Origin of the sequence: Microbacterium sp. zg-B96 (assembly GCF_030246865.1) — a bacterium.
Classification (GTDB): domain Bacteria; phylum Actinomycetota; class Actinomycetes; order Actinomycetales; family Microbacteriaceae; genus Microbacterium.
Genome location: NZ_CP126738.1, coordinates 3,063,619 through 3,120,538 on the forward strand (window position 1 = coordinate 3,063,619; position 56,920 = coordinate 3,120,538).

At 70.0% G+C, this 56,920-nt stretch carries 52 protein-coding genes (1 of these 52 cut by a window edge); 20 read left to right on the forward strand and 32 right to left on the reverse strand.

Going from position 1 to position 56,920, the window contains the following annotated elements; genetic code table 11:
- From QNO11_RS14530 to QNO11_RS14545, 4 genes are all read right to left on the reverse strand, one after another.
- A protein-coding gene (locus QNO11_RS14530; protein WP_257507556.1) for a LacI family DNA-binding transcriptional regulator crosses the window boundary here: on the reverse strand, window positions 1-611 show its 5' portion. It extends 463 nt beyond the left edge of the window; 611 of the gene's 1,074 nt are visible here — the first part of the coding sequence; it begins with the start codon at window positions 609-611; its stop codon lies off the left edge, out of view.
- Between the two features lie 25 nt (window positions 612-636).
- On the reverse strand, window positions 637-1,461 hold the full coding sequence (locus QNO11_RS14535) for a carbohydrate ABC transporter permease (RefSeq protein ID WP_257507731.1): 825 nt from the start codon (window positions 1,459-1,461) through the stop codon (window positions 637-639).
- Window positions 1,462-1,517: 56 nt separating this feature from the next.
- A complete protein-coding gene (locus tag QNO11_RS14540; protein WP_257507555.1) occupies window positions 1,518-2,447 on the reverse strand; it encodes a carbohydrate ABC transporter permease in 930 nt (309 codons plus the stop codon).
- Between the two features lie 61 nt (window positions 2,448-2,508).
- Entirely contained in the window at window positions 2,509-3,813 is a 1,305-nt protein-coding gene (locus tag QNO11_RS14545; protein WP_257507554.1) for an ABC transporter substrate-binding protein, read from the reverse strand.
- A 273-nt stretch (window positions 3,814-4,086) separates the two neighbouring features.
- On the opposite strand from QNO11_RS14545, the gene QNO11_RS14550 reads away from it, so the two are divergent.
- From QNO11_RS14550 to QNO11_RS14560, 3 genes are all read left to right on the forward strand, one after another.
- Window positions 4,087-6,759, forward strand: coding sequence for a family 78 glycoside hydrolase catalytic domain (locus QNO11_RS14550; RefSeq protein WP_257507553.1), 2,673 nt, complete (start codon window positions 4,087-4,089; stop codon window positions 6,757-6,759).
- On the forward strand, window positions 6,756-8,828 hold the full coding sequence (locus QNO11_RS14555) for an alpha-L-rhamnosidase-related protein (RefSeq protein WP_257507552.1): 2,073 nt from the start codon (window positions 6,756-6,758) through the stop codon (window positions 8,826-8,828). Before QNO11_RS14550 ends, QNO11_RS14555 begins: the two co-directional genes overlap by 4 nt.
- A gap of 121 nt (window positions 8,829-8,949) precedes the next feature.
- On the forward strand, window positions 8,950-9,084 hold the full coding sequence (locus QNO11_RS14560; protein WP_257507551.1) for a hypothetical protein: 135 nt from the start codon (window positions 8,950-8,952) through the stop codon (window positions 9,082-9,084).
- Window positions 9,085-9,138: 54 nt separating this feature from the next.
- Here QNO11_RS14560 and QNO11_RS14565 read toward each other — a convergent pair whose 3' ends face one another.
- The 10 genes from QNO11_RS14565 to QNO11_RS14610 all read right to left on the reverse strand — a co-directional run bounded on the left by QNO11_RS14565 (window position 9,139) and on the right by QNO11_RS14610 (window position 21,071).
- On the reverse strand, window positions 9,139-9,333 hold the full coding sequence (locus tag QNO11_RS14565) for a hypothetical protein (protein ID WP_306817076.1): 195 nt from the start codon (window positions 9,331-9,333) through the stop codon (window positions 9,139-9,141).
- A gap of 270 nt (window positions 9,334-9,603) precedes the next feature.
- The gene (locus QNO11_RS14570) at window positions 9,604-10,449 is read right to left on the reverse strand and encodes a transglutaminase family protein (protein ID WP_257507550.1); all 846 of its coding nucleotides are present in this window, start codon (window positions 10,447-10,449) and stop codon (window positions 9,604-9,606) included.
- Window positions 10,446-11,378, reverse strand: coding sequence for an alpha-E domain-containing protein (locus tag QNO11_RS14575; RefSeq protein ID WP_257507549.1), 933 nt, complete (start codon window positions 11,376-11,378; stop codon window positions 10,446-10,448). Before QNO11_RS14575 ends, QNO11_RS14570 begins: the two co-directional genes overlap by 4 nt.
- A gap of 79 nt (window positions 11,379-11,457) precedes the next feature.
- Window positions 11,458-13,134, reverse strand: coding sequence for a circularly permuted type 2 ATP-grasp protein (locus QNO11_RS14580; RefSeq protein ID WP_257507548.1), 1,677 nt, complete (start codon window positions 13,132-13,134; stop codon window positions 11,458-11,460).
- Between the two features lie 164 nt (window positions 13,135-13,298).
- Complete coding sequence (gene rocD / locus QNO11_RS14585; protein WP_257507547.1) at window positions 13,299-14,522, reverse strand: ornithine--oxo-acid transaminase; 1,224 nt, start codon at window positions 14,520-14,522, stop codon at window positions 13,299-13,301.
- A 1-nt stretch (window position 14,523) separates the two neighbouring features.
- Window positions 14,524-15,408, reverse strand: a complete 885-nt coding sequence (ddaH, locus tag QNO11_RS14590; protein WP_257507546.1) for a dimethylargininase — start codon at window positions 15,406-15,408, stop codon at window positions 14,524-14,526.
- A 147-nt stretch (window positions 15,409-15,555) separates the two neighbouring features.
- Window positions 15,556-16,569: an NAD(P)-dependent alcohol dehydrogenase gene (locus QNO11_RS14595; protein ID WP_257507545.1), complete on the reverse strand. Its 1,014-nt coding sequence runs from the start codon at window positions 16,567-16,569 to the stop codon at window positions 15,556-15,558.
- Window positions 16,566-16,790 carry a helix-turn-helix transcriptional regulator gene (locus QNO11_RS14600; protein ID WP_257507544.1) on the reverse strand — a complete coding sequence of 75 codons (225 nt, stop codon included), beginning with the start codon at window positions 16,788-16,790 and terminating at the stop codon, window positions 16,566-16,568. The genes QNO11_RS14595 and QNO11_RS14600 overlap by 4 nt, the downstream gene beginning before the upstream one ends.
- A complete protein-coding gene (locus QNO11_RS14605) occupies window positions 16,790-17,224 on the reverse strand; it encodes a hypothetical protein (RefSeq protein WP_257507543.1) in 435 nt (144 codons plus the stop codon). The genes QNO11_RS14600 and QNO11_RS14605 overlap by 1 nt, the downstream gene beginning before the upstream one ends.
- Before the next feature lie 91 nt (window positions 17,225-17,315).
- On the reverse strand, window positions 17,316-21,071 hold the full coding sequence (locus tag QNO11_RS14610) for a proline dehydrogenase family protein (protein ID WP_257507542.1): 3,756 nt from the start codon (window positions 21,069-21,071) through the stop codon (window positions 17,316-17,318).
- Between the two features lie 244 nt (window positions 21,072-21,315).
- Here QNO11_RS14610 and QNO11_RS14615 point away from each other — a divergent pair, with 244 nt between their 5' ends.
- The gene (locus tag QNO11_RS14615; protein WP_257507541.1) at window positions 21,316-22,188 is read left to right on the forward strand and encodes a class II glutamine amidotransferase; all 873 of its coding nucleotides are present in this window, start codon (window positions 21,316-21,318) and stop codon (window positions 22,186-22,188) included.
- A gap of 29 nt (window positions 22,189-22,217) precedes the next feature.
- Here QNO11_RS14615 and QNO11_RS14620 read toward each other — a convergent pair whose 3' ends face one another.
- Together QNO11_RS14620 and QNO11_RS14625 are read right to left on the reverse strand one after the other, a co-directional pair.
- Window positions 22,218-22,778 (reverse strand): acyl-CoA thioesterase, encoded by a 561-nt coding sequence (locus QNO11_RS14620; RefSeq protein ID WP_257507540.1) that lies wholly within the window; start codon window positions 22,776-22,778, stop codon window positions 22,218-22,220.
- 67 nt (window positions 22,779-22,845) lie between these two features.
- The gene (locus QNO11_RS14625) at window positions 22,846-24,264 is read right to left on the reverse strand and encodes an HNH endonuclease signature motif containing protein (protein ID WP_257507539.1); all 1,419 of its coding nucleotides are present in this window, start codon (window positions 24,262-24,264) and stop codon (window positions 22,846-22,848) included.
- Between the two features lie 203 nt (window positions 24,265-24,467).
- Here QNO11_RS14625 and QNO11_RS14630 point away from each other — a divergent pair, with 203 nt between their 5' ends.
- From QNO11_RS14630 to QNO11_RS14670, 9 genes are all read left to right on the forward strand, one after another.
- On the forward strand, window positions 24,468-24,974 hold the full coding sequence (locus QNO11_RS14630) for a GNAT family N-acetyltransferase (RefSeq protein WP_257507538.1): 507 nt from the start codon (window positions 24,468-24,470) through the stop codon (window positions 24,972-24,974).
- A gap of 5 nt (window positions 24,975-24,979) precedes the next feature.
- Entirely contained in the window at window positions 24,980-25,753 is a 774-nt protein-coding gene (gene cofE, locus QNO11_RS14635; RefSeq protein ID WP_374113778.1) for a coenzyme F420-0:L-glutamate ligase, read from the forward strand.
- Between the two features lie 263 nt (window positions 25,754-26,016).
- Complete coding sequence (locus tag QNO11_RS14640) at window positions 26,017-26,346, forward strand: PadR family transcriptional regulator (protein ID WP_257507537.1); 330 nt, start codon at window positions 26,017-26,019, stop codon at window positions 26,344-26,346.
- Between the two features lie 2 nt (window positions 26,347-26,348).
- Window positions 26,349-26,732 (forward strand): DUF1048 domain-containing protein, encoded by a 384-nt coding sequence (locus tag QNO11_RS14645; RefSeq protein WP_257507536.1) that lies wholly within the window; start codon window positions 26,349-26,351, stop codon window positions 26,730-26,732.
- Window positions 26,729-27,535 (forward strand): ABC transporter ATP-binding protein, encoded by an 807-nt coding sequence (locus QNO11_RS14650; protein WP_257507535.1) that lies wholly within the window; start codon window positions 26,729-26,731, stop codon window positions 27,533-27,535. Before QNO11_RS14645 ends, QNO11_RS14650 begins: the two co-directional genes overlap by 4 nt.
- Window positions 27,532-28,293: an ABC transporter permease gene (locus tag QNO11_RS14655; RefSeq protein WP_257507534.1), complete on the forward strand. Its 762-nt coding sequence runs from the start codon at window positions 27,532-27,534 to the stop codon at window positions 28,291-28,293. The genes QNO11_RS14650 and QNO11_RS14655 overlap by 4 nt, the downstream gene beginning before the upstream one ends.
- Window positions 28,294-28,373: 80 nt before the next feature.
- Complete coding sequence (locus QNO11_RS14660) at window positions 28,374-29,582, forward strand: acetyl-CoA C-acetyltransferase (protein WP_257507729.1); 1,209 nt, start codon at window positions 28,374-28,376, stop codon at window positions 29,580-29,582.
- Between the two features lies 1 nt (window position 29,583).
- Window positions 29,584-31,692 carry an enoyl-CoA hydratase-related protein gene (locus QNO11_RS14665; RefSeq protein ID WP_257507533.1) on the forward strand — a complete coding sequence of 703 codons (2,109 nt, stop codon included), beginning with the start codon at window positions 29,584-29,586 and terminating at the stop codon, window positions 31,690-31,692.
- 65 nt (window positions 31,693-31,757) lie between these two features.
- Window positions 31,758-32,567, forward strand: a complete 810-nt coding sequence (locus QNO11_RS14670; RefSeq protein ID WP_257507532.1) for a glycosyltransferase family 2 protein — start codon at window positions 31,758-31,760, stop codon at window positions 32,565-32,567.
- On the opposite strand, the gene QNO11_RS14675 is transcribed toward QNO11_RS14670, so the two are convergent.
- The 12 genes from QNO11_RS14675 to QNO11_RS14730 form a co-directional block, all read right to left on the reverse strand.
- A complete protein-coding gene (locus QNO11_RS14675; protein ID WP_257507531.1) occupies window positions 32,533-33,444 on the reverse strand; it encodes an alpha/beta fold hydrolase in 912 nt (303 codons plus the stop codon). The genes QNO11_RS14670 and QNO11_RS14675 overlap by 35 nt on opposite strands.
- A 27-nt stretch (window positions 33,445-33,471) precedes the next feature.
- Window positions 33,472-34,248, reverse strand: coding sequence for an enoyl-CoA hydratase (locus QNO11_RS14680; RefSeq protein WP_257507530.1), 777 nt, complete (start codon window positions 34,246-34,248; stop codon window positions 33,472-33,474).
- Window positions 34,249-34,252: 4 nt separating this feature from the next.
- Window positions 34,253-35,434: an acyl-CoA dehydrogenase family protein gene (locus QNO11_RS14685; protein WP_257507529.1), complete on the reverse strand. Its 1,182-nt coding sequence runs from the start codon at window positions 35,432-35,434 to the stop codon at window positions 34,253-34,255.
- A gap of 65 nt (window positions 35,435-35,499) precedes the next feature.
- The gene (locus tag QNO11_RS14690) at window positions 35,500-36,315 is read right to left on the reverse strand and encodes an MBL fold metallo-hydrolase (RefSeq protein WP_257507528.1); all 816 of its coding nucleotides are present in this window, start codon (window positions 36,313-36,315) and stop codon (window positions 35,500-35,502) included.
- Window positions 36,316-36,321: 6 nt separating this feature from the next.
- On the reverse strand, window positions 36,322-37,629 hold the full coding sequence (locus QNO11_RS14695; RefSeq protein ID WP_257507527.1) for a cytochrome b/b6 domain-containing protein: 1,308 nt from the start codon (window positions 37,627-37,629) through the stop codon (window positions 36,322-36,324).
- A 444-nt stretch (window positions 37,630-38,073) separates the two neighbouring features.
- The gene (locus tag QNO11_RS14700) at window positions 38,074-39,063 is read right to left on the reverse strand and encodes an electron transfer flavoprotein subunit alpha/FixB family protein (protein ID WP_257507526.1); all 990 of its coding nucleotides are present in this window, start codon (window positions 39,061-39,063) and stop codon (window positions 38,074-38,076) included.
- Between the two features lie 14 nt (window positions 39,064-39,077).
- On the reverse strand, window positions 39,078-39,854 hold the full coding sequence (locus QNO11_RS14705; RefSeq protein WP_257507525.1) for an electron transfer flavoprotein subunit beta/FixA family protein: 777 nt from the start codon (window positions 39,852-39,854) through the stop codon (window positions 39,078-39,080).
- Window positions 39,855-39,916: 62 nt separating this feature from the next.
- The gene (locus QNO11_RS14710; protein ID WP_257507524.1) at window positions 39,917-41,104 is read right to left on the reverse strand and encodes a bifunctional 2-methylcitrate synthase/citrate synthase; all 1,188 of its coding nucleotides are present in this window, start codon (window positions 41,102-41,104) and stop codon (window positions 39,917-39,919) included.
- A 7-nt stretch (window positions 41,105-41,111) separates the two neighbouring features.
- Window positions 41,112-42,011, reverse strand: coding sequence for a methylisocitrate lyase (gene prpB, locus QNO11_RS14715; RefSeq protein WP_257507523.1), 900 nt, complete (start codon window positions 42,009-42,011; stop codon window positions 41,112-41,114).
- Window positions 42,011-43,537 (reverse strand): MmgE/PrpD family protein, encoded by a 1,527-nt coding sequence (locus QNO11_RS14720; protein ID WP_257507522.1) that lies wholly within the window; start codon window positions 43,535-43,537, stop codon window positions 42,011-42,013. The genes prpB and QNO11_RS14720 overlap by 1 nt, the downstream gene beginning before the upstream one ends.
- Before the next feature lie 14 nt (window positions 43,538-43,551).
- On the reverse strand, window positions 43,552-44,232 hold the full coding sequence (locus tag QNO11_RS14725) for a GntR family transcriptional regulator (protein ID WP_257507521.1): 681 nt from the start codon (window positions 44,230-44,232) through the stop codon (window positions 43,552-43,554).
- Window positions 44,233-44,308: 76 nt separating this feature from the next.
- Window positions 44,309-45,028 carry a class I SAM-dependent methyltransferase gene (locus QNO11_RS14730; RefSeq protein ID WP_257507520.1) on the reverse strand — a complete coding sequence of 240 codons (720 nt, stop codon included), beginning with the start codon at window positions 45,026-45,028 and terminating at the stop codon, window positions 44,309-44,311.
- A gap of 147 nt (window positions 45,029-45,175) precedes the next feature.
- Between QNO11_RS14730 and QNO11_RS14735 the strand changes: the two genes are divergently transcribed.
- Window positions 45,176-46,099 carry an ABC transporter ATP-binding protein gene (locus QNO11_RS14735; protein WP_257507519.1) on the forward strand — a complete coding sequence of 308 codons (924 nt, stop codon included), beginning with the start codon at window positions 45,176-45,178 and terminating at the stop codon, window positions 46,097-46,099.
- Window positions 46,096-47,712: an ABC transporter permease gene (locus QNO11_RS14740; protein WP_257507518.1), complete on the forward strand. Its 1,617-nt coding sequence runs from the start codon at window positions 46,096-46,098 to the stop codon at window positions 47,710-47,712. Before QNO11_RS14735 ends, QNO11_RS14740 begins: the two co-directional genes overlap by 4 nt.
- A gap of 31 nt (window positions 47,713-47,743) precedes the next feature.
- Here QNO11_RS14740 and QNO11_RS14745 read toward each other — a convergent pair whose 3' ends face one another.
- The 3 genes from QNO11_RS14745 to rlmN all read right to left on the reverse strand — a co-directional run bounded on the left by QNO11_RS14745 (window position 47,744) and on the right by rlmN (window position 50,549).
- On the reverse strand, window positions 47,744-48,223 hold the full coding sequence (locus tag QNO11_RS14745) for an NUDIX hydrolase (RefSeq protein ID WP_257507517.1): 480 nt from the start codon (window positions 48,221-48,223) through the stop codon (window positions 47,744-47,746).
- On the reverse strand, window positions 48,223-49,236 hold the full coding sequence (locus tag QNO11_RS14750) for an aldo/keto reductase family protein (RefSeq protein WP_257507516.1): 1,014 nt from the start codon (window positions 49,234-49,236) through the stop codon (window positions 48,223-48,225). The genes QNO11_RS14745 and QNO11_RS14750 overlap by 1 nt, the downstream gene beginning before the upstream one ends.
- Window positions 49,237-49,304: 68 nt before the next feature.
- The gene (gene rlmN, locus QNO11_RS14755) at window positions 49,305-50,549 is read right to left on the reverse strand and encodes a dual-specificity RNA methyltransferase RlmN (RefSeq protein WP_257507515.1); all 1,245 of its coding nucleotides are present in this window, start codon (window positions 50,547-50,549) and stop codon (window positions 49,305-49,307) included.
- Between the two features lie 68 nt (window positions 50,550-50,617).
- Between rlmN and QNO11_RS14760 the strand changes: the two genes are divergently transcribed.
- Window positions 50,618-51,091 carry a GNAT family N-acetyltransferase gene (locus QNO11_RS14760; RefSeq protein ID WP_257507514.1) on the forward strand — a complete coding sequence of 158 codons (474 nt, stop codon included), beginning with the start codon at window positions 50,618-50,620 and terminating at the stop codon, window positions 51,089-51,091.
- A 12-nt stretch (window positions 51,092-51,103) separates the two neighbouring features.
- On the opposite strand, the gene QNO11_RS14765 is transcribed toward QNO11_RS14760, so the two are convergent.
- Entirely contained in the window at window positions 51,104-51,454 is a 351-nt protein-coding gene (locus QNO11_RS14765) for a VOC family protein (RefSeq protein ID WP_257507513.1), read from the reverse strand.
- 73 nt (window positions 51,455-51,527) lie between these two features.
- Between QNO11_RS14765 and QNO11_RS14770 the strand changes: the two genes are divergently transcribed.
- From QNO11_RS14770 to QNO11_RS14785, 4 genes are all read left to right on the forward strand, one after another.
- Window positions 51,528-52,430, forward strand: a complete 903-nt coding sequence (locus QNO11_RS14770; RefSeq protein WP_257507512.1) for a PRD domain-containing protein — start codon at window positions 51,528-51,530, stop codon at window positions 52,428-52,430.
- A gap of 186 nt (window positions 52,431-52,616) precedes the next feature.
- Window positions 52,617-54,464 (forward strand): beta-glucoside-specific PTS transporter subunit IIABC, encoded by a 1,848-nt coding sequence (locus QNO11_RS14775; RefSeq protein ID WP_257507511.1) that lies wholly within the window; start codon window positions 52,617-52,619, stop codon window positions 54,462-54,464.
- Between the two features lie 59 nt (window positions 54,465-54,523).
- Window positions 54,524-55,963, forward strand: coding sequence for a glycoside hydrolase family 1 protein (locus QNO11_RS14780; RefSeq protein WP_374113777.1), 1,440 nt, complete (start codon window positions 54,524-54,526; stop codon window positions 55,961-55,963).
- Window positions 55,964-56,041: 78 nt separating this feature from the next.
- On the forward strand, window positions 56,042-56,887 hold the full coding sequence (locus tag QNO11_RS14785; protein ID WP_257507509.1) for a Cof-type HAD-IIB family hydrolase: 846 nt from the start codon (window positions 56,042-56,044) through the stop codon (window positions 56,885-56,887).
- Window positions 56,888-56,920: the final 33 nt, after the last annotated feature.

A 56,920-nucleotide genomic window follows, 5' to 3' on the forward strand; every position in this document is an offset into this window, starting at 1 on the left:
GCCACCGGCTGCAGCGACGGATCGGTGCCGCCGACGAACAGCAGCCGGTCACAGCCTTCTTCGATGAGATGCCGACCGGCGAGGAAGCCGACCTGCTCGTTGTCGACGACGACGCAGCAGTCGTCCCCGGGGCCCGGGTCGTAGTTGACCAGAACCACGGGGCATCCGCGCTTGCGCAGCTTCTGGATCTGCGCGGAGGAGTCGCGCATCGGCGCCAGCAGGAGTCCCGCCACCCGCGCCTCGTCGAAGAAATCCACGTTCGCCGCCTGCAGTTGGAAGTCGTCCTGACTGCCGGCCAGCAGCAGATTCAGGCCCCGCGCCCGCGCCGTCTGCTGCGCCCCGAGCGCCACATCCACGAACATCGAGTTGGCCAGATCGATCACGACCAGTCCGATGCTGCGGGAGCCGCCGGCGGCCAGCGAACTGGCGTTCGCGTCGCGCACGAACCCCAGCGCCTCGATCGACGCGCGCACCCGCTCCAGCGTCTTCGCACTCACCTTGTCGGGGTGATTGAGCACGTGCGACACCGTGCCCATCGACACCCCCGCGTGCCGCGCAACATCACGCAGTTTGGGGGGCGCATCCGACTCAGGTGACACGCGACTGTTCATCTCGATGTCACCGTAGCGCAGGCGGTCACCCCTTGATCGCGCCGGAGGTCATGCCGGCGACGATCTGCCGGTTGAAGAAGATGAACATGATCAGCGGCGGGATCGTGATCAGCAGGACGTCCATGAACAGGAGGTTCCACTGGTTCAGGCCCTGCGACTGGTAGTTGTACAGCGTCAGCTGCACGGTGGCGTTGTCCATCCCGGGCAGGAAGTACAGCGCATACGTGAAGTCGTTGAAGACGGTGACCGCCTGCACCACGATGACCGTCACGATCACCGAACGCAGCAGCGGGAAGATCACCTGGAAGAACAGGCGGATGGGCCCTGCGCCGTCGATGAGGGCAGCCTCGTCCAGTTCACGCGGGATCGAGCCGACGAACGCCTTGAACAGCATGATGCAGAACGACAGACCGAATGCCACGTGCACCGCGATGAGGCCGGTGAGCGACCCGTACAGACCGGTGCCCTGCAGCACCCAGATGGTCGGCACGACCGCCGGCGGGATGATGAGCCCGGCCAGCACGAGGAAATTGATCAGGCCGTTCCAGCGCGACTTGCGCCGCTGCAGCACGTAGCCGACCATCGCGGAGAGGACCACCATGATCACCACGGCGACGATCGTGAGGATCGTGCTGTTGATGAACGCGCGGATCAGGATGAAGTCGTTGGTCTCCACGACCGTCGTGAGGTTCTCGAAGAACGCCCACTGAGTGGGCCAGGAGAACTGCAGCAAGGATGCCTCTTGCTGCGTCTTGCTGGCGGTCAGGATGATGAACGCGAACGGCACCAGGAAGACCACGGCGGCCAGCGCGATCGAGACACTGCCGAGGACGACGCCCTTCTTCTTCACGCGGGTCTTCTCGCCCGACGTCTCGCGGGTCTTCACGCGGGGCTTCTCAGTGGTCGTCACGATTCGCTGCCTTTGCGGTTGAGCCAGTACGAGAGCGGCAGGATGATGGCCGCCACGACGAGGAAGAGCACGACGTTGCCGGCGGTGGACAGCCCGAAGAAGCCGGCCTGGTACTGCTTGTAGATGACGGAGGCGATCACGTCGCTGGTGAAGCCGGGCCCGCCGCCGGTCATCGACCAGATGAGGTCGAAGGAGCGGAGCCCTCCGATGAGGGACAGGATGACCACGGTCACCGTCGCGGGGCGCGCCAGCGGCAGGATGATGAACCGGAAGTTGTGCCACGCCGATGCGCCGTCGACCTTGGCCGCTTCGAAGTACTCCTGCGGGATGGCGACGATGCCGGCGATGTAGATGAGGGTGGCAAGACCCACGCCCTTCCACACGTCCACGAACGCGACCGTGTACAGCGCGAGGTTCGGGTCGGTGAGCCAACCGGGGCCGGCGATGCCGACCATTCCCAGCAGCTGGTTGACCATGCCGTCGAACGGGTCCAGCAGCACGGTGAAGGTGACGCCGATGCCGACGGTGCTCACCAGCACGGGGAAGAAGACCACCGAGCGCAGGAACCCGCGGGCGATGATCTGCGAGGTCAGCAGGATCGCCAGCATCAGGCCGAGCACGACCTTGGCCGCCGAGGTGAGGAAGGCGTAGATGAAGGTGTTGGTGAACCCTCGCACGAGGGCGGGTTCACGGAAGAACTGCACGAAGTTGTCGAGTCCGATGAACTCGACGTCGAACAGGGTCCAGCGCGTCAGCGAGAAGTAGAAGGATGCCGCGGTGGGGATGATGAACAGGACGAGGAAGAACACCCCTGCCGGAATGTGGAACCACAGCGGATACGGACTTGTGCCGCGCCGGCGCTGCGAGCGCTGCGGGCGCTCGGTCTTGAGGTCTCGGCGTTTGGGGGCGAGTGTCGCGGTTGTCATCTGTTCTCCTCCGACGTGACGGGGCCGACTCTCGCCGACCCCGTCACGCGTTCGCGGATTGTTACCAGTCCAGGCCGAGCTGCTGCGCCTGCTTGACCACGTCCTGGTCGTAGAGCGCGGCGCCGTCATCGGCGGAGCGGATGCCCGAACCCACCTCGACGGTGATCTGCTCGAGCGAGGGGCCCTTGATCGCGGAGAGGAACTCCAGCGCCAGGCTGGTGCGTCCCTCGTCGAAGTACGCCTGCATGTCGTGCACGAGCGCCGGAGCGTTATCGGGCAGTTCGCAGCCGGCGACGACGAACGGGCCGCCGAGCGTGGTGGAATCCGCCTGGATGGCGCAGCTCTCGGGCGTGGCCAGCCACGTCAGGAACTCCTTGGTCGCCTCGAGCTGCTCGCCCTCGGTGGTCTTGGGGACGTAGACGCCGTTGGGCATCCACACCGTCAGACCGTTGCTGGCGGAGTCGGCACCGGGGATCGGGAATACACCGATCGACGCGTCGGCGTCGGGGTAGTTCGCCCCGAGCGCTTCGGCGACGTTTCCGGTGAGCATCGGGTAGTGCGCGGCTTCGCCCTCGGCGAGCATCCGCACGGCGTCGTCATACGTCGCCGATGCGAAGTCCTCGTTGAGCACGCCCGCGTCGTGGATGTCCTGCAGGTGCTGGAAGCCCGCGACGGCGGGTTCGTCGACGAACTTCGCCTCACCTGCGGTGTACTCGTCGGCCCAGTCGGGGTTGTCTGCGGTCACGTTGAAGAAGTCACCCAGGACGGGAACCTGTGAGGTCCACGCGTCGCCGAAGCTCTGCACGACACCCACGAGCCCGGCGTCCGTGACGGCCTCGGCGTTGGCCATGAACTCATCCCACGTGGTCGGGACCTCAAGGCCCAGCTCCGCGTAGATGTCCTTGTTGTAGACCATCGCGCCGGCGAACGAAGCGCCGACGGGAACACCGTAGAGGCCCTCCTCGGTCGACACTGCCTGCACGAAGTTGTCGTCGAGGTCGGCTGCCCATTCCTCGTCGCTCAGCGAGACCAGCTGCTTGTCCGGTCCCAGCGCCATCAGCAGCGAGCCGGAGTTGTACCAGAACATGTCGTTCATGTCGCCGGTGGACAGGCGGGTCTTGATCAGGTTGTCGCCTTCACCGCCGGCCGGGTGCGTCTCGACCTCGATCGTAACGTCGGGGTTGACCTCTGCGTAACCGGCAACGAGGCCGTCCCACAGAGCGATGGACGAAGGGTTGCTGTCGATGTAGATGGACAGTTCACCGCCGTCCGCGGCGTCTCCACCACCCGAGCATCCGGCCAGCGCCAGCGCGCCGACCACCCCAACGGCTCCCAGCGCCAGACGACGCGGCTGAGCATTTCCCACGGTTTACCTCCCTGTAGACCCTCGTCGCCGTCCTCGGCTGACGATATTTTGAAGCGATTCACTTCCCTGCGAATGTAAGTCGCGGTAGGGCCGGTGTCAAGCGTCTGGCGCCGGTTCGGCGCGTTTCGACCCGTATTGGCGGCAAACAACCGGACAAAACGGATGCCGTGCGTCACCATCGGACCTTGACGCCGGTTCAACCGCCGCCGTATGGTCAACGAAGCCGTATATGAAGCGATTCATTCGTGAGTCCGATCCGCCGAGAGGAAGACGATGACCGTCTTGCCCCCCACCCACCAGTCGACGACGCAGACGCGGATCCGCCACCTGGGTTCCCAGTTCGACCAGCGCCTGCAGGCCCTCCCGCCCGAGGCCATCCGCCTGCGCTGGAGCGCCGAGTCCGACCTGCCCGGTGCCGCCCAGTCCGGCTACCAGGTGCGGATGCGCCGTGACGGCGGCGAATGGATCACCTCCGAGCCGGTCGCCTGCACGGCCGCGATCGACATCCCCGACGACGCACCGCCGCTGGCCCCGCGCGAGGTGCGCGAGTACGGCGTGCGCCTGGCCACCGCCGAGGGCTGGACGCCGTGGAGCGACACGCTCAGCGTGGAAGGCGCGCTGACCGCAGCGGAGCTGACCGCCCAGGTGATCGACATCGACAGCGAGACGGAAGGGCCGGTGCCGGTGTTCCGGCGGGAGTTCTCGCTGACCGCCGCGCCGCAGCGCGCGCGCCTGTACATCTCCGCCCTCGGGGTCTACGAGGTGCGCATCAACGGGCAGCGCGCGACCGACGGCATCCTGAACCCGGGGTGGACCTCCTACCAGGAGCGCATTCTGCTGGACACCCTCGATGTGGCCCCGTTCCTGCGCGCCGGCGACAACGCGATCGAGATCACCGTCGCCGACGGCTGGTACCGCGGCCGCATGGGCTTCGCCGAGCGCCGGGAGATCTACGGCGACCGGATCGGCCCCATCGCGCAGCTGGAGACGACGGATGCCGACGGCAACCTCACCACCCTGGTGACCGACCCGACCTGGCGCGGCGGCTATGGCGCGGTGCGCTCGGCGAGCATCTATGACGGCACCGTCACCGACCTCGACGGCGCGGTGGACGCCTCGGTCCCCGGTTTCGCCGACGAGCAGTGGCAGCCGGCGCGGGTCGTGCCGGTCGATCGAGAACTGTTCATCCCCCGCCCGGTCATCCCGGTGCGGGAGGTGCAGGCGCTGCCGATGTCGATCCGCGCCCGCGACGGTGCGATCGCGCTGGATGGGCAGCAGAACATCTCCGGCTGGGTGCGCCTGGAAGTGGAAGGCGCCCGCGGGGCCACCGTGACGGTGCGCCATGCCGAAGTGCTCGAGCCCGACGGCGCCCTGCACACTGCGGCGCTGCGCACCGCGAAGGCCACCGACACCTACACGCTCGACCGCGACGGTCGCCACCTGCTGGAGCCGATGTTCACGTTCCACGGCTTCCGCTACGCCGAGGTCACCGGCGACGTACAGGTGCTGTCGGCTACCGCCGTCGCCATCTCCAGCGACCTGCTCCCCCGCTCGCAGTTCGACAGTTCCCACACCGCGTTGAACCGCTTCCACGACAACGTGCTGTGGTCGCAGCGGGACAACTTCGTCTCCCTCCCCACCGACTGCCCGCAGCGCGATGAGCGCCTGGGCTGGACCGGCGACGCGCAGGCGTTCGCCGCGACGGCGAACACGCTGTTCGACAGCGAGTCCTTCTGGGCGTCCTGGCTGCGCGACCTCGAGGTCGAGCAGGACGACGACGGCGCCGTGGCATCCATCGTCCCCAACATCATCCGCCCCCAGGATCTGATGATGGGCGGTGGGCCGGTCGAGTCGATGGGCCGTGCCGGCTGGGCGGATGCCGCCACCATCGTGCCGATGGCCAGCTACACCGCCTTCGGCACCACCGATGCCCTGCGCGCCCAGCTGGGCAGCATGCGGCGGTGGGTGGACCACCTCCGCCGCCGGGCGGGCGCCGACGTGCTCCTCCCCGACGAGCCGTTCCAGTACGGCGACTGGCTCGACCCGGACGCTCCCGGCGACCGGCCCTGGCAGGCCAAGACGCCGCCGCTGTTCGTGGCGAACTGCTTCTATGTCCATTCCGCCGCACTGCTCGCCCGCGCCGAGACGATCCTCGGCGAGGAGGGTGCCGCGGAGCACCGTGAGTTGGCGGACCGCGTGTCCGAGGCGGTATGGCAGACGTGGCGGGATGAGGCGATGCGCACCCAGACGGGAGCTGCGATGTGCCTGGAGTTCGGCATCGTTCCCGATGCCGAACGTGCTGCTCTTGCCGATGCCCTCGCCGAGAACGTGCGCACCGAGAAGGGGAGGATCGCCACCGGCTTCCTCGGGACGCCGCTCGTGCTGGACGCCCTCACCCGCAACGGCCACCTCACCGAGGCCTACCGGATGCTGCTGCGTCGCGAGGCGCCGTCCTGGCTGTACCAGGTGGACCGGGGAGCCACGACGGTCTGGGAGCGCTGGGATGCGATCAAGCCCGATGGCTCGATCCACAGCGGCGCGATGGATTCCAAGGAGGGGGACAGCATGATCTCCTTCAACCACTACGCCTACGGCGCCGTCATCGACTGGGTGTACCGCACCGTCGGCGGCCTCGCCCCGATCGAGCCGGGCTACCGTGCCGTGCGCATCGCCCCGCGCCCCGCGGAGAGCCTGCGTCACGCCCGGGCACGCGTGGAGACCCACTACGGCCCGGTCGAGATCGACTGGACCCTGGGCGAGGACGACACCTTCACGGCGGACCTCACGGTGCCCTTCGGTGTCCGCGCCGACCTGGATCTGCCCGCCACCGCCGCCTCGACGGTGACGGTCGACGGCGCCCCGGCGCCGGCGTCACTCACCCACGGCCGCTACCGGCTGGTCGTCACCGCCGCGGCGGTCGTGCCGAGCGACGCGGCGAGGTCGTGACGGCTGCACACCGCATCGAAGCGCCGCCGGTGTGGGAGCGGGAGGAGCTGATCCTCCGCTCCCGCGCCAGCGGGGCCGACACCCTGCCGGATCGGCTGCCCACGGCATCCGGTCGGGCGTGGTTCTACCCGCGCGGCCAGTACGAGGCGGGCGCGCTGCTGCGCGTGATCGGCGAGGGGCGGCGCGCCATCCGGCACGTCGACTACGCCGAGAACGTCGGCGGCACCTCCCCCTCCGGGATGTTCCGAGCGACGGTTCCCGCCGCGGGTGCGCAGGTCGCGGCCGGGTTCGCGGCGGCGTTCACCGTGCTCACCACAGGGGACGCGATCGTCCGCGCGGACGGCGTGACGATCCCCCTCCCGCGCGGCCCCGTCCTCTCGGTCCCGCGGCTGGCGGCGGGGACCGTGCTGGAGATCGTCGTGCTGACTCCCGACGAAGCAGTGCCGCCGGCGGCGGCGCTGCCCGCGGCCGGCTGGCACTGGGAGACGTCGCTCGACGGCGTCGCCTGGGAGAGCGTCGCTCCCCGCGACGGTGACGAGGTCCCCCCGCACGAACGCGGCGAACCGACGGTGCAGATCGCGCTGACTGCGGCATCCGATTCGTCGTACGCTCTTCCTGCCCCGGTGCTCGGCCGGGTGCAGATCGTCGCGGCGCAGCGCCCGGTGCTCACGACGGGCGAGTCCGAGGCCGAAGCCGCCGCCGGAGCGGATGCCGCGGAGAGCCGGTGCGACCTCACCGAGACCGCCCCGGGGGTCTACCTCACCGACCACGCGATCGGGTTCCGCTACGCCTCGATCACCGGCGTCGTCCCCGAGTCCGTCATGGTGCACGCCAGCATCCGTCCGGCGCCGCGGCGCGGGGCCTTCCTCACCGACGATGAGACGCTGAACACGATCTGGGCCACGAGCGCCTACACGCTGCGGTTGTGCATGCAGACGGTGCTGCTGGACGGCATCAAACGCGACCGGATGCCGTGGATGGGCGACCACGCCCTCGGCGTGCTGACCAACGCCGCCGCGTTCGCCGACCCCGAGATCATCCGCACCACGCTGCGCGGGCTCGGCCGGCCGCGCGACGGGTTTGTCAACGGCATCTCGGACTACTCGCTGTGGTGGGTGATCTCGCACGGGCTGTACCAGCGGTATTTCGGTGATACGGAGTTCGCGCGCACCGAGGCGGAGCACCTTCACGCGTTCCTGACGGAGCTGGCGACGTTCGCCGATGCCGATGGGCTGTTCCGGCCCCGTCGCGTCGCGGGGTCGTTCCCGCACGCCGGGCCCGGCGCGGTGTTCCTGGACTGGGGGGTGCAGTTCCGCGCCGACGGCGTGCCGACCGCGATCCAGATCCTCTGGTTCTGGGCGCTGAGCTCGGCCGGATCGGTGCTCGCGGTGGCGGAACACCCGGAGGCTGCCCGCTGGACGGCGGCGGCTGCGGCCGTGCGCGCGCAGCTGGTCGCGCGGGCGTGGCATCCGCAGTCCGGGCTGTGGAGCGAGTATCTCGACGATCCGGAGTGCTCCAGCGCTTACCCGAACTTCCTCGCGGTGCTCGCGGGGCTGAAACTGACCCCCGGCGCGGACGCGGTGCAGCTTGTGTCCCGCTCGTCGGCGGGGACGCCGTTCATGCGCGCGTTCGCGCTGATGGCGCTGGGGCGCACGGGCGAACGGGTCGCCGCGGTCGCGGAGGTGCGGCGGCTGTGGTCAGGGATGCTGGATGCCGGCGCGACGACGTTCTGGGAGGACTTTGGCGGCGACGGGTCCGACCTGGAGATGTACGGGCGGCCGTTCGGCAAGAGCCTGTGTCACGCCTGGTCGGCGGGGCCGGCGGCGCTGCTGCCCGAGCTCGTGCTCGGCATCCGTCCGGTGACCGACGGGTGGCGCCGGTTCACCGTCGATCCGCGTCTGGGTGCCCTGCAGTGGGCCGCGGCGGTGACCCCGACACCGTTCGGCGACGTGGTCGTGGACGCGCGTCCCGACCGGCTGCAGGTCGAGGTCCCTGCCGGGACGACGCTCGTGCACGGCGCCGCCGAATACCCCGGCCCCGCCCGAGTGAGTATTCGGGCCCGCGAGTGAGTATTCGTCGCCTCGAGTGAGTATTCGTCGCGGCGAGTGAGTATTCGAGCCCTCGAGTGAGTACTCGTGCGAATACTCACTCGGCAGCACGAATACTCACTCGGCGGCCTACCCTGGGGGCATGAGCCAGGAACGTGAGCCACAGAACGACGCGCCGCTGGGCGGCGACGAGGGAACCGAAGAGCAGCTCGAGGCCGACAACCCGGCTGAGGAGCAAACGCTGAAGACCCTCGACCCCGACAGCCCGCCGGCCTGACGCGACAAGACCCAGCCGGAACAGGTCCGGCCGGGTCTTGTACTGCGGCGACCTTTAGAAGTCGGAGTCGCCGATGTCGTCCGCGGTGAACACGAACGGGTCGCCCAGCAGCACCGTGCCGTCGGCGCCAACCTCGAACGAGCCGAGCTTGCCGACTTCGAACGTATCGCCCTCTTCGCCGGTGATCTCCTCCGTGATGAGCGCCTGCGCCGCCCACGCGGCGAGGTAGCCGAGGTCGGCCGGGTTCAACGACGAGTTCGATGTCGGGGTGGTTCGCGCGCCCGCCGGAGCTGATCGTGCGGGCCTCGACCGCTGCGCACTGGCCCGCGCCCGCCGGCATCCGTCTGCCCACCTCTCGGACACAGGAGAACTCCCGGAAACAGGACGATTCCGGCCAAAACGTCCTGTCCCGGTGATTCTTCCTGTATGCGTGAGACGCCGCGAGTACTCACTCGACGCCACGAATACTCACTCGACGCCGCGAATACTCACTCGGCAGCGTGAATACTCACTCGGCGGCTAGGCCTCGCGGGTGATCGTCACCTTCACGTGCAGGTCGCTCTTGAACGTGCCGGCGTACACGCCGCGCAGCGGCGGGACGTCGTTGTAGTCGCGGCCTCGCCCGACGAGCACGTGTCGCTCGCCGATCTCGGTGTTGTTCGTGGGGTCGAACCCGTGCCAATCGCCCGCGAACCACTCCACCCAGGCATGCGACTCGCCGACGACGGCGACCCCCACCTCGGCTTCGGGATCCGGATGCAGGTAGCCCGAGACATAGCGGGCAGGGATGCCGACCTCGCGCAGTGCCCCCAGCGTGATGTGGGCCATGTCCTGACAGACACCGCTGCGCTGCTCCCACGCCTCGGCGGCGGTGGACTGCACGCCGGTGGACCCGTACATGTACTCGACGGTGTCGCCGATCGCCACCGCGATCGCCAGCGCCGCCTGACCGGGGTTGTCGTGCTGCGCCGCGATCATGCGGGCGAGTTCGGCGACCTCGGGGTGCGCGGCGGTGCGCGGCGACTGTGCAAGCATCTCGACGGTCGAGATCGAGCGCTGGGCCTCGCCACGGAGATCTTCCCACGAGATCTCGGGGTGCTCCAGCGGCCGGGGCCGCACCTCCACAAGCGACCGGGCGGTGATGCCCAGCGCGGTGTGCCCGGACAGCACATCGAAGGATGCCACGCGGGTGCCGAAGTAGTCGACGTACTGGTTCACGCTGGAGGAGGGCTCGATGTCGAGCGATGAGCTCAGCACGAACTGGTTCTCGGTCGAAACCGGAAGCATGCGCGCTTCGTTATACGACGCCGACACGTCACCCGGGTACGTGAAGCCGGTGGCATGTTCGATCCGCAGGCGCATCATGTGATCTCTCCCACCCAGCTGGGCTCGGCCTGCGTCGGGAAGAACCGGTGGCGGATCGCCTCGGATGCCTCCCGCGTGACCGTCTGCACTCGTTCCATATGCTCGGGCAGTTCGCCCAGGATGTCACCGATCGGGCTGTACTCCAGGTCGTTGCGGATGCGCCCCAGTGCGCGGGCCACCGCGTTGGAGTGCCCCACGCGATCGGCACGGGGGTCGATCGCGCTCATGCATTCCTCGGCGCGCTGGATCGAGTAGATGATCGACCGCGGGAACAGGCGGTCCAGCAGCAGGAACTCGGCGGCGTTGCGCGAGCTGGGCATGCCGCGGTAGGTGCGCAGGTACGCCTCGTAGGCGCCGCACGAACGAAGGATGGTCGTCCAGGACGGTCCGGATGCCTCCGTCAGCGACCGCGTGGCGAGCATGCGTGCCGTCATGTCGGTGCGTTCGATGCTGCGGCCGAGGGTGAAGAACTGCCACGCCTCGTCACGGCTGGTCGAGGAGTCGACGATGCCGACCGCCAGCGCCGAGCGCTCCCTGACCCACTGGAAGAACTCGTGCACCTTCTCGGACTGCAACCGGCGCGGCATCCGCGAGTTGGTCGTGTTGAGCGTCTCCCACAGTTCGGTGGAGACGATCTCCCGCGCGCGACGGGCGTTCTCACGAGCCGCCTGCAGCGAGTAGGCGATGCTCGAGGAGTTGGTGCGATCCACGGCGAGACGGGCGAGCACATCCTGACGTTCGACGCGCTCGAGGTGCTCGGGCGCCGTGGAGCCCATGACGCTCAGCAGCGACCGGCAGGCGGTGTCCTCGTCGATCCAGGGGTCCTCCAGCAGCAGCTGCAGGTGCACGTCGAGGATGCGGGCGGTGCCGTCGGCGCGCTCGATGTACCGCCCGATCCAGAAAAGACTCTCGGCAATGCGACTCAGCATTCGTGGCACGTCCCCCCGTGTCCGGTCCCTGAGTAGCGCCCGCAGGGCGCGTATCGAAGGGCAGCTATCCGTGAGGCCATCACGACGCCTCCCCCGCATCGCGACCCTGTTGCTGCTGCTCCTGCTGCTCGGTATGCGAGAGCGGACGGTCCTGCGGGGAGTGAGCGGGTTCCGGCTGACCGTCGTAGACGATCGGGATCGCCTCGGTGACGGCCGCCTGATCGGCGACGAGCCCGGACAGACCTTGGCCCTGGCCGTACTCGACCCGGCCCGGGGCGGAGCCGCCCACGATCCAGGTGTCCTTCGAGCCGCCGCCCTGACTGGAGTTGACCACCAGCTGCCCCTCGGGAAGCGCGACCCGCGTGAGACCGCCGGGCAGCACCCACACCTCGTCGCCGTTGTTGACGGCGAAGGGGCGGAGGTCCGCGTGACGCGGGCGCATGCCGTCCTCGACGAGCGTCGGGATCGTCGAGAGCATGACCACCGGCTGCGCGATCCAGCCCCGCGGGTCGGCACGCAGTTGCGTCTTCAGCTTGGCGAGTTCGGCCGGCGAGGCATCCGGTCCGATGACCAGTCCCTTGCCGCCGGAGCCGTCGACGGGCTTGATGACGAGCTCGTCCAGTCGGTCGAGCACTTCCTCGAGCGCGCCCGGGTCCTCGAGGCGCCAGGTGTCGACGTTCTTGAGGATGGGCTCCTCGGCGAGGTAGTACCGGATGAGGTCGGGCACGTAGGTGTACAGCAGCTTGTCGTCGGCGACGCCATTGCCCACGGCGTTGGCGATGGTGACGTTGCCCAGCCGCGCGGCGAGCATGAGCCCGGGGGCGCCGAGCATCGAGTCGGCGCGGAACTGCAGCGGGTCGAGGTAGTCGTCGTCGACACGGCGGTAGATGACGTCGACGCGCTGCGGGCCGCGGGTGGTGCGCATGAACACCTTGCCGCCGACGCACAGCAGGTCGCGGCCCTCGACGAGCTCGACGCCCATGAGGCGGGCCAGCAGCGTGTGCTCGAAGTAGGCGGAGTTGTACACGCCGGGGGTCAGCACGACGACGTTGGGGTCCTCGACTCCGGGCGGCGCCGATGCGCGCAGCGCCGCGAGCAGCTTGTTGGGGTAGTCGCCGACCGGCCGCACCCGCATCGACACGAACAGTTCGGGCAGCGTCTGGGCCATGACGCGGCGGTTGGAGATGACGTAGCTGACGCCGGAGGGCACCCGCACATTGTCCTCGAGCACGCGCATCTCGCCGTGCTCGTCGCGGATGAGGTCGATGCCCGAGACGTGGATGCGCACGCCGTTGGCGGCGTGGATGCCGGCGGCCTGCCGGTAGAAGTACTGCGACGAGGCGATGAGTCCGGCCGGCAGCACGCCGTCGCGCACGCAGTGCTGGTGCCCGTAGGTGTCGTCGAGGAACGCCTCCAGCGCCAGCACCCGCTGCTTCACGCCCGCTTCGATGCGGGACCACTCGTCGTACTCGATGATGCGGGGGACCGCGTCCAGCGGGAAGGGCCGCTCCTCACCGGCGAAGTCGAACGTCACGCCCTGCGCGAGGTACGAGCTCGCAAGCGAATCGGTGCGCCCGCGCAGCTCTTCCTGGGTCATCTGGGCCAGCGCCTGGTACAGCTCGCGGTACGCCCGACGCGACGGCACCGGGGCGCCCGGGCGGTCGGCGTGACCGAACATCTCGTCGTACGCCGGTACGCCGGAGGGCGTCTTGCGCGGCGCCAGTATGGAGCCGTAACCGTCGAACAGATCACCCATGCTTTCACCCTATCCGCGGGCGCATTGCCGCCGTGTTTCGGCCGAAGGTCTTGACAGCGCGGGGGTGCAGTGGTGTCGCGCCGTGGCCGCGCGCACGCGGCATCCACCCGTCGCCGGTGCCGCCCTCTCCGACACAGGAGTGTCCAGGAGACGGATGCCGCGGGTCAGCCGAGCGCGACCTTCAACTGTTCCACGGCCCAGTCCAGCTCGGTGGCCCGGATCACCAGCGGCGGCGCGATGCGCAGGGTCTGGCCGTGGGTGTCCTTCACGAGCACCCCGCGCGCCAGCAGCCGCTCGGCCACCTCGCGGCCGGTGCCGCGCGCGGGGTCGATGTCGATGCCTGCCCACAGCCCCGCCGTGCGCACGGCGGTGACGCCGTGGCCGATGAGTTCCCGCAGCTTCTCGTCGAGGTGCTCACCGAGCATCTGCGCGCGGGTCTGCAGCTTGCCCGTTGCAAGCAGCTCCACGACGCGCTGCCCGATCGCGGCGGCGAGCGGATTGCCGCCGAAGGTCGAGCCATGCTCGCCGGGGCGGATGACACCCAGCACGTCGGCGTCGGCGACGACCGCCGACACCGGCAGGATGCCGCCGCCGAGCGCCTTGCCCAGCAGATACACGTCGGGCACGACGCCTTCGCGGTCGCAGGCGAACGTCGTGCCGACCCGGCCCAGGCCCGACTGGATCTCGTCCGCGATGAACAGGACGTTCCGGCGGGTGCAGATCTCCCGCACCGCGGCGAGGTACCCCTCCGGCGGGACGATGACGCCCGCCTCGCCCTGGATCGGCTCGACGAGCACGGCCGCGGTGTTGTCGTCGATCGCGGCCTCGATCGCCGCGGCGTCGCCGAACGGCACCGAGATGAACCCGGGCGCATAGGGCCCGAAGTCGTCGTGGGCGCTGGGGTCGTCGCTGAAGCCGATGATCGTGGTGGTGCGGCCGTGGAAGTTGCCGTTGGCGACGACGATCGTCGCGGCATCCGCCGGCACCCCCTTCACCCGATACGCCCAGGCGCGGGCGACCTTGATGCCGGTCTCGACCGCCTCGGCGCCGGTGTTCATCGGCAGCACCAGATCCTTGCCGCACAGCTGCGCCAGCGCCGCGGCGAACGAGCCGAGCCGGTCGTTGTGGAACGCGCGGCTGGTGAGGGTGATGCGCCCCAGCTGCGCGGTCGCGGCGGCGACGAGCTGCGGATGCCGGTGCCCGAAGTTCATCGCGGAGTACGCCGACAGCAGGTCGAGGTAGCGCTTCCCCTCGACGTCGGTGACCCACACCCCCTCGCCACTGGCGACCACCACCGGCAGCGGATGGTAGTTGTGCGCGACGTGCTGCTCCTCGGCGGCGATCAGGCTCAGCGCGGCGGGATCGATGTTCTGCGGGACGGCGGACATGTCAGCCTCTCAATTCGAGGGTGCAGCACTTGATGCCGCCGCCGCCGAGCAGCAGCTCGGACAGGTCGACGGGGACGGGGATGTAACCGCGGTCGCGCAACTGGTCAATGAACCCGACCGCGCGCGGGGAGACGATCACGTTGCGGCCGTCGCTGGCGGTGTTGAGCCCGAAGACGGCGCCGTCCTCGTCGGAGACGGCGATGGCGTCCGGGAACCGCTCGGCCAGCACGGCGCGGGAGTGTTCGTCGAACGCGGTGGGCAGGTACGCGATGTTGGCGCGGTCGACGCCGCTGTGCCCCTGGACCGGGTCCAGCACGGCGATCGCGGTGTCGAGGTGGTAGAACCGCGGGTCGATCAGCCGCAGGCTCACCACCTCCCGCCCGAACACGTCCGCCACCTCGCGGTGGCTGTCGCCGACGGAGCGGAAGCCGGTGCCGGCGAGGATCGTGTCGCCCACGAGCAGGAAGTCACCCTCGCCCTCCTGCACTTCGACGGGTTCGATCACCTCGAATCCGTGCGCGGCGAACCAGTCCATGAACGGCCGCTCCTCGCCGCGGCGTTCCGGCACGCGGAAGCGCACGCCCAGCGCACGGCCGTCGATGATGAACCCGCCGTTGGCGGTGTAGACCATGTCCGGGAGCCCCGGGACCGGGTCGATCAGCTCGACCTCGTGCCCCAGCCGCAGGTAGGTGTCGTGCAGCTCCTGCCACTGGCGCAGCGCCTTGGCGGTGTCGGTTGGCCGGGCCGGCTCCATCCAGGGATTGATCCGGTAGCTCACCGTGAAATGCTCCGGACGGCACATCAGGTACCGGCGGTGCTGCGCGATGCGTTCCGCAGCCTCGGGCCCGGGCTGCTGGGTCTGCGGGAGGGTCGGGTGCGTGGACATTGTGCTCCTTTTCGCAAAGGTGGCGGACGCTGTCCTCTTGGCCCGGTGGCCCTTCGACCGCAGTGCTCTTGTGCTGCGGGAAAGGGGCGATCCGGACACGCCGGGACCATTGTGACATGGCGGGTCCGGCTGCGTCTGGATGCCGCGTCAATCGCCGCGGACGACGACCTTTCCGATCGTGTGACCGGAGGCGATGTGCGCCAGTGCCGCGTTCGCCTCCGCCAGTGGCCACACCCGTTCGATGTGCGGCGTGAGCTCCCCGGCGCCGGCCAGGCGCGCCAGTTCCGCGGTGATCTCGGGCTTCGTCGCCACCGTGAGGGGTCGCACCCGCCGCGACCCGACGAGCGACATCGGCAGCGCGCGCAGCACCATCGCGATCGGGCCGATGATTCGTCCGGTGCCGCCGCCGATGAGCACGACGCTCCCGCCGGGGATGAGCAGCCGGCGCAGTGCCCGCAGTGAGTTGTCGCCGGCGGTGACCAGCACGGCATCGAAGGATGCCGCGGCGAGCGTGGCCGGGTCGGTGCGGCGGTGGTCCAGCACGGTCGTGGCCCCCATCTCCCGGACGACCGACAGCGAGCGCTCCCCGGCGATGGCGGTGACGTCGGCGCCGCGGCGGGCCGCCAGCTGCACCGCGAAGTGACCGACCCCTCCCCCGGCGCCCACCACCAGCACGCGGGCGCCGCGAGCCCTGTCGCCGGTGATGCCTGCGCGCGCCAGCGCCTGCCACGCCGTGCCACCGGCCAGCGGCAGCGCGGCAGCGACGACGGGGTCCAGCCCGTCGGGCCGGCGGACGAGGCGCGCCGCCGCCACCACGACGAAGGCGGCGAGCCCGCCGCCGGTGCCCTCGCCGAGTACGGCGTCGCCCACCCGCAGCGTCGTGACGTCGCGGCCGACGGCGACGACGATGCCGGCGATGTCGCGCCCCTGCACCGTGGTGCGGGGGCGGCGCAGCCCGAACGCGAGGCGCAGCGCGAGGGGGTTGCCCTGCATGATGCGAGCGTCGGCGGAGTTGAGCGCCGTCGCCTGCACGCGCACGAGCACGTCGCCCGGACCCGGCGACGGCACCGGCACCTGCTCGGGGGCGACGACCTCGGCGCCGCCGTAGCGGTGCTGCGTCCAGGCGGTCATGGTGGTGGGGACTGCGGCATCCGCGTTCATGATGCCTCCTCTTCGGGGTACTGGAACACGTCGTCGAGACTGCGGCCGAAGACGTGCGCGATCTGGAATGCCAGCTCGAGCGTGGGCGAATACTTGCCCTGTTCGATGGCGATGAGCGTCTGGCGCGTGACGCCGACGCGGCGGGCGAGCTCGGCCTGGGTCAGCCCTGCCGCCTCGCGCAGCGTGCGGATGTCGTTGGTGACCTTGGTGGGCTTGACCATCAGGCCAGACCCCGTCGGTAGGCGATGACCTGGGCGATGCCGCCGATGAAAGCCGACAGCGCGAACCCGAAGAACATGGTGTTCGCGATCCAGAACCAGGACGCCTCGAGGGCGCACAGCGTGATCACGCCGAGACCGGCGATGACCATGAAGGCCTGGCCGACACGGGAGCCGAGGCGGGCGATGTCGCGGTCGCGTAGATCCGATGCGCCCACCCCGTCGGGGTCACGCACGCCAGCGACCATGCCCCACACGATGCTCACGACGATCGAGCCGACGATGCTGCCGACGATCGTCCAGAGCATGACGGGCCACCACTGCACCTCGGCGAGGGGGCCGCCTGCGGCGGCCTGCAGGATCACGATGACGTACACCGTCACCGCCACGACCGTGGCGATGAGCTGCGACCACGTGTTGCGCTCTTGATAGACCATGGGACCCCCTCGAAGGTGTCAAGAATCTTTGACACCTCGAGTATCGACCCGGATGGCATCCGTGTCAAGAATCTTTTACATCGAGTCGGCGCTAGATCACGTCGTCGAACGTCGGGTCCGGGTTGCCGAACCGGTGCGCGGTGATCGTGATCGACTGCTCCCGCAGGAACGGCAGCAGTTCGAGCCGGCCGGCGGTGGTCACCTCGTTGTCGTAGATCGCCAGGTCCGGGTCGCCGCCCAGGGCCTCGGCCAGTGCGCGGCGCAGCGCCGCGACGGACTCCCGCGGTCCCACCAGCCGGGCGCGGGAGGGGCGCCGGGCGGTGAGGTCCAGTCCGAGGTCGGCGGATGCCACGCCGTCGCCGGTGCCCACGATGCGTTCGAGCCATTGCTGGTCGGTCTCCACGTGCACCGACGCCCGCAGGTCACCCAGCGCCCGGCGCACCGCGGCGGGAAGACCCACCGGCGCGCTGAGGGTGAACGGGGATCCGGCGCGGATCGCGGCGACCACGACGCGCAGCACCGCCTGCCAGGTGGCATCCGATGTCGCCCGGATCGTGACGGCCGGCACCGGGCGATAGCGGAAGAGATTGCGCTCCACGCCCAGCTGCGACACGTCGCGGACACGGCCGAATTCGCGATCCCAGACGATCGCGTCCGACAGGGCGCCGCGGCGCAGCCAGTCGAAGCCCTCGTAGTCGAGGGTGGGCTGGGCCGCCTCGATGAGCGACGTGATGCGGGAGTCCAGTCCCCGCAGGTGCAGCGTCGAGGAGGATGCCCCGCCGGCGGACGCACGCCACGAGCCGAGGCCGATGAGGTAGTTCGGTCCGCCCGCTTTTGCGCCGGCGCCCACCGACGACCGCTTCCAGCCGCCGAACGGCTGCCGCTGCACGATCGCGCCCGTCGTCCCGCGGTTGACGTAGAGATTTCCCGCCTGCACGCGGTCCAGCCACAACGCGAGGTCGTCGGGGTGCTGTGTGTACAGCCCTGCCGTCAGCCCGTAGGCGACGGCGTTCTGCATCTCGATTGCCTGCGCCAGGGAGTGCGCGTGCATGATGCCGAGCACCGGCCCGAAGAATTCCTCGAGGTGCGTACGCGACCCGGGCTGCACCCCCACGCGGATGCCGGGGGTCCACAGCCGTCCCTCGTACTCCGGGTCCACGCCCTCCAGGAGGCGCGGTTCGACAAGCCACTGCTCCCCCTCTTCAAGGGTGCGCAGCGCCCAGTCGAGCTTGCCGGTGGGTGCCGCGATGAGCGGCCCCATCTCGGCCAGCGGGTCGGTGGGCGGGCCCACGCGCAGCGACCGGGTGGCATCCACCAGCTGCCGGGCGAACCGCTTGGATCGCCCCACCGGCCCCACCAGGATCGCCAGCGACGCCGCCGAGCACTTCTGGCCGGCGTGCCCGAAGGCGCTGCGGACAAGGTCGGATGCCGCCAGGTCGAGGTCGGCGGTGGGCGTGATGATCATCGCGTTCTTACCGCTGGTCTCCGCCAACAGCGGCAACCCGGGACGCCACGATTCAAAGAGGGCGGCGGTGTCCCAGGAGCCGGTGAGGATCACCCGATCCACCGCCGGGTGCGAGATGAGCCGCTGCCCCAGGTCGTCTTCATCGACGTCGACCAGGGCCAGCACGTCGCGGGGAACGCCGGCCTCCCACAGCGCCTCGGCGATGACGGCGGCGCAGCGGCGGGCCTGCGGCGCGGGTTTGAGCACGACGCCGGACCCTGCGGCGAGCGCGGCGAGCACCCCGCCGGTGGGGATCGCGATAGGGAAGTTCCAGGGCGGTGCGACGACGGTGAGCCGGGACGGCTCGAACACCGCGCCGCTGACGCGGTCGAGTTCGCGCGCGGTCGCGGCGTAGTAGTTGGCGAAGTCGACCGCTTCACTCACCTCGATGTCGGCCTCGGCGAGCACCTTTCCGGTCTCCGACGCGGCGACTTCGATCAGCTCCGCCCGGTGCGCCTCGAGGGCGCGGCCGGCGGCGATCAGCACGACGGCGCGCTCGGCCGCGGCGAGGCCGCCCCACGTGCCGGCGCCCTGGGTCACCGTCGCGATGACGCGTTCGAGGGCGCCGACATCGGTCACCCGCGCGGCGTCGATGGTGGCATCCCCCGCGGCGCTGACCTCGACCCGTTCGAGCACGGCACCGGCCCAGGCGCGGTTGCCCGGGACGGCGGGGTCGGTGTCGGCGGCGTTGCGGAAGCCGGGAGCACCCAGCGCACGGCGCGTCTCGCGCGGTGCGAACACCGCGGTCTCGACGAATTCCTGGCCACCGAACAGCATGGCGTCGGCCGATGGTTCCAGCGGCACGGTGTCGCTCGGATCCGTCCCGGCCGACCGTGCGATGCCGAGCACCGCCTGGGTCAATCCGGCTTCGTCATCGGATGCCGCAGCGTCGCGCACGATGCTTTGGGCACGCCGCACCGGGTCGGCTCTGCGATCCTGCGTGCGGTTCGGGCCCAGGGCGAGCCCGGGTTCGGCGCTGCGGTCAAGCGACGAGAGGAACCGGTCGCGCTCCCGGTCGAACAGCGCCGGATCGGCGGCGAGGTCCAGGGCCGCGGAGAGGAAGTTCTCGCTCGAGGCGTTCTCCTCCAGCCGGCGCACCAGGTAGCTGATGGCGACGTCGAACTCATCGGGGCGCACGACCGGCACGTACAGCAGCACCGGACCGACTTCGCGGGAGACGGCGTGCACCTGCGCCTGCGCCATGCCCAGCAGCATCTCCACGTCGATGTCGTCCTGCACACCGCGCTGGCCGGCCAGCAGCCATGCGTAGGCGATGTCGAACAGATTGTGACCGGCGACGCCGATCCGCACGGCGGCGGTGCGGTCGGCCTGCAGCGCCCAGTCGAGGCACCGGAGGTAATTGGCATCCGTGTCGAGCTTGCTGTCGTAGGTCGCCAGCGGCCAGTCGTGCATCGCGGCCTCCACTCGCTCCATCGCGAGGTTGGCGCCCTTGACCAGCCGGATCTTGATGCGCGCGCCACCTGCGGCCAGCCGCATGCGCGCCCACGCCGACAGCTCCTGCAGGGCCGGCAGGGCGTCGGGCAGATACGTCTGCAGCACGATGCCCGCTTCCAGCTGCTGCAGCCGCGGGTCCTCGAGGATCCGGGTGAACACCGCGATCGTGAGGTCCAGGTCGCGGTACTCCTCCATGTCGAGGTTGATGAACGTCGGACCGCCCGGCGTCGCGGGGTCCGCCGCGGTCAGGTACAGCGGCAGCAGCCGCTCGACGACCGCTTCCACCGTCTGGTCGAACGCCCACATCGAGATGCGCGGCATGATCGCGGAGACCTTGACCGAGACGTAGTCGACGTCCTCCCGACGGATGAGGTCGTGGATGCCGTCGGCGCGGCGCACGGCCTCGGCCTCACCCAGCACGGCCTCACCCAGCAGGTTGAGGTTCAGCCGCGCGCCGCTCTCCCGGATGCGCGTGATGGCCGGCCCGAGCTTGCCCGGTCGGGCGTCGACGATGAGGTGCCCGACCATCTCGCGCAGCACCCGGCGTGCGATCGGCACCACCGGCGTCGGCAGCACCGGCGCCACCGCACCACCCACGTGCACCGCGCCGCGCAGGTACCAGGGCAGGAAGTCGGGCACGAGCGGCGCGATGCGGGTGAGGTGGGATGCCGCCGCCGACAGGCTCTCCGGCCGCATCACCCCGTCGACGAAGCCGATCGTGAACGGCAGTCCGCGGGGGTCTTTGAGCACCCCGGCCAGCCGCTTGGCCGCAGGGTCGGTCTCGACGCTGGCGGACTCGGTGACCCACCGCTGGGCGAGGTCGATCGCGCGGTCGGCGAGGTCCGCGGACATGGGCGACTGCGGTGCCTCGTCGTAGGTCTGCGGCATGCGCCCAGCCTACGTCCGGCCCGCTGCCGCACCGAGGAGGGACGCGGCCGCGGCGGCACCGGCCGCACCGCGTCGGAATTCAGGCTGTGCGCGCGGTTCCAGCCCGGATTCGCCGGTTCCCGGCTTCTCAGCCTGAATTCCGACGTCGAACGACCTCCGAGGCCATCGACGCACGGTCGAATGGTTGAGATCATGGCCGCAGGGCTGCCGCGACGCCTCGAACCGGCAGCTGCGAGGAGTCGATATGTGTCGTTGGATCGCGTACCTCGGATCTGCGCTGCCTCTCGAGGACATCCTGGTCCGCCCCGACCACTCGCTGATCGATCAGAGCCTCCTGGCGCGTGAGCTGTACCTGCCGGGAACGGCGATGGCCTCGCAGTTCCGCGAGCACGCGTTCCCGACCAACGGCGACGGGTTCGGCGTCGCGTGGGCGGGACGGCGGGACACCCCGGGGCAATACCGGCAGACCACGCCGGCGTGGGACAGCGACAACCTGCGCCACCTCGCCGCCGAAATCGAATCGGGCTGCTTCCTCGCGCACGTGCGGGCAGCCCCGGGCGGCACGATCGCGGAGCAGAACTCGCACCCGTTCGTGCACGGCCGCTGGATGTTCCAGCACAACGGCGAGATCAGCGGGTTCGCCGACCTCAAGCGCGAACTCACGATGGCGGTGGCGCCGGAGCTGTACCCGTTCATCAGGGGCACGACCGACAGCGAGGTCTGCTTCTTCCTCGCCCTCACCTACGGGCTCGCGACGGACCCGGTCGCCGCCCTCCGGCGCATGGTCGAACGCGTCGAGACCGCACGGCGTGATCACGGCACCTCCGGCGCATTCCGCGGTGCGATGTGCGTCTCGGACGGAGACCGACTCGTCGTCCTGCGCTGGTCGAGCCCGGATGCCACGCAGCTGCCGCCGCCGTCCCTGTTCCACAGCGCGGGACCCGAGACCCTGCACGTCGGTGAGGGACGGACCGAACAGCTCCCCCGCGACGCGCAGCTCGTCGTCTCGGAACCGCTCGAGCTGCACTGGTCGCGGCGCAGGTGGCAGGAGATCCCGGCCAGCACCATCGGGGTCATCACCCGCGACGCCGCACCGGTGTTCACCGCGCTGAGCTGAACCCCGCGCCGGGAAGACGGTGCAGCGGCTCAGTCCCAGACGCTGGGAGCCGGGCTCTTGGTCGAGGGCAGGGCGGATTCCGCGGCCCACTGCAGCATCCACGGTTCCAGCGGCGGCAGGTCGTCGGGACGGTGCAGCGCCTCGAACAGTTCCTCGAGGGGGACGATGCCGCCCCCGCGGCGCAGGAACCGGGCCCGCACCAGCATCTCGGCGTAGATCTCACCGTTCACCACGGCGCGGTGGATCATGTAGACCGACTTGTCGTCGTGTCCGTGCAGGCGCGACTCGACGGTGAACCGCTGCCACAGCCCGAGGGATTTGCGGAACGTGATGGTCTCGCTCGCCACGACGGCGTACCACCCGCGGGCGTTGAAAAGGTCCCACATGCCGGTGCGGATGAGCAGGTCGAACCGGCCGAGGTCGAACAGCGACGCGTAGCGACCGTTGTTCATGTGCCCGAGCAGGTCGATGTCGGTGGGCAGGGTCCGAACCCGCACCCGCCCGACCGTGGCCGGATGGGCCGCGCCGTTGCGACGCAGCATGGCCTTCGCGCGCAGGATCGTCAGGAGAGTCCGCCACCATACATTCACGAGGCGTGATGCTAGCCCGGTCAGCCGCCGTTCCGGCAATCCCGCTGTGGGATGCCGACAACGCCGGTCATCTGCGCAGCACCAGATCCTTCAGCCGCGCGGGCGACCGGGTCACCCGTCGCCACCGGCCGGAGGCGTCGTTCCACCCGGGCGCCCGCACCTCGGGCACCCCCTTGTTCATGCGGATGCGCCACCCGTGCACGTCGAGGAAGCGGTGGTGGAACCAGCACAACAGCACGCCGTTGTCGGTGTGCGTGCGACCGCCTTTGGCGTGCTCGACGACGTGGTGGATCTCGCACCATGCGGCGGGCACCCCGCATCCGGGGATGAAGCAGCCGCCGTCGCGGGCGGCGATCGCCCGGCGCTGATGCCGGTTGAACACCCGGTCCTCGGTGCCGATCGCGACGATCCGCCCCTCAGTCGTCAGCGTGACGCGCTGGATGGCCCCGGCGCAGCCGGCGTGCCGCGCCGCAGCGAGGGAAACCGGCTCATCGCACCCGTCGACGTGGGCGTAGCCCTGGCCGGTGGCGACATCCTCGGCGCGCACCGTCACGACCAGGGTCGGCGCCGCACCCCCGATCGTCGGCAGCGATCCGCTGGCGGCAGCCACAGTCAGCGCGATCGCGAGGGCATCGTGCTGCTTCTGCGGGCGCGTGCGCCCGTCCACCGGCGGCACGCTGTCGTGGCTCCAATCCTCGTCGGAGTCGCTCACCCCTGCATCGAAGGCCACCTTGCCCCGCGGTGAGAGGGTGGCGTCGAAGATCCGCTCCAGTTGAGCGGCGACCTCGGGCATGAGCATCCCGCGCACGGGCACCCCGCACGCAGTGGGGGTGCCGAGGATCAGCGATCGCCTGTGCATGGTCGCTCGTTCGCGGGGCTCGGCGCCGTCCTGATCCAACGCCACTGACCACGCCTGCGCCTGCACGCGAAGCAGATCCGGGCACGCCGGCGGCGCGCCGTCCGGACCCTCGCCCCGCGCCTCGGCGGCGAGGAGGCCATCGACAAGGAGAAGGGCCTCGCGCCCGACCCGGCTCCCCATCGCCAGCAGCGGCTCCGCGATCGCGAGCGCCCCGTCGAGTCCGACCACGCCGTCGAGCACGGCCTCCCGCAGCGCGGGCAGTTGCGACTGCAGCGGCTCGTCGGTGAGGAAGGACTCCTCGGGCCGCACCACCGCCGCGACCCTACGCAATCGCGAAGCCGTCTGCGGTGCCACCAGCGCCGCCCGCTGCACCAGTTCCGAGACGTCATGGCACCCCAGGCGCGTCGTCATCCGGTCATCGCGGGGACCCTCGGAGCGGGACTGCACCTCGCCGACGATCTCAATGAGCGCGGCATCCACCCACCGCCCGATGCCCCCGACAACCCCGAGCAGCCGCGCCAGATCCGCTTCGGTCTGGCTCGCCAGTTCCCCGCTGCGCACCCCGTCGGACACCACTTCGGCGACATGCTCTCGCAGCGCCTCAAGTCGGTTCAGGAAGGTGCTCATGCGCCAATTCTGCTCACCCCCTCCGACATTGGCGCCCGCAAGAAGGGCCCGATCACACGGTCAATTCCCGATCTGTGGACAACCCGTGGAAGTCGGCCCTGTGGAGGAAGCGCCGCGGCGCCGAGGGGAGACGCCGACCACCCGCCGAATTACCCCGGCTGTTCCGATTTCGCCCCCGCGCGACCCGCGCGTAGAGTCACGACATGGAACGCGAAACCCAGACCGACATCGTCGTCCGTCCGGTGCGGGACGTGGATGCAGAGGCCCTGGGCCGCGTGCACGCCCAGTGCTGGCACGAGACCTACGACCACCTCATCAGCAAGGCCGCGCTCGAGAACGTCTCGCCACGACGTCTGGCCGAACTGTGGACGCACTGGGCTCAGCAGGGTCCCGACTTCCGCATGCACGCCGCACTCGACGACGGCGAGATCGTCGGATTCGTCGGCTCCGGCCCCGCCCGCGACCGGGATGCGCCACGCACCCGCGAGCTGTACTTCATCTACCTCCTGGCCAAGTACCAGGGCACCGGCGCCGGCCAGCGCCTCTTCGACGCCGCGATCCACCAGGACGAACAGGCCTACCTCTGGGTCGCCGAGGACAACCCCCGCGCGCACCGGTTCTACCAGCGCAACGGTTTCGTCCTCGACGGCGCGGCGCACACCGAACCCTTCCTCGGCGAAACGCTGACCGAAGTCCGCTTCGTCCGCTGAGCGTCGTGCTGCAGGTCTGGGCGCTCGACGGTATTCCCGAGGTCGCCATCGGTGACGACCTCGTCACGCTGATCTCCGCCGCCGCGGGCGGCACACTCGCCGACGGCGACATCCTCGTGGTGACGTCGAAGATCGTGTCCAAGGCCGAGGGCCGCATGATCCGCGCCGACGACCGCGAAGCGGCCATCACCGCCGAGACCGTACGCGTCGTGGCGTCGCGCACCTCGGCATCCGGACACCTCACGCGCATCGTGGAGAACCGGCTCGGCATCGTCTCCGCCGCCGCCGGCGTGGATGCCTCGAACACCCCTCACGGCACCGTGCTGCTGCTCCCCGTCGACCCCGATGCCTCGGCCCGCGCCATCGCCGCCGGCCTGCGGGAGCGGCTCGGGGTGCACGTCGGCGTCATCGTCTCCGACACCCTCGGCAGGGCGTGGCGCGAGGGCCAGACCGATCACGCCATCGGCGCCGGCGGCGTCACGGTCATGGCGGACCTGCGCGGCCAGACGGATGCCGAAGGTCGCCCGCTCGTGGTGACCATGCCCTGCGTGGCCGATGAGCTGGCCGCGGCGGCCGACCTCGTCAAGGGGAAGGCCTCGCGTCGCCCGGTCGCCGTCGTCCGAGGGCGCGCGGATCTCGTGGGCCCCCTGGACCTCCCGGGCGCCCGCTCGATCGTGCGCCCGGCCGAACGCGACTTCTTCCACCTGGGCGCCGACGAAGCGCACGCGCAGGGGTACGCGGCCGGCTTCGCCGCCGGCGCCGCCACCGACGCGGACTGACGCCCCCCAGTCGCCCCCCGTCGTCCCCAGTCGTCCCCCGTCGTCCCCCGCCGGCCCCGCCGGCGCGCGCCGGTTCTTCGGAGATCACCGGTTCTTCGGTGGCATCCGCCCCATTCGGTCCGAAATCGCGGCGTTCTCCGAAGAACGGGCGACGCGGATGCCGCGCGCCCGCGACCCGATCTCGACTCGACCGTTGCGCACGCGTCGCTATTCAGTGATACTGACTACCGGTAGTTAGCCACACTGAGTAGTGAGTGGGAACGATGAGCAAGCAGATGACCGAGATGCTCAAGGGCACGCTGGAGGGCGTGGTCCTGGCGATCCTCGCGCTGCGCCCGGCATACGGGTACGAGATCACGAGCTGGCTGCGCGAGCAGGGTTTCGCGGACATCGCCGAAGGCACCGTCTACGCACTGCTGGTGCGCATCGAACAGCGCGGCCTCGTGGACGTGGAGAAGGTCCCGTCCGAAAAGGGGCCCCCGCGCAAGGTGTACTCGCTCAACGCGCAGGGACACGAACAGCTCGAAGAGTTCTGGAGGACGTGGAGCTTCCTGGCAGAACGTCTGGAACAGCTCCACCGAGGAGGCAAGTGAACATGGCTGCAGGTTGGCTCGAAAAGGTCACCGGCCCGTTCGAAGAGAAGAAGCAGTACAAGCAGTACAAGGCGCGAGTGGAGCAGCTGCCCGCGGACTATCGCACCGCCGCCATGGCGCTGGAGCGCTACCTGATGTACTACGGCTCGATCACCAAGGGCGACATCATGCTCGCGATGCTCCGCGACCTCGCCGACCTGTTCGAGCAGGCAGCCGCCGACGGCACGCCGATCCGCGCGATCGTCGGCGATGACCCGGTGGAGTTCGCCGAAGAGTTCCTGCGCAACTACACCGCCGGGCAGTGGATCAACAAGGAACGTGCGCGGCTGGTCAAGGCCATCAACGGCGTGACCGGCGATGGCACCGGAAAGGAGGCGGAATCATGACCGCCACACCGGCACCCGCCATCGAGGTGGCGGGTCTGGAGAAGTCGTTCAAGGACCTGCGCGTGCTGCAGGGTGTGGATTTCGACGTCGCGCGGGGCAGCATCTTCGCCCTTCTCGGCTCCAACGGCGCCGGCAAGACGACCGTCGTGCGCATCCTGTCGACACTGCTGCGGGCGGATGCCGGAACGGCGACGGTCAACAGCGCCGATGTGGCCGCGCAGGCCGCCCAGGTGCGCGAGTCGATCAGCCTGACCGGGCAGTTCGCCGCCGTCGACGAGGTGCTCACCGGTCGGGAGAACCTGGTCCTGGTCGCCAAGCTCCGCCACCTCAAGGATCCCGGCACCATCGCCGACTCGCTGCTGGCCCGCTTCGGGCTCACCGACGCCGGCGGCCGCAGGGCCGGGACATACTCCGGCGGCATGCAGCGGCGTCTGGACATCTCGATGAGTCTCATCGGCAACCCGCCGGTGATCTTCCTGGATGAACCCACGACCGGTCTCGACCCGGAAGCCCGCCTGGAGGTGTGGCAAGCGGTGCGGGAACTCGCCCGCGGCGGCACCACGGTGCTGCTGACCACGCAGTACCTCGACGAGGCCGAGCATCTCGCCGATCGCATCGCGATCCTCCACCAGGGCCGCATCATCGCGAACGGCACGCTGGCGGAGCTGAAGAAGCTGCTGCCGCCGGCGAAGGTCGAGTACGTCGAGAAGAAGCCCACCCTCGAGGAGGTCTTCCTCGCCATCATCGGCAGCGATGCCGCCGCTCCGGGCGCACCGGCGACCACCGGAAAGGAACGACCATGACCGGCCACGGCCTCACCGACACCGCCGTGCTGACCGGCCGGTCACTGCGACACATCCTGCGCAGCCCCGACACCATCATCACCACCGCCGTCACCCCGATCGCGCTGATGCTGCTGTTCGTCTACGTGTTCGGCGGGGCCATCGACGTGGGCACCGAGGCGTATGTGGACTACATGCTCCCCGGCATCCTGTTGATCGCGATCGCGTCCGGCATCGCGTACACCGCGTACCGGCTGTTCCTGGACATGCAGGGCGGCATCTTCGAACGCTTCCAGTCCATGCCCATTGCCCGCTCCGGTGTGCTCTGGGCGCACGTGCTGACCTCGATGGTCGCCAACGGCATCTCGATGGCGATCGTCGTCGGTGTGGCCCTGCTCATGGGGTTCCGCACCGACGCGAACGTCCTGGAATGGCTCGCGGTCGTCGGCATGCTGCTGCTGTTCACGCTGACCCTCACCTGGATCGCCGTGATCGCGGGGCTCTCGGCCAAGACGGTCGACGGCGCGAGCGCCTTTTCGTACCCGCTGATCTTCCTGCCGTTCATCAGCTCTGCGTTCGTCCCCACCGAGACCATGCCGGGCCCGGTGCGCTGGTTCGCCGAGAACCAGCCGGTCACCTCGATCGTCGACAGCACCCGTGCCCTGTTCGCCGGTCAGCCGGTGGGCACCGACATCTGGGTGGCGCTGGCGTGGTGCCTGGGCATCCTGGTGGTGGCGTTCGGGTTCGCGATGACCATCTACAAGCGCAAGATCTCCTGACGCCGCCGGCCGAGCGTACTCTCGCTTACGTGACCGAGCGCCGCTGCCCGGCGGTGCCGGTCTGTGAACGGGAAGGCACCATGGTCGACGCATTCATCTACGACGCCGTACGCACGCCTCGGGGCAAGAACAAGGGTGGGTCGCTGCACGGCATCAAGCCGGTCGACCTCGTCGTGACACTCATCGACGCACTGCGCGAGCGCAACCCCGAGCTGGATGCCGCCGACATCGACGACATCGTGCTGGGGGTCGTTTCTCCGGTCGGCGAGCAGGGCGGCGACATCGCCCGCACCGCGGCACTCGTGGCGGGGCTTCCCGAGTCGGTCCCCGGCGTGCAGGTGAACCGGTTCTGCGCCTCGGGGCTCGAGGCGGTCAACCTCGCCGCGCAGAAGGTGGCCTCCGGTTTCGAGGATCTCGTGCTCGCCGGCGGGGTCGAGTCGATGTCGCGGGTGCCGATCGGCTCGGACGGCGGCGCGTACGCGCAGGACCCGACCACCGGATACGACAACTATTTCGTGCCGCAGGGCATCGGTGCCGACCTCATCGCGACGACCGAGGGCTTCACCAGGGCGGATGTAGACGCGTTCGCGGTGCGCTCGCAGCAGCGGGCGGATGCCGCCTGGCGGGAGGGCCGGTTCGCCCGGTCGGTCGTGCCGGTGCGCGACGTCAACGGCGTGATCGTGCTCGACCACGACGAGCACCGGCGACCCGAGTCGACCGTCGAGTCGCTCGGGCTGCTGCCGGCGAGCTTCGCGGGCATCGGCGATCAGGCCGGGTTCGACACGGTCGCGCTGCAGAAGTACCACTGGGTGGAGAAGATCGAGCACGTGCACGGACCGGGCAACTCCTCGGGCATCGTCGACGGCGCAGCCCTGCTGCTGGTGGGATCCGCCGGCGCCGGGCGCGCTGCGGGGCTCACCCCGCGCGCCCGCATCGTCGCGACCGCCGTCGTCGGCTCGGAGCCGACCATCATGCTCACGGGACCCACACCGGCGACGCAGAAGGTGCTCGAGCGCGCGGGGCTGACCGTCGGGGACATCGACCTGTTCGAACTCAACGAGGCGTTCGCGGCCGTCGTCATGAAGTGGCAGAAAGACCTCGGCATCCCCGACGACAAGGTCAACGTCAACGGCGGCGCGATCGCGATGGGCCACCCGCTGGGAGCCACCGGTGCGATGATCCTGGGCACCCTGCTGGACGAACTCGAGCGCCGCGACCTGAAACGGGGCCTCGCGACGCTGTGCGTCGGCGCCGGCATGGGCATCGCCACCATCATCGAGAGGATCTGACGTGACGATCGAGGACAGCACCACCGCCTCCGCCGGGTACGCCTGGGACCGGGATGCCGACGGCGTCGTCACCGTGACGATGGACGACCCCGACAGCGCCGTCAACACCATGAACCGCCACTTCGTGTCGGCGCTGGAGGCGACCGTCGCCCGGCTGGAGACCGAGCGCGACGACATCACCGGCGTCATCCTGACCTCGGCGAAGCCGAGCTGGTTCGCCGGCGGCGACCTCAACCTGCTGCGGGCGGCGGACCCTGCCCGCGCGGCCGAAGAAACCGCGAACCTCGAGCATGTGAAGTCGCTGCTGCGTCGAGTGGAGCGCCTCGGCAGACCGGTCGTCGCCGCCATGAACGGCACGGCGCTGGGTGGCGGGCTGGAAGTCGCCCTCGCCTGCCACCACCGCATCGCGGCATCCGACGCACACGACGCCCGGTTCGGGGTGCCGGAGGTGTCGCTGGGGCTGATCCCGGGCGGCGGCGGCGTCACCCGGCTGGTGCGGATGCTGGGTCTGCAGCGGGCCCTTCAGGAAGTCATCCTCCCGGCGACCCGCTTCCGCGCCGACGACGCGCTGGCCATCGGCATCCTCGACGAGGTCGCGCCGGCCGCGGAGCTCGACGCCCGCGCGCGCGTCTTCATCACGGCGAACCCCGCCCCGGTGAAGCCGTGGGACGCCAAGGGCTACCGCCTCCCCGGCGGCTCCCCCCACTCCCCCGCCATCGCGGGTCTGCTGCCGGCGATGCCCGCGATGCTGCGCAAGAAGCTCAACGGCGCACCGCTGCCCGCCCCGCGCGCGGCGCTGGCCGCCGCCGTCGAGGGCGCCTATGTCGACTTCGACACCGCGTCGACGATCGAGTCGCGCTACCTCGTGCAGCTCACCCACGGCCAGGTCGCCAAGAACATGATCACGGCGTTCTTCTTCGACCTGCAGGAGATCAACGCCGGCGCCAGCCGCCCGCCGGGCTTCCCGCGGTTCACCGCCACCAAGGTCGGCGTCCTCGGTGCGGGCATGATGGGCGCCGCCATCGCCTACGCCACGGCGAAAGCCGGCATCGACGTGGTCCTCCTGGACCTCTCCCCCGAAGCAGCGGAGAAGGGCAAGGAGCACGCCCACGGCCGGGAGCAGCAGGCGGTGGCCCGGGGCGAAACCACCGAGGAGCGCAGCCAGGCGCTGCTGGAGCGCATCCACCCCACCGCCGACCCCGCGGACTTCGCCGGTGTGGACATCGTCATCGAGGCGGTATCCGAATCGGTATCAGGCAAGCCGCGGGTGTCCCCGGAGGTCCAGGCCACCGTGAGTCCCGTCCACGTCTTCTCCGCGGCCGACGGCATGCCGCTCGTTGAGATCATCCGCGGCGAGAGCACCGGCGACGAGGCGCTGGCGAGGACGTTCGACTTCGTGCAGCAGATCCGCAAGACCCCCATCGTCGTGACAAACTCCCGCGGCTTCTTCACCTCCCGCGTGATCGGCGCGCGCCTCGCCGAGGCGGTCGCCGCCGTCGGCGAAGGCGTGGAACCGGCCTCCGTCGAGCAGGCCGCCCTGCAGGCGGGCTATCCGGCCGGCGCCCTGCACCTGCTGGACGAGCTGTCGCTGTCGCTGGGGCAGAAGATGCGAGTCGCCGCGCGCGCCGCGACCGAGGCGGCGGGCGCGAACTGGGTCGCACACCCGTCGGAGGCCGTCGTGGACTGGATGGTCGACGACGCGAAGCGCCGAGGCCGCGCGGCCCGCCGCGGCTTCTACGACTACGACGAGCGTGGGGAACGCGTCAGGATCTGGCCGGGGCTGCGCGAGCGATTCGACTCCGGCCGCACACGCGTGGCGCTTGTGGATCTGCAGGAGCGGATGCTGTTCGCCGAGGCGCTCGAGGCGATCCACTGCCTCGATGAGGGGGTACTCGCGTCGGTGGCCGACGCCAACATCGGCTCGATCTACGGCATCGGCTTTCCGGCATGGACGGGAGGCGTGCTGCAGTACGTCAACCAGTACGAGGGGGGCCTGCCCGGCTTCGTCGCCCGGGCGCGGGAGCTGGCCGACGCCTTCGGCGAGCGCTTCGTCCCGCCGGCGTCGCTTTGGAAAAGGGCGGAGGCCGGCCAGGACTTCCGGCGCGAGTGAGATCGGCGACGCACCGAGTGCTCCAAGGCCACATGACGGCGACGCAGGCCCTAGGCTGACGCTCGATGAGCACAGTGAGCGTCGTCATCCCGTCTCTGAACGATGCGTTCATGCTGACGAACTGCCTGGCCGCCCTCGCCGACCAGACGCGACAGCCGGACGAGATCATCGTCGTCGACAACGGATCCACCGACAGCACGGCAGACGTCGCCCGCGCCGCCGGTGCGGTGCTGGTGAGCGAACCGCGCCGCGGGGTGCTGCGCGCGACCGCGAGCGGCTTCGACGCGGCCCGCGGCGACATCATCGGGCGACTGGATGCCGATTCGATCCCGTCGCCGCAGTGGACCGCGCGTCTGGAACAGCGCTTCGATGCCGATCCCACCCTCACCGCGCTGACCGGCACGGGCGTGTTCTACGGCGGCGCCCGGGTATGGGAAGTCATCGGCCGGTACGGGTACCTCGGCGGCTACTTCTGGTCCATGCGCCTGGTCATGGGGCACGTGCCCGTGTTCGGTTCCAACTTCGCGCTCCGCCGCAGCGCATGGCCGCAGGTGCGCGAACGCGTGCATCTGGACGACCCCCGCATGCACGATGACCTCGAAGTCAGCTTCGCCCTCGATTTCGGCGCGGGCGTCGAGTTCGACCGGTTGCTGCGCGTCGGGGTGTCCGCTCGCCCCTTCGACTCGTTCGCCGGCTTCCGCCGACGAGTCGTGTGGGCGTTCCACGACATCGGCGTCAACCTGTCCGAGGTCGGCGCTCTCCGCCGGCACTGGCGGTGCGCGCTAGGACGCCACCGGCGCCGGGCGGTCCGCCGCGAAGCCCGCCGCGAGGCGCGACGGGTCAGCGCGGAAAGTGCACCAGCATCGCCTCGGTGAGCTGATGCGGCGCTGACTCGCACGGGCTGTGGCCGGTGTCGATCACCCGCAGCACGGCGTTGAGCCGCGCGGCGTATGCCTGGTGCGCCGCAACCGGCCAGACATCACCCGTGCCGGTGACGACGAGGATCGGCAGACCCAGCGCCCGCAGGGCATCGGCCAGGTCCGGCGTGTGCTTCATGAGCCAGAAGATGTCCTCGACGCTGGAGGTGCGGGTGAGCGCGAACCGCGCCCGCACGAAGACGGCGCGGTCCTGCGGCCCGCGGTGCACGTTGTTGCGCACGCCCCACATCATCAGGCGTGCCGCGGTGCGTGCCGGGATCGGGCCGCTCGCGGGGCCCAGGATCTTGAAGGCGCGCAGCGCCTGGCCTGCGATCGGAGGCGCCGACAGCAGCGTGATGGTCGAGAACAGTTCGGGATGGGCGACGGCGGTGGCCGCGACGACAGTGCCGGCGAACGAGTAGCCCAGCACGTGCGCCGGCGTGGCGCCGGTGGCCAGCACGGCCAGCAGGTCGTCGACGAACAGCTCCAGCGTGTACCGGCGCTGCGGCGGCACGAGGTTCTCCGGGCCCGCCGTGTAGGACTCGTACTGCCCCGCCATGTCGAACGACTCGACCCGATAGCCCGCTGCTGCCAGCATCGGCATCATCCGGATGAAGTCCTCTTTGGACCCCGTGACGCCGGGCACCAGCACGACGCGCTGCCCGTCGACCGGGCCCATGCTGATGCGGGCGAGCGCGCCGCTCGGCGCGGCGACACGGTCGCGCTGCACGTCGGGCGGCAGCAGGCTCCAGTCGATCGGCCCGAGCGCGGCGTCGAACTGGGCCGCCCGGCTGGCGATGCCCTGAGCTTCCCCGTCCGCCCTGTCGACGCTCACGAGGGCATCCTAGGGTGCCCTCGTCACTCAGCGGTGGCTGAACCGCGGCGCGCGCTTTTCGCTGAAGGCGGCCATGCCCTCTTTCTGATCCTCCAGGGCGAACAGCGACGTGAAGATGCGCGTCTCCAGGCGCAGGCCTTCGGCCAGGCTCGTCTCCTGAGCCGCTCGCAGTGCCTCTGTGGCGGCGTACAGCACCGGCAGCGACTTCGACGCGATCGTCTCGGCCGTCTTCGCGGCCTCGTCGAGCAGATCGGATGCCGGCACGACCCGGGACACCAGGCCGGCACGTTCCGCCTCGGCGGCATCCATCATGCGCCCGGTCAGCACGAGCTCCGCCGCCTTGTAGGCGCCGACCGCCCGGGTCAGCCGCTGCGTGCCGCCGATGCCGGGGATGACCCCGAGGTTGATCTCGGGTTGACCGAACCGGGCGGTGTCGGCGGCGAGGATCACGTCGCACATCATCGCCAGCTCGCACCCGCCGCCGAGGGCGAAGCCTGCCACCGCGGCCACCACCGGCGTCCGTACGCGGGAGAGCTGCTCGAGCCCCGCGAAGGGGTTGTGCATCGTCATCTCGTGGGAGCTCTTCCCCGCCATCTCCTTGATGTCGGCGCCCGCCGCGAAAGCCCGCTCGGAACCGGTCAGCACGATGCAACCGATGTTCTCGTCGGCGTCGAACGCGGTCACCGCCTCACCGAGCTCGGCGGCGAGTTGGGCGTTGAGGGCGTTGAGGGCCTGAGGCCGGTTGAGGGTGATCCAGCCGATGCGGCCACGGGTCTCGACGATGAGCGTCTCGTATGCGGTCATGCCCTCATCGTGCCACGCGTCCGCGGCGCAGCAGATCGCGGCCGACGATGACACGCATGATCTCGTTCGTGCCCTCCAGGATCTGGTGCACCCGCAGATCCCGCACCACCTTCTCGATGCCGAGCTCGCGCAGATACCCGTAGCCGCCGTGCAGCTGCAGCGCGTCGTTGGCGACGCGGAAACCGGCGTCGGTGGCGAAGCGCTTGGCCATGGCGCACTGCACCGCAGCGTCGTCGGCGCCCTCGTCCAGCGCACGGGCGGCGTCGCGCACCAGCGCGCGGGCCGCGCGCAGCTCGGTGGCCATGTCTGCGAGCATGAACACGACCGCCTGACGCTCGGACAGCGGTTCACCGAAGGTCTCACGCTCCTGCACGTAGCGCACCGCGCGGTCCATCGCCCACTGGGCGCCCCCGATCGAGCACGCCGCGATGCCGAGACGGCCCGCGTCGAGGGCCGCCATCGCGATGCGGAAACCCTCGCCGACGCCGCCGATGAGGGCGGATGCCGGCAGACGCACGTCGTCGAGCACCACCTGGCGGGTCGGCTGCGCGCTCCAGCCCATCTTCTTCTCGTTCGCGCCGAACGACAGTCCGGGGGTCCCGGCCGGCACGAGGAACGCCGAGATGCCCCGAGCGCCGGGGGAACCCGGCTCCCCTGGCGCGCCGGTGCGGGCCATCACGACGTACACCCCCGCTTCGCCCGCACCGGAGATGAACTGCTTCACGCCGGTGAGCCGGTAGTCCTCGCCGTCGGCCACGGCGGCGGTGACGAGCGCCGCGGCATCCGACCCCGCCCCCGGCTCGGTCAGGCAATAGGAGCCCACCTCGCTCATCTCGACCAGGCGCGGCAGCCACTCCTGCCGCTGCGCGGCGCTCCCCCAGGTGTCGATGATCCCGGCGACCATGTTGTGGATCGAGATGTAGGCCGCAAGCGACGTGTCGCCCTCCGCGAGCGCCTCGTAGATCGCCACCGCGTCGCTGCGCGACAGCCCGGTGCCGCCTACGTCCTCCCGCACGCAGACGCCGCCGAGGCCGAGGTCGCCCGCCCGGCGCAGGGCGTCGCGCGGGAAGATCGCGTGCTCGTCGCGTTCCAGGGCGTAGGGCGCCAGCTCGGCGGCGGTGAATTCCCGCACCGCGGCGAGGATCGCCGCGCGCTCATCATCGGTCAGCGTGGGCGGTGTGTTCATCGTCGACGACATCGGCTTTCCATCCTGTGCAGGCTTTCGGCCTCGCGGTGGGCGATGTGCGTAGTTTAGCTGCGCGCGCTGAGGTAGGTCAGTTGCGCCCGCACGGATGCCTCGGCGGCGAACCGCACCGCGGGGTCGATGTGACCGTAGACGATATCGGTCACCGCGGCCACCAGGGCCGCGTCGGGCGCGGGGGCTCGATCGAGCGTGCCGAGGGCGGCGCGCACCTCGTCGAGGCGGGTGCGGCGGTGGGCGGCGTAGGTGCGGCAGATGGCGGCGAGGTCCGGCAGCTGCGGGCCGTGGGCCGGCAGCACCGGGATCGCGCCGTAGCCGCGCAGCCGGGTGAGCGAGTCGAGGTAGTCCGCCAGCGACCCGTCGGGTGCGGCGATGATCGTCGTGCCGCGGCCGAGGATCGTGTCCCCGGTGAGCATGGTGCCGCCGGGGGTGTCGGCGGCATCCCGCGCAGCGTCGTCGGGCAGGTGCAGCGAGACGGAGTCGGCGGTGTGGCCGGGGGTCGCGACGACGTCGATACGGATGCCGGCGGCGTGCAGCTGCTCCCCGTCGGCCAGCGGTGGTGCCCCGATGCACAGCCGCTCATCGAGGGCTCGCACCGGCGCCCCGCTGAGCTCGGCGAACCGCGGTGCCGCCTCGGTGTGGTCGCGGTGGTGGTGGGTGAGGAGGATGAGTTCCACCTCCCCCGCACCGCGGAGCGCATCGAGGTGGGCGGCGTCGTCGGGACCGGGGTCGACGACGACGATGCTGCCGCTGCCGGGCGCCCGGATCACGAACGAGTTCGTGCCGTCGAGGGTCATCGGCCCCGCGTTGGGCGCGAGCACGCGGGAGACCAGTGTGGTCCAGCGCTCCGCCCCGGCATCCGCCATCTGCCGCTACCGCCCGCTGACCGTGCCGAACAGCCGCGCGATCGGCGCGACCACGAGCGGCCTCGCGGCGATCCACCCGATCGCGATCGCCACGACCGAGGCGATGAAGATCCAGAACCCGGTCCAGTTGTCCGCATAAGCGGTGGGGTCGACCGACCCCTGCGCGGCGTACATGTGGTTGAGGTTGCGCAGCGCCCCGGTGGCGAACACCAGCGCGACGTGCACGATGATGAACGCGACGAAGTAGAGCATCACCGGGAAGTGCAGCGCGCGCGCCCACTCCACGGGGTAGGCCTGGTTGAGCCGCGCGTTGTTCTTCGGCCACATGCCGCTCATGCGGTAGCCGGTGATGGCGGCCAGCGGCGCGGCGATGAACACCGTCGTGAAGTAGGCCAGCTGCTGCAGCCCGTTGTAGTTGACCCAGCCGTTCTCGGTGGGCCAGTCCAGCGAGACGTACTGGAGCGCCGCCGACAGTGCGTTGGGGAGGACCTCCCAGCTGGTGGGGACGATACGCATCCACTGCCCGGTGGTGAACAGCAGCACCAGGAACACGAGGCCGTTGACCATCCACAGCACGTCGAGGGCCTGGTGCAGCCAGATGGTGAGGCTGGTCTTGCCCTTCTTGTCGCCCCGCGGCGTCCAGAACACCGTCGGCCGCTTCTCGGTGCGGATCTGCAGGCCGGTGCGGATGATCAGCACCATGAAGAACGCGTTGAAGAAGTGCTGCCACCCGAGCCACGCCGGGAAGCCGACAGGCGCCCCCTCGGGCAGATGGTACTCGCCGGGGTAGGTGACGAGGAAGTCCTGCATGAACTCGAGGCTGAGGAACCAGCGCACGAAGAACACCGCGAGGGCTGCCGCCACCAGCAGGCCACCGCCGCCGACGACCACGATTCCCGCCCACTGCGTGCGGGTGAACGCACCGATGCGCGTGGGCTCCGGCTTCGGCGCCGGGCGGACAGATGCCGCCGCTCCCGGCCACACGGTGCGGGGCACCGTGAGCGGCGGGCGCGGGCCGGTGGGGGACGCGGGGGCGTGTGCTGTGGTTGCGGTTGCGGTTGCGGGCGCGGTAGCGGTAGTTGCGGCCGCCGCCACGAGAGCGCTATCCGTCACCGGTGCGGCATCCGTCACGGGCGCGGTATCCGTCACGGGCGCGGCATCCGTCGCGATAGGCCGCGCGACTCCCGCCGGCGGCCAGGGCTCGCCACCCGCGACGCGAGGCAGTCCGCGCCTCAGCGCGACACCGTCCCCGGCATCCGCGGCGACCGTCGCTGGCACGGACTGCGGGGGCTGCGCGGGCTGCTCGGGTGTCACGTCCGCACGCTCTGCGGCAGAAACACCCGCCATAACCGACACCGGAGCGGCTGCGGGAGCCGCGGTAGCGGGAGCCGCGGCAGCGCCCGCGGGGGGCCAGGGCTCGCCACCGGGCACCCGCGGCAGGCCGCGCCGCAGCGCGCGCCCGGCCGACGCCGGTTCGGGTGTCACTTCGTGTCGCTCCGCGGGCGCCGAAGCGGCAGCGACTGCCACCTGAGCGTCGCTTGTCGACGCGGGCGCCGGTTCAGGTGTCACTTCGTGTCGCTCCGCGGGCGCGGGGGCGGCAGCAACTGCCACTTCAGCGGCGGGCGCGGCCGGGGCGGGCGCGGCGACACCGACGGGCGCGGCACCGGCGGCAGCGGCACCGGCGGCAGGCCACGGCTCACCGCCGGCCACCCGCGGCAGGCCCCGGCGCACGGTTCGCCCGTATGTCGCCATCGCGCGCTACGCCTTCTTCGACTCGAGGGCCGCGATCAGCTGCGGCACGATCTGGAAGAGATCGCCCACCACGCCGAAGTCGGCGATCTCGAAGATCGGGGCGTCCGCGTCCTTGTTGATCGCGACGATCGTCTTCGCGGTCTGCATTCCCGCCTTGTGCTGGATCGCCCCGGAGATGCCGAGAGCGACATACAACTGCGGGGACACCGACACACCGGTCTGCCCCACCTGGTACGAGTACGGCACGTAGCCGGCATCCACTGCGGCGCGCGACGCGCCGATCGCGGCGCCCAGCGTGTCGGCGAGCTGCTCGACGAGCGCGAACTTCTCCCCCGACCCGAGTCCTCGGCCGCCGGAGACGACCTTGGCCGCACCCCGCAGTTCCGGACGCGAGGATGCCACGACGGCCTCCTCGAACGAGTCGACCGTCGCCGCGGGGGCACCCGACGGCGTGACCTCGAGCGGCGAAACGGCAGGAGCGGCGACCGCCTCGGCGCGCGCATCGATCGCGCCCTGACGCACCGTGATCACGTAGGCGCCGAACGTCGGCGCGGACGTGACGCTGTAGGCCCCGCCGTACACCGAGTGCTGCGCGAGCACGCCCTCGTCGTCACGGGCGACGCCGATGGCGTCCACGGCGAGCGCGCGCTTCGTGCGGGCGGCGAACCGGCCGGCGATGTCGCGGCCCTCGATCGAGTTGGAGACGAGCACCGCGTCGGGCTGCACGAGGTCGGCTGCCGCGACGAGCGCGTCCAGGAACGGGATCGTCAGTGCGTTGTCGGCGCCGCCGAGCCCGGCCGTGAGCACCGCCTGCGCGCCGAGGTCACCCGCGGCGGATGCCAGTGCGTCGTGCCGCTCGGGCGCGGCGACGATCAGCGCCACCGGGGTGCCGATCGCGGCGGCCGCGCCCAGCAGGCCGGCCGCCGATTTGGCCAGCTCGCCGTTCGGCATGACGTCCAGGTGGACCAGGATCGAATCTGCTGCAAAGTCGGTCACGATTTCCGATCCCCTCACGCCAGCCGGTTTTCGATGAGGAACGCGGCGAGCCTCTCGCCACCGTCGCCCTCGTCGATGATCTTCACGCCCGCCGAACGCGGCGGCTTCTCACTGACGGCGGTCATGATCGACCGTGCGACGGTGTCCACACCGGCATCCACCTCGAGGTCGGCGAGCGACAGGGTCTCGAACGGCTTCTTCTTGGCCGCCATGATGCCCTTGAAGTTCGGGAATCGCGCGTCGGGCAGCGCCTCGGTGATCGCGATCACGGCGGGCAGCGGCGCGGTGACGCGCGCGTTGCCGGCATCGGTCACCCGGGTTCCCGACACCGACGTCGCGCCGATCTCGACCGCCGCGAGGGCCGTCGCGTGCGGCACGCCGAGGTGCTCCGCGATCATCGCGCCGATCACGCCGCCGGAGCCGTCGGTGGACTGGTTACCGGTGATCACGAGGTCGAAGCCGATGCGCTTGATCGCCGCGGCCAAGGTCTCTGCCGTCAGCCCCAGGTCGGCGCCGGCGAGTGCCTCATCGACGACCTGCGCGGCGGATCCCGCGCCCATCGCGAGTCCCTTGCGGATCGTCGCAGCCGAAGCCTCCGGCGCCATCGACAGCACCACCACCTCCGTGCCGGGGTGGGCGTCGGCATAGCTCAGCGCCACCTCGAGGGACCGCTCCCCGATCTCGTCGAGCACACGCTCGCTCGCACCTCGATCGGCCAAACCCGTCTCCGGGTTCAGCTTGCGGTCACCATAGGTGTCCGGGACTTCTTTGACCAGCACGACGATCTTCATTGACTCTCCTCAGGCGTGGATCGACTCTATACAATCCGAAAGCACACGGATGACGCGCCGGTTCAGTCGGCCGCTTCCTCCGGGCGCTCCGCCACCTGCAGCGTCGCGGTGTCGGCCACATAGCCGTCGATGTGCCGCTCATCGGGACCGGTGTACAGCGACAGCGGTCGGATGAGGGCGTTGGATGCCAGCTGCTCGCTGATGTGCGCGGTCCACCCTGTCACTCGGGCCGCAACGAAAAGCGGCGTGAAGGTGATCGTGTCGAACCCCATCAGGTTGTAGGCCGGACCGGACGGGTAGTCCAGGTTCGGGTAGATGCCCTTGCGCGCCACGAACTCCGACTCCAGCGCGTCGTAGAGCGCGGCGATGTCGGGGCGGTCGTAGAAGACGACGAGCTCGTCCAGCGCGGCCTTCATCGTAGGCACGCGCGAGTCGCCTCGTTTGTAGACGCGGTGGCCGAAGCCCATGATCTTGCGCTTGCTCGCGAGGGCCTCGTCGAGCCAGGCCGTCACGTTCTCGGCCACCCCGATCTCGTCGAAGATGTGCAGCACGGCCTCGTTCGCGCCGCCGTGCAGCGGGCCCTTCAGTGCCCCGATCGCACCGACGACGGCGGAGTACAGGTCACTGAGAGTCGAGGCGATCACCCGTGCGGTGAAGGTGGACGCGTTGAAGGAGTGCTCGGCGTACATGATCATCGAGCGGTTGAACGCGTCGATGACGACCGGGTCGGCCTCTTCCCCGAAGGTGAGCCACAGGAAGTTCGCGGCGTAGTCCAGATCGTCCCGCGACGCCACCGGCTCCAGACCCCGGCGGCGGCGCTGGCCGTACGCGACGATGGCGGGGAGGGCGGCGAACAGGCGGATGCTGCGGGCGAGGTTGTCCTCGGCGTTGCCGCTGGCATCGAGCACCGAGCCGGTGCCGGCCAGATCCACCGCGCCCAGCAGGCTGACGGCGGTGCGCACCTCGTCCATCGGGTGCGCGTCCAGCGGCACGAGGTCGATCGCGGCCTTGACGTCCTCGCGCAGCACGCGGTGGGCGCGTTCGGTCTCGCGCAGCTCGGCCAGCTGCGCCTCATCGGGCAGTTCACCGGTCCACAGCAGGTAGGCCACCGCCTCGAACGGCTGCGTCGCGGCCAGCTCCTGTACCGGGTAGCCGCGGTACAGCAGGCTGTTGGTGTCGGGGTTGACCTTGGAGACGGCCGTGACGTCGGCGATGACGCCGGCCAGTCCCTTTTTGATGTCGTCGCTCATGGGGTGCTCATTTCCGGATCTCGAAGGTGAAGACGTTCGTGTCGAAGTGGTTGTATGCCTCGTAGTCGAGCAGGTCGTACAGGTCGGCGCGGTGCTGCATCTCGTCCAGCTTGCCGGTGAGGTGCCCCTCTGCGGTCAGCGTATCCAGTGCCCGCCCCGCCGCGCCCATCGCGATGCGCAGCAGCGACACCGGCCAGATCACGATATTCACTCCCACATCGCGCAGCTGGTCGACGGAGAACAGCTCGCTCTTGCCGAACTCGGTCATGTTGGCCAGGATCGGCACGTCCACGGCGCCGCGGACGGCCTCGAACTCTTCCAGGGTGCGCATCGCCTCGGGGAAGATCGCGTCCGCCCCGGCATCCACGAGCGCCTTGGCGCGGTCGATCGCGGCATCCAGCCCCTCGACGGCGCGGATGTCGGTGCGCGCCATGATGAGGAAGTTCGGGTCGCGGCGGGCGTCGGCGGCGGCGCGGATGCGCTTGACGGCGGTGTCCTGGTCGACGACGGCCTTGCCGTCGAGGTGCCCGCAGCGCTTCGGGTTGACCTGGTCCTCGATGTGGGCCCCGGCGATGCCGGCATCCTCGAGGGTCTGGATCGTGCGGGCCACGTTCATCGGCTCGCCGAACCCGGTGTCGGCGTCGATGATGGCGGGCAGGTCGGTCATGCGCGCGATCTGCTGCCCGCGGCCGGCGACCTCGGTGAGGGTCGTCAGCCCGATGTCGGGCAGCCCCAGGTCGGCGCTGAGCACGGCACCGGAGATGTAGACGCCCTCGAAGCCCTTCTGCTGGATCAGGCGCGCCGAGAGCGGATTGAACGCCCCGGGGAAGCGCAGCAGCTCCCCGGAGGCGAGTCGCTCGCGCAGCACCCGCCGCTTCTCGGCGGCGGAGACGGCGGAGTACAGCATCAGAACAGCCCCTTCGGGGCGGGCGCGGCCAGCAGCAGGCCAGGCTTGGCGACGATCGACAGCTCGCGCACCTCGTCGGCACCGAGTTCGGGCAGTCGCTGCACGAGGTCGAGGAACCGCTCGATCTCTTCCGGCTCGAGCACGGGCGCCGCGAGCAGGCGGAACTTGCGGATGTAGTCCTCGCGGGCGAACGGACGCGCACCGAGCGGGTGGGCATCGGCGACGGCGATCTCCTCTTCGATCACGGTGCCGTCGGTCAGGCGGATCTCCACGCGGCCGCCGAAGGCCTTTTCGTTCGGGTCGTCGGAGTGGTAGCGGCGCGTCCACTCGGCGTCCTCGGCCGTGGTGATCTTCTGCCACAGGGCCACAGTGTCGGTGCGGGCGGCGCGCTCCGGGGCGTAGGAGTCGACGTGGTGCCAGCCACCGTCCTGCAGCGCGACGGCGAAGATGTACGGGATCGAGTGGTCCAGCGTTTCGCGCGACGCGGTCGGGTCGTACTTCTGCGGGTCGTTGGCGCCGGAGCCGATCACGTAGTGCGTGTGGTGCGAGGTGTGCAGCACGATCGACTCGACGTTGGCCGGGTCGGCGACCTCGGGGTGCTCGCTGTGGAGCTTGCGAGCCAGATCGATCCAGGCCTGCGCCTGATATTCGGCCGAATGCTCCTTCGTGTACGAATCCAGGATCGCGCGCTTGGGCTCGCCGACGCCGGGCAGCGGCACGTCGTAGGCGGCATCCTTGCCGTCGAGCAGCCACGCCACGACGCCGTCTTCGCCTTCGTAGATCGGCGACGGGGAGGTCTGCCCGCGCATCGCGCGGTCGACCGCTTCGACGGCCAGCTTGCCGGCGAACGCGGGGGCATAGGCCTTCCACGTGGAGATCTCGCCCTTGCGTGACTGCCGCGTGGCGGTGGTGGTGTGCAGCGCCTGACCGACCGCCTGGTAGATCGTCTCGACGGGCAGGCCGAGGAGGGTGCCGATGCCGGCGGCGGCCGAGGGGCCGAGGTGGGCGACGTGGTCGATCTTGTGCTTGTGCAGGCAGATCGCCCGCACCAGGTCGATCTGGATCTCGTAGCCGGTCGCGATGCCGCGCACCAGCGCCGCGCCGTCGGCGCCGACGTGCTGGGCGACGGCGAGGATCGGCGGGATGTTGTCGCCGGGGTGGGAGTAGTCGGCGGCCAGGAACGTGTCGTGGTAGTCCAGTTCGCGCACCGCGACCCCGTTCGCCCATGCTGCCCACTCCGGGCTGGTACGACGTTCGAGCGCGCAGCCGAAGACGGTTGCGCCGGCACCGCCGACCGAGACGGCGTGATCGAGGGCCTGTTGGCGGGCGGCGCTGACGGGGGCGCGGGTGAGGGAGGCCGCGGCGACGGAGGCGTTGTCGATGATGCGGTTGATGATCATGTCGACGACCTCGGAGTCGACGGCGACCGGGTCGGCGGCGACCTCGGCGATGTGCCAGGCCAGCTGGCCCTCGCGGGGAAGGTCCTCGTCGCTGCGGTGGACGCGGAGGTGGTGCGTGATGGTCATGGTGGGTCCTTTCTCTACAGCGCGGAATGCCGTGCTGCGAGGCCGTCGTCGAGCGAGGCGAGAATGCTCTCGAGTGCGTTGTGCAGGTGGATGTGGGTGGCGTGGGCGGCCAGCTCCCGGTCGCCCTCGGCGATCGCGGCGGCGATCAGCCGGTGCTCGGCGACGGATGCCGCGAGTCGGTCGGGGTTGTCGCGCGCGAGCCGACGCACCCGCACAAGGTGGGTGCGGGTGGTGCGCAGCGTCGCGGTGAAGTAGTCGTTGGCGACGGCGGCGTCCAGCTCGGCGTCGAAGCGCGCGATGAGCGCGTAGTAGGCATCCGCCCCGCCGGGGGCGACGAGGTCGACGGCGGCGAAGTCGCGGACGAGGCCGGCGAAGACGGCACGGTCGCCGCGTTCGGCGGCGATGCCCGCGGCGGTCTCCTCCAGCGCGCGACGCAGTTCGAACAGGGCGCGGATGTCGTCGGGCTCCACGGCGGTGACGACGGTGACCCGCGGCGACTGCTGCGCGACGAGCCCGTCGGCGGCCAGGCGCCGGAGGGCCTCGCGCAGCGGGGTGCGGCTCACGCCCAGCCGGGCGGCCTGCTCGACTTCGCCGAGCACGGTTCCCGCCGGCAGCGCGCCGGACTGGATCTCCTCGAGCAGCGTCGCGTAAGCGCGTTCGCCCGCCCGCGCCTGGATCACGCCGTCGGTAGCCATCCCAGCAGTGTATACATACCTGCACCCTTGCGCCTAGTCGAGCCCAACACGGGGCCATTGCGTATACAGAGGGCCGTCACGCCCGGCCGCGCGCGACCCACGCGGTCGCCGTGACGCTGACCGGCCCCGCCCCCAGTTCCCCGCGAGCCCGCTCCAGGATCCGGGCGCGGGTCGGCGCGTCCAGCGACGCCACGAGCGCACCGGCCGGCGAAACGCCGAGGGTGTAGGGCTCCCACCACTCCTGGATGCTCGCGAAGGTCGACCGCACCGTGAGCTCCCCGCCCTGCACCTCGCCACAGCCCGCGTCGGCGAGCAGCGCCTCAAGCTGTCCCGCTCGCGTGCCGGCGCGATCCTGCTCCCCCACCGTGATCCCCAGCACGGCGATGGCCGCGCGGAAGAACACCGACTGCGGCGCACGGTCGCCGCCGAAGTCCCACACGCACGCCGCGATCGTGCCCCCGGGGCGGGTCACCCGGCGCATCTCCGACACGCCTCCCGCTGGGTCGGTCATGAAGTGGACCACCAGTTCGGCCAGTGCCGCGTCGAACACGTCGGCATCGAACGGCAGGGCTTCGGCCGTCGCACGGCGCACGTCCACGCCCGGCACCCGCGTCCGCGCCGCCGCGACGAACGATGCCGACGGGTCGACGGCGGCGACCGCCTCCGCACCGAGCCGGCCGGCCAGCACCATCGTCAGCGCACCGGGTCCGCACCCCACGTCCAGCACCTGCTGCCCGGACTCGATGCCCGCCCACGCGGCGAATGGTTCGGCCAGCGGCTGCGAGAACCGCCCCATGAAACGGTCGTACGCATCGGCGGCGACGTCGAATATGGTGCGGATGCTACGCCCGCAGCGCCGTCGCGGAACACCCGGGCAGCCGCCATCCGCCCCGCGCCGTGGGCACTATTCCTCCCGCAGTGGAGCGGATGTAGCTTGTCCGCCATGAACGCCGTCGTCCAGACGCATCGGCTCACGAAACGCTACGGCCAGGTGAAGGCACTCGACGGGCTGGACCTCACCGTCGACGCCGGTCAGGTGCATGGTTTCCTCGGGCCCAACGGCGCCGGAAAGACCACCACGATCCGCATCCTGCTGGGCCTTGCGCGCAAGACCTCGGGAACGGCCTGGGTTCTCGGGGGCGACCCGTGGCGCGACTCGGTCGCCCTGAACGCCCGAATCGCCTACGTGCCGGGCGACGTCGCCATCTGGCCGAACCTCTCCGGCGGGGAATCGATCGACTTCCTCGCTCGACTGCGCGGCGCCCGTCGCCGCGATCGCGCCTACCGTGCCGTCAGGGACAGGCTGCTCGAGGCGTTCCAGCTCGACCCGCGCAAGAAGGGCCGCGCGTACTCCAAAGGCAACCGGCAGAAGGTCGCCCTCATCGCAGCATTCGCCGTGCCTGCAGACCTGTACATCCTGGACGAGCCGACCAGCGGCTTGGATCCGCTGATGGAGGTGGTGTTCCGCACCGAGGTGCAGCGCCTCAGGGGCGCCGGAGCCACTGTGCTGCTGTCCAGCCACATCCTCTCCGAAGTCGAGTTGCTGTGCGACCGCGTCTCGATCATCCGTGCCGGCACCGTCGTCGAGTCGGGCACGCTCGCAGCGATGCGACACCTGACGCGCACCGAGGTGTCGTTCGAGGCCCCCAATGCGGATGCACTCACCGTCCTCCCCGCCGCACATGACGTCACCTACGACGCCGGTCGCGCGCGGTTCACGGTGGATTCGGATGCCGTATCCGGCGTGCTGCCGCGGCTCGCGGCACTGCACGTCACCGGCCTGCGGGTCAACCCACCGTCGCTTGAAGAGCTGTTCCTTCGGCACTATGGAGACGATGCGTCCCCCACCCGCGAGCCGCCCTCATGAGCGCGCTGCTTCGCCAGCGGCTACAGCGCGACCGACTGCAGCTGCTGTTGTGGATCCTGGGCACGGCCGCACTCGCGGCATCCGCGGTCGGCGGGGCCGAGCAGTCGTACGGCACTCAGCGCGATCGCACCGAGGTACTCGCCGCCGTCATGGCCAACCCGGTCATCCTGCTGTTCCGCGGACTCCCCTCGGGCGCTGACCGCGAGGCATTCACGCTGTTCCTGATCCTGCCGTTCCTGGCGCTCATGGCAGCGTTCATGAGCACCTTTCTCGCGGTGCGGCACACACGGATGGAGGAGGAGTCCGCCCGCGCGGAGCTCGTAGGCGCCACACCCGCAGGCCGCATCGCGCCACTCGTAGCCACCATCGTGCACGGCACCGCGGCCGACACGGCACTCGCGCTCGTAGTCGCCGTCGTGTTCCTCGGCGCCGGCTTCCCGCCCCTCGGTGCGCTCGTCGCGGGGGCCGCTGCGGGCGCCGTCGGGCTGTCGTTCCTCGCCGTGGGGCTGGTCGCCGGCCAGCTGCTGCGCACATCGCGGGCTGCCAATTCGCTTGCCGTGTGGGTTCTCCTCCTCACGTTCCTGATCGGCGGTGTCGGCAATGCGCTCGGCACGCCCAGCGACGACCTGCAGAGCATCACCAGCTCGTGGTTGACGTGGCTTTCGCCGTTCGGCTGGGCTGAGAACACCCGCCCCTTCGCCGACGATGCGCCGTGGCCGCTGGCACTGTGCCTCATCGTGGCGGTCGCGCTCGGCGCGGCTGCCGTCGCGCTGCAGTCGGCACGGGATGTCGGTGAGAGCCTCATCCCGCAACGGGCAGGCCGCGTCGAGGCCCGAGCACTGCTGTCCTCCTCCACGGGGCTGGTGTGGCGCCTCACGTGGAGCTCACTCGTCGGCTGGTGCATCGGTGGCCTGGTGACGGGGCTGCTGGCCACCAGCCTCGCCTCGGTCATCGATCGGGTCGGTACCCAGATCCCCGCAGTGGAGGCCGTCATGGCCGCGCTGTCGAACAACGGCAGCCTGCAACAGGGCATGGTGGTCATCTTCTTCCTGATCGTCGGCGTGCTCGCAGCATGCGCGGCCGTCCAAACGGTGTGTCGAGCCCGCCAGGAGGAGGCGCGCGGCACGGCAGAAGCTGTGCGCGCATCGCCCGTCGGCCGCGTGCGCTGGCTGGCCGACTACCTCCTCGTGGCGTTCGCCGGCGTCGTGCTCGTCGTCGCCAGCGGGGTGCTCGGCGCCGTGCTGGGTGTAGCCGGCTCCGCGACGGATCCGACCTTCCGCACCGACCTCGTGCGCGACGCGGCGGTGTCCGGCGGCGGGCAGATCGCCGCCGCCTCGGTCTACCTCGTGGTCGCCGCGCTTGTGTTCGTCCTCGCGCCGCGGTGGACGATCGGCCTGGGCTGGACGCTGGTGCTCGCGGGGGTGGTGCTGGGCCTGTTCGGCGCACTTTTCGGCCTGCCCGACTGGGTGGTGAGCATCTCGCCGATCGCCGACGTGCCTGCCGTCAGCGGCGACACGATCGACGTCAAGGGGCTGTGGTGGCTCATCCTTGCATCGGTCGCCGGGGCGGCGGCATCGCTCACGCTCATGAAGCGACGGGAGCTCGCCGCATGACGGCGAGATCGACGGGGACGCACGGTCGGCGCTACGCCCCCGCGTCGGCGAGGCGCTCCGCCAGCGCTTCGAGCGCGGGGCGCTGACCCTTCACGAGCCGCTGGGCCGCGGCATCCATCGCCACCCATTCCGCGCGATCCACCTCGGGGAAGCGGGCGGTCTTGCCCGACCGCGGGGGCCATTCCATCTCGAACTCGCCGAAGACGAAGTCGGATGCCGCAAACGCGCCGCCATCCGCGACGAACACCGTCACGCGTTTTCCCGACGAGTACGGATACGTGCCGAGTTCGGCATACGGCCCCTCCGGCGGGTCGACCCCCAGCTCCTCACGGAACTCGCGCGTCGCGGCATCCAGCGCCGATTCGGCGTCGGGGTCGTACTCACCCTTGGGGATCGACCACGCACCGGCCTCCTTGCTCGCCCAGAACGGACCGCCCATGTGGGCGATCAGCACTTCGGGCCCGGCGCCGGAGAGCCGGTAGAGCAGGAGGCCGGCGCTGTGGATGCTCATCAGGTCAGGCGAGTCTTCGGCGACACCTCGTAGGTGTCCGCGGGGTCCGTCTCGGCCACACCGGCGAGGGCGTCGTCGATCGCCGTCATCGTGTCGGCGTCGAGGGTGACGCCCGAGGCCTTGACGGAGTCCTCGAGCTGCTCGGGGCGCGATGCTCCCACCAGCGCAGCGGCGACGTTCGGGTTCTGCAGCACCCACGCGATCGCCAGCTGCGGCATGGTGAGGCCCGCCTGCTCGGCGACCGGCTTGAGCTTCTGCACGGCGGTCAGCACGTCGTCGTCGAGGAAGCGCTTGACGAAGCTCGCGCCGCTCTTCTCATCGGTCGCCCGCGAGCCCTGCGGCACCGGCTGACCCGGCAGGTACTTGCCGCTGAGCACACCCTGAGCCATCGGCGACCACACGATCTGCGAGATGCCCAGTTCCTGGGAGGTCGGCACGACCTTGCCCTCGATCACGCGCCACAGCGCGGAGTACTGCGGCTGGTTCGACACCAGCTGCACGCCCAGGTCCTGGGCCAGCGCGTGGCCCTCCCGCAACTGCTCGGCCGTCCACTCCGAGACGCCGATGTACAGCGCCTTGCCCTGCCGCACGATGTCGGCGAAGGCCTGCATCGTCTCTTCCAGCGGAGTCTCGTAGTCGTAGCGGTGGGCCTGGTAGAGGTCGACGTAGTCGACGCCCAGGCGTCGCAGCGAACCGTGGATGCCGTCGAAGATGTGCTTGCGGCTGAGCCCGTGGTCGTTGGGACCCTTGCGGCCGATCGGGAAGTAGACCTTCGTGAAGATCTCGAGGCTCTCGCGCGACTGCCCCTTCAGCGCTTCCCCGAGCACCACTTCGGCTGCGGTGTTGGCGTAGGTGTCGGCGGTGTCGAACGACGTGATCCCGAGATCGAGCGCCTTGTGCACCGTGGCGATGGCGGCGTCGTTCTCGACCTGCGACGCGTGGGTGACCCAGTTGCCGTAGGTGATTTCCGAGACCTTGAACCCACTGTTGCCGAGATAGCGATAGTTGACCATCAGAGAACGCTACCCCCCGACGAGGCAGGCCTGTGCGGGAGTAGACAGCCCGCAGCCGGCGGTGTACGTCAGACCTCGACGGGGACGTCCTCGGCGGCGCGCTCGTCGTCTTCGGTGGCCACCAGCTGCCCGCAGGCACCGTCGATCTCCTTGCCGCGGGTGTCGCGGAGGGTCGTCGGCACGCCGGCGTCGTTGAGCCGGCGCACGAACTCGTCCTGCACGTCCTTGTCGGACGAGGTCCAGATCGAGCCGGGGGTCGGGTTCAGCGGGATGGGGTTGACGTGCACCCAGCCACGGCCGCGCGCGTTGAGCTTCTCGGCGAGCAGGTCCGCGCGCCAGGCGTGGTCGTTCATGTCCTTGATGAGGGCGTACTCGATCGACACGCGGCGGCCGGTCTTGTCGAAGTAGTTGCGGGCGGCGTCGAGGGCCTCGTCGACCTTCCAGCGGGAGTTCACCGGGATGAGCTCGTCGCGCAGCAGATCGTCGGGGGCGTGCAGCGACAGCGCGAACGTGACCGGGATGTCCTCCTCGGCGAGCTTGCGGATCGCCGGCACGAGACCGACCGTCGAGACGGTGATGCCGCGGGCGCTCATTCCGATGCCGTGCTTCTTGTCGACCATTGTGCGCACGGCCTGCATGACGCGGTTGTAGTTGGCCAGGGGCTCACCCATGCCCATGAAGACGATGTTGGTGACGCGCTCACCCTCGTGGCCCACCTTGCGGGGATCACCCAGGCCGCCCTCGGCGATGAGGCGGTTCGCTCGTACGATCTGGTCGACGATCTCGGCGGCCGACATGTTGCGGGTCAGACCCGCCTGGCCGGTGGCGCAGAACGGGCAGTTCATGCCGCAGCCGGCCTGGCTCGACACGCACAGGGTGATGCGGCCGGGGTATCGCATGAGGACGGACTCGACCAAGGCGCCGTCGTGCAGCTTCCACAGGAACTTGATCGTGTCGCCCTTGTCCGTCTCGAGGCGACGCACCTCGGTCAGCAGCGGCGGCAGCATGCCGTGTACGAACTCCTCGCGGCCGGCGGCCGGAAGGTCCGTCATCTGTGCGGGGTCGGCGGTGAAGTGCGTGAAGTAGTGCTTCTCCAGCTGGGCGGCGCGGAAGCCCGGCATCCCGAGCTCCTTGACCTTCTCGACGCGCTGTTCGGGCGTGAGGTCGGCCAGGTGCACCGGCGGTTTGCCGCGCTTCGGGCTGGCGAACTGCAGCAGCGGCCTGCCTTCGGCGTCCTTCTGCTGCGACCATCCCTCGGTCGTCGGACGCACCTGCCGCGGTTTGGTGGCGCGCACGGGGGAAGAGTCGGTCATCCCTCCAGGGTACGCGTGCCATCTGGACGGATGCTCGATCCGCGGTTCGGCGGCGTTAGCGTGGAGGGGTGAGTGACGACGGAATCGAGATCCGCGACATCCGCCCCGAGGATGCCGGTGAGGTGCTGACCCTGCAACGGGCGGCATTCGTGCAGGAAGCGATCATCTACGGCGCCCCCGACATGCCCCCGCTGACCCAGACGCTCGACGAGTTGACCGCAGAGCTCGCGACCAACCTCGGCTGCGTCGCCCTGGCCGGTACGCGCATCGTCGGCGCGGTGCGCGCGCGGCGCGATGGTGACCTGCTGCTGATCGGCAGGCTCGCGATCGCCCCGGACCAGCAGGGCAGCGGCATCGGCACGAAGCTGCTCGCGGCGGTCGAGGAGCGCGGCCGACAGGTCGGCGCGACGACGGCGGAGTTGTTCACCGGGTCGCTCAGTGAGGCGAATCTGCGCCTGTACGAGCGCGAGGGCTACCGCGAGTCCGAGCGCGTACCGGGCGAGGGCTCCGAGCAGGTCTTCCTGCGCAAGCCGCTGGCCTGACCCCCACCCGGCTCAGCCCGCGGGGGCGCCCAGGTACAGCGGGTTGCCGTCGACATCGCGCACCTGCGCGACCCGCTCGTCCCACGGCATGTCCGCCGGCACCTCCACCGACGTACCGCCGGCAGCAAGCGCCGCCCGATACGCCGCGTCCACGTCGTCGACATAGAGCCAGAGCGCCACGCGATCGGATGCCACCACCTGCGGCTCCAGGCCGACAGCCAGCGCGCCGGCGCCGACCGCGAGCGAGACGTACACGTCCTCGAAGCGGTAGGTCACGGTGGCCCCGAACGCCCGCTCGTAGAACGTCACCAGCGATGCCAGGTCGGCGGTGCGCAGGATCGGAAACAGGCTCCTCACCGTCATGGCGACACGCTACGCCCGCGGGTCATCGCGGCACACTCGGGTGCCGCAAAATCCCCCCGTCTAGAATCTGGCCATGAGCACCGAACCGAAGCCGATCGCGGCGAAAGCCGTCGTCGCGCACAAGGTGCTCAACAACAACGTGGTCATCACGGTGGATGCCGCCGGCACCGAGCGGGTCCTCATGGGTCGCGGCCTGGGTTTCCAGGTGAAGCCCGAGGACATCATCGACCCGGCCAAGGTTGAGAAGACCTTCGTGCTCGACGGCGGAGCCGACGGAGAACGCGAGCGCCAGATCCTCTCCGACGTGCCGTATCCCGTGATCGAGGCGGTCACCCGCGCCGTCGACGAGGCGGAGCGGTCGCTCGGTCACCACCTCGGCCGGCACCTCACCGTGGCTGTGATCGACCACATCCAATTCGTGCTGGAGCGGCTGGCTCAGGGGATCCGCATCCCCACGACCTCCATGCCGGAGCTGCGGGTGCTGCATCCGCAGGAGTTCGCCGCCGCCACCCGCATGGCCGCTTCGATCAGCGCGGCGCTGGAGACCCGTCTCCCCGACGAGGAGGCCGTGTTCCTCACGATGCACCTGCTCAACGCGACCCGCGATGAGCCCAACGGCACCGCAGCGCTGCTGTTCCGCCGCGTGCAGCACGTCGTGGCGACGGTGGAGGCGGGGCTCGGCGTCGACCTGAACGTCGAGAGCCCTGACTACGCGCGGTTCATCCTGCACGTGCAGTTCCTGCTGCAGCGGCTGGTCTCCCGGTCGATGCTGCGGGGCAGCGACACGTCGTTCTTCGAGTTCGCCAAGCACAGCTATCCCCGCTCGTTCGCGATCGCGGAGCGGGTCAAGGGGTACGTCCGCGAGGCGACCGGGTCGGAGCTGACCGACGAGGAACTGCTGTACGTGATCGTGCACGTCGAGCGTCTCGCCCAGCACGTCTCGCCTGGACCCACCCAGACACCCGTGCTACCGTAAGCGACGCAGGGCGGTGACGCCCTGTGGACGTCTTCGGATTGTTACCGCGTCAGCGGGCAAAACCTGAGCTCACATCGCCGGAATCGGCGGTGAACGAGTTCAGGTTTTTTTGTTGCCCGGAAACACCCCGTCGACCTCCCCGAGTAATGGATGCCGCAGAGCTGCGGCAGAAGGAGAGCCGGTCCGATGGACTACTCAAAGACCGCTGCGGGCGTCCTCAAGGGCGTCGGCGGGGAGCAGAACGTGCAATCGGTGGTGCACTGCGCCACCCGGCTGCGCTTCGTCCTGAAGGACGAGGCCAAGGCCGACACCGCCGCGATCAAGGCCACGCCCGGCGTGATCACGACGGCTCAGGCCGGCGGTCAGTACCAGGTCGTCATCGGAAACGACGTGCCCGAGGTGTTCGCCGAGCTCGGCAAGATCTCGAAGCTCGGCGGCGGCGGGACACCCGCGCAGGATGCCCCGAGGGGGAACCTGCTCAACCGGTTCATCTCGATGATCTCGGCGATCTTCACCCCGCTGCTGTGGGCCCTCGCCGGCACCGGGCTGCTGAAGGCCTTCCTCGCCGCCGCCGTCACCTTCGGCTGGATCGACACCGCGACGTCGACCTACACCGTGCTCAACGCACTGTCGGACGCGTTCATCAACTTCCTGCCGCTCGCGCTGGCGTTCACGGCGGCCCGCTACTTCAAGGCATCCGAATTCACGTCTTTCGCGATCGCCGCGGCGCTGCTGTACCCCACGATCACGCCGCTGGTGGGTGCGGCGGACCTGACGTTCTTCGGCATCCCCTTCACGATGGTCAACTACGTCTCCAGCGTCATCCCGATCATCATCGTCGTGTGGCTGCAGAGCCACGCCGAGAAGTTCCTCTACGCCAAGCTCCCCAGCGCCGTGCGCCGGTTCGTCACTCCGATGATCATCGTGCTCGTCGCGGTGCCGCTCGTGTTCGTCGTCATCGGACCCATCTCCGCCATCCTCAGTGGCTGGATCGGCACCAGCATCGGCTGGGTCTTCGCGACCGTGCCGTGGCTCGGTGGCGCCCTCATGGGTGGCCTGTGGCAGGTGTTCGTGATCTTCGGCCTGCACTGGGGCCTCGTGCCGCTGTTCAGCCTCGAGTACCAGACGACCGGACAGATCCTGCTGACCGCGCCCGTCTTCGCGGCCGTTCTCGCACAGGCCGCAGCCGTCGCCGGCGTGTGGGTGCGCACCCGCAACAAGCGTCTGAAGTCCCTCGCAGCTCCCGCGACGCTGTCCGGCTTCCTCGCCGGCATCACCGAGCCGGCGATCTACGGCATCAACCTGCCCCTCAAGCGCCCGTTCGCGTTCGGCATCGTCGGCGGTGTCCTCGGCGGCGCGCTGATGTCCGCCGGTGGCGTCTTCTCCACGAGCTTCGTGGTCCCGTCGGGCCTGGCCCTGCCCGCGCTGTTCGGCAACGGCAGCATGGTGCTGCTCGCAATCGGCCTGGGAGTGGCGATCATCGTGCCGTTCCTGCTGACCGTGATCGTCGGTTTCAAGGACCCCGAAGAGGACGCCGTCATCCCCGCCGAGAGCACGGATGTCACCGTCCTGAGCCCCCTCGACGGCACCGCCGTGCCGCTGTCCCAGGTGCCCGACGCCGCGTTCGCCGAGGGCGGCCTCGGCCAGGGCGTCGCGGTCATCCCTCGCTCGGGCGCCGTGTACGCACCGTTCGACGCCGTCGTGGTCGCGGCCTTCCCGACCGGTCACGCGGTGGGCTTGCGCCACGATGACGGCGCGGAGCTGCTGATCCACATCGGCATCGACACCGTCAAGCTCGGCGGGCAGCACTTCTCGCTCAAGGTGACCAGCGGCCAGGAGGTCAAGGCGGGCGACCTGCTCGTGGAGTTCGACCTCGACGCGATCGCCGCCGCCGGTTACGACCTCACGACCCCGGTCGTGGTGACCAACGCCGATCTGTACCCGACGGTCGGCACGCCCGCGACCGGCCCGATCGCCCACGGCGACCCGCTGTTCTTCGCGATCGCGGAGCAGCCGGCACTGGCTGCCAAGTAACCCGCGCGGCATCCATTCCTCCCCGGCGGGGCGCCCTCGCGCGTCCCGCCGGGGAAACCATGAACCAGGAAGAGAACATGACCACCGCAACGACTTTCCCCGACAGCTTCCTCTGGGGCGGCGCGACCGCCGCCAACCAGGTCGAGGGCGCGTACAACGAGGGCGGCAAGGGCCTGTCCATTCAGGACGTCATGCCGCACGGCATCACGACGCCGCGCACCGAGGGTCCCACCGACGACAACCTCAAGCAGGTCGCGATCGACTTCTACCACCGCTACGCGGAAGACATCGCACTGTTCGCGAAGATGGGCTTCAAGACCTACCGCTTCTCGATCGCCTGGAGCCGCATCTTCCCCAAGGGCGACGAGACCGAGCCCAATGAAGAGGGCCTCGCGTTCTACGACCGCGTGCTGGACGAACTCGAAAAGCACGGCATCGAGCCGCTGGTCACCATCTCGCACTACGAGACCCCGCTGCACCTCGCGGAGACCTACGACGGCTGGGTGAACCGCGACCTGATCGGCTTCTACGAGCGCTACGTGCGGGTGCTGTTCACACGCTACGGCGCCCGGGTGAAGTACTGGCTCACCTTCAACGAGATCAACTCGGTCATCCACGCCCCGTTCATGTCCGGCGGCATCAACACCCCCAAGGAGCAGCTCTCCCCGAGCGACCTCTACCAGGCGGTGCACCACGAACTGGTCGCGAGCGCGCTGGCCACCCGAGTGGCACGCGAGCTCGCCCCCGACGCGCAGATCGGCTGCATGATCCTCGCGATGCCGACCTACCCGCTGACTCCGGATCCCGCCGACGTGTTCGCGGCGCTCACCACCGACCGCACCAACCTCGCCTTCGGCGACATCCACGTGCGCGGCGAGTACCCCGGCTACTACCTGCGGAGCCTGCGCGAGAAGGGCGTGGAGCTGTCGATCACCGACGAGGACCGTGCCCTCCTGAAGGAGAACACCGTCGACTTCGTGTCGTTCAGCTACTACGTGAGCATCTGCGAGACGGCGGACGAGTCGCGCCGCGTGATCGGTGAGGGCAACATCTTCGGTGGTGTGCACAACCCGACGCTCAAGGCATCCGAGTGGGGCTGGCAGATCGACCCCGTGGGGCTGCGCATCGCACTCAACCAGTTCTGGGACCGCTGGCAGAAGCCGCTGTTCATCGTCGAGAACGGTCTGGGCGCGAAGGACCAGCTGGTCGAGGTCGACGGGGTCACCACCGTCATCGACGACTACCGCATCGCGTACCTCAACGACCACCTGGTGCAGGTGGGCGAAGCGCTCGCCGACGGCGTCGACGTCATGGGCTACACCTCGTGGGGCTGCATCGACCTGGTGAGCGCATCGACCGCCCAGCTGAGCAAGCGCTACGGGTTCATCTACGTGGACCGCAACGACGACGGCACCGGCACGCTCGAGCGCTTCCCGAAGAAGTCGTTCGACTGGTACGCCGAGGTCATCCGCACCAACGGCGCCTCGCTGACCCGCTGACCCACTGACCCGCTGTCTCGAATCGTGTCCAGGGTGCCCATGAGGCATCCTGGACACGACCGTCTGGAGAATCACCACGTGACCGCCCCCCGCATTGCCTTCCTCGACGTCGACGGCACCATCCTCGATCACGGCAGGACCATCGCCGCGTCGACCGTCGAAGCCGTGCGCGCCGCCCGCGCCGCCGGCTGCCTCGTCTACCTCAGCACCGGCCGCTCCGCCGGTGACATCCACCCCGACGTCCGCGCCATCGGCTTCGACGGCGCCATCACCAACGGCGGCGCGTATGCCACCAGCGGGGAGGAGACCATCGTCGCCGACGCCATGCCGCGTGACGCCGTGGAACGCCTGATGGCGTACTTCGAGCGCCGCGGCATCCCGTATTTCCTGCAGACGGATGCCGCCGTCTATGCGTCCCCGGAGGTGCAGGCGGCCACGGCGGACCTGATGAACCGCTGGCTGGGCGTGCACGCCGAGGCCGACGAGCCGCAGACCGCCCCGCAGGGCGCACCGCGGTTCCGCGACCTGGCGGAGATCGACCTGGACCACGTGGCGAAGGCGGTGTTCCTCGGCGAGGCCACCGACACCGTCGCCCACGCGCAGGCCGAGCTGGGCGACCGCTTCCACGTCGTCCCCGGCAGCATGCCGCTGCCCGGCGGTTCCAACGGCGAGATCGGCATGCGCGGCACGACGAAGGGATCGGCGATCCTCAAGGTGCTCGACCACCTGGGGATCGACCCGAGCGCGTCGATCGGCATCGGCGACAGCTGGAACGATGTCGAGATGTTCGAGGTGTGCGGGGTGGGGATCGCGATGGGCAACGCCGAGCCCGAGCTGAAGGAACGCGCCGACGAGGTGACCACGAGCGTCCGCGAGGACGGCGTGTGGAACGCGTTCGTCCGGCACGGTCTCGTCGCCGGCTGACCCCGCGCGTTACGGCCGCTCCCTGCAGGCGAG

Excerpts from the sequence above, each read along its gene's own strand:
- QNO11_RS14775 (WP_257507511.1), top strand. The coding sequence starts at position 52,617 with ATGGACTACTCAAAGACCGCTGCGGGCGTCCTCAAGGGCGTCGGCGGG.
- rocD (WP_257507547.1), bottom strand. The coding sequence starts at position 14,522 with ATGTCCGCCGTCCCGCAGAACATCGATCCCGCCGCGCTGAGCCTGATC.
- QNO11_RS14770 (WP_257507512.1), top strand. The coding sequence starts at position 51,528 with ATGAGCACCGAACCGAAGCCGATCGCGGCGAAAGCCGTCGTCGCGCAC.
- rlmN (WP_257507515.1), bottom strand. The coding sequence starts at position 50,549 with ATGACCGACTCTTCCCCCGTGCGCGCCACCAAACCGCGGCAGGTGCGT.
- QNO11_RS14655 (WP_257507534.1), top strand. The coding sequence starts at position 27,532 with ATGACCGGCCACGGCCTCACCGACACCGCCGTGCTGACCGGCCGGTCA.
- QNO11_RS14735 (WP_257507519.1), top strand. The coding sequence starts at position 45,176 with ATGAACGCCGTCGTCCAGACGCATCGGCTCACGAAACGCTACGGCCAG.
- QNO11_RS14575 (WP_257507549.1), bottom strand. The coding sequence starts at position 11,378 with ATGCTGAGTCGCATTGCCGAGAGTCTTTTCTGGATCGGGCGGTACATC.
- QNO11_RS14780 (WP_374113777.1), top strand. The coding sequence starts at position 54,524 with ATGAACCAGGAAGAGAACATGACCACCGCAACGACTTTCCCCGACAGC.
- QNO11_RS14705 (WP_257507525.1), bottom strand. The coding sequence starts at position 39,854 with ATGAAGATCGTCGTGCTGGTCAAAGAAGTCCCGGACACCTATGGTGAC.
- QNO11_RS14595 (WP_257507545.1), bottom strand. The coding sequence starts at position 16,569 with ATGAACGCGGATGCCGCAGTCCCCACCACCATGACCGCCTGGACGCAG.
- QNO11_RS14650 (WP_257507535.1), top strand. The coding sequence starts at position 26,729 with ATGACCGCCACACCGGCACCCGCCATCGAGGTGGCGGGTCTGGAGAAG.
- QNO11_RS14615 (WP_257507541.1), top strand. The coding sequence starts at position 21,316 with ATGTGTCGTTGGATCGCGTACCTCGGATCTGCGCTGCCTCTCGAGGAC.
- QNO11_RS14605 (WP_257507543.1), bottom strand. The coding sequence starts at position 17,224 with ATGGTCTATCAAGAGCGCAACACGTGGTCGCAGCTCATCGCCACGGTC.
- QNO11_RS14580 (WP_257507548.1), bottom strand. The coding sequence starts at position 13,134 with ATGGGTGATCTGTTCGACGGTTACGGCTCCATACTGGCGCCGCGCAAG.
- QNO11_RS14685 (WP_257507529.1), bottom strand. The coding sequence starts at position 35,434 with ATGAACACACCGCCCACGCTGACCGATGATGAGCGCGCGGCGATCCTC.
- ddaH (WP_257507546.1), bottom strand. The coding sequence starts at position 15,408 with ATGTCCACGCACCCGACCCTCCCGCAGACCCAGCAGCCCGGGCCCGAG.
- QNO11_RS14630 (WP_257507538.1), top strand. The coding sequence starts at position 24,468 with ATGGAACGCGAAACCCAGACCGACATCGTCGTCCGTCCGGTGCGGGAC.
- QNO11_RS14610 (WP_257507542.1), bottom strand. The coding sequence starts at position 21,071 with ATGCCGCAGACCTACGACGAGGCACCGCAGTCGCCCATGTCCGCGGAC.
- QNO11_RS14560 (WP_257507551.1), top strand. The coding sequence starts at position 8,950 with ATGAGCCAGGAACGTGAGCCACAGAACGACGCGCCGCTGGGCGGCGAC.
- QNO11_RS14660 (WP_257507729.1), top strand. The coding sequence starts at position 28,374 with ATGGTCGACGCATTCATCTACGACGCCGTACGCACGCCTCGGGGCAAG.
- QNO11_RS14680 (WP_257507530.1), bottom strand. The coding sequence starts at position 34,248 with ATGACCGCATACGAGACGCTCATCGTCGAGACCCGTGGCCGCATCGGC.
- QNO11_RS14710 (WP_257507524.1), bottom strand. The coding sequence starts at position 41,104 with ATGAGCGACGACATCAAAAAGGGACTGGCCGGCGTCATCGCCGACGTC.
- QNO11_RS14600 (WP_257507544.1), bottom strand. The coding sequence starts at position 16,790 with ATGGTCAAGCCCACCAAGGTCACCAACGACATCCGCACGCTGCGCGAG.
- QNO11_RS14750 (WP_257507516.1), bottom strand. The coding sequence starts at position 49,236 with ATGGTCAACTATCGCTATCTCGGCAACAGTGGGTTCAAGGTCTCGGAA.
- QNO11_RS14690 (WP_257507528.1), bottom strand. The coding sequence starts at position 36,315 with ATGGCGGATGCCGGGGCGGAGCGCTGGACCACACTGGTCTCCCGCGTG.
- QNO11_RS14745 (WP_257507517.1), bottom strand. The coding sequence starts at position 48,223 with ATGAGCATCCACAGCGCCGGCCTCCTGCTCTACCGGCTCTCCGGCGCC.
- QNO11_RS14765 (WP_257507513.1), bottom strand. The coding sequence starts at position 51,454 with ATGACGGTGAGGAGCCTGTTTCCGATCCTGCGCACCGCCGACCTGGCA.
- QNO11_RS14625 (WP_257507539.1), bottom strand. The coding sequence starts at position 24,264 with ATGAGCACCTTCCTGAACCGACTTGAGGCGCTGCGAGAGCATGTCGCC.
- QNO11_RS14570 (WP_257507550.1), bottom strand. The coding sequence starts at position 10,449 with ATGATGCGCCTGCGGATCGAACATGCCACCGGCTTCACGTACCCGGGT.
- QNO11_RS14730 (WP_257507520.1), bottom strand. The coding sequence starts at position 45,028 with ATGGGGCGGTTCTCGCAGCCGCTGGCCGAACCATTCGCCGCGTGGGCG.
- QNO11_RS14740 (WP_257507518.1), top strand. The coding sequence starts at position 46,096 with ATGAGCGCGCTGCTTCGCCAGCGGCTACAGCGCGACCGACTGCAGCTG.
- QNO11_RS14670 (WP_257507532.1), top strand. The coding sequence starts at position 31,758 with ATGAGCACAGTGAGCGTCGTCATCCCGTCTCTGAACGATGCGTTCATG.
- prpB (WP_257507523.1), bottom strand. The coding sequence starts at position 42,011 with ATGCTGTACTCCGCCGTCTCCGCCGCCGAGAAGCGGCGGGTGCTGCGC.
- QNO11_RS14640 (WP_257507537.1), top strand. The coding sequence starts at position 26,017 with ATGAGCAAGCAGATGACCGAGATGCTCAAGGGCACGCTGGAGGGCGTG.
- QNO11_RS14720 (WP_257507522.1), bottom strand. The coding sequence starts at position 43,537 with ATGACCATCACGCACCACCTCCGCGTCCACCGCAGCGACGAGGACCTT.
- QNO11_RS14725 (WP_257507521.1), bottom strand. The coding sequence starts at position 44,232 with ATGGCTACCGACGGCGTGATCCAGGCGCGGGCGGGCGAACGCGCTTAC.
- QNO11_RS14540 (WP_257507555.1), bottom strand. The coding sequence starts at position 2,447 with ATGACAACCGCGACACTCGCCCCCAAACGCCGAGACCTCAAGACCGAG.
- QNO11_RS14645 (WP_257507536.1), top strand. The coding sequence starts at position 26,349 with ATGGCTGCAGGTTGGCTCGAAAAGGTCACCGGCCCGTTCGAAGAGAAG.
- QNO11_RS14550 (WP_257507553.1), top strand. The coding sequence starts at position 4,087 with ATGACCGTCTTGCCCCCCACCCACCAGTCGACGACGCAGACGCGGATC.